Genomic DNA, 46,958 nt, shown 5'->3' with positions numbered 1-46,958 from the left:
GTCGCGCTGAAAGCGCGGCACTTTGGATCAGGTCTAACGGCGAAGATCAGTTCTTCGCGTAGAATTCAACAACCAGGTTCGGTTCCATGACGACCGGATAGGGAACATCACCCAGACCCGGAGCGCGAACGAAGGTCGCAGTCATTTTAGAATGATCCGCGTCGATGTAGTCAGGCACATCACGCTCGGCCAGAGCAGCGGCTTCCAGAACAACAGCCAGTTGCTTGGACTTGTCGCGCACTTCGATCACATCGCCTTCTTTGACGCGGTAGCTGGGGATGTTGACCCGCTTGCCGTTCACTTTGACATGGCCGTGGTTCACGAACTGACGCGCGGCAAACACAGTCGGCACGAACTTGGCGCGATAGACAACGGCGTCCAGACGGCGCTCCAGCAGACCGATCAGGTTTTCACCGGTGTCGCCTTTGACACGCTCGGCTTCGGCGTAGATGCGGCGGAACTGCTTCTCGGTCAGGTCGCCATAGTAGCCTTTCAGCTTCTGCTTGGCGCGCAGCTGCAGACCAAAGTCCGACAGTTTGCCCTTGCGGCGCTGGCCGTGCTGGCCGGGGCCGTATTCGCGACGGTTGACCGGGGATTTCGGACGACCCCAGATGTTTTCGCCCATCCGGCGGTCGATTTTGTACTTGGCAGACGTGCGTTTGGTCACGGCTGATCTCCTTTACTGTGGCATTTCAGCTTGATCCGAAAACCGGTTCCCACTGTTCGGGCCGAAATAGCGTCTCCGCTCGGACCGTTCGGTTCCAGTTTAGACCAGACATCATGCCGGGTTATAAAGGGCGTTGTCCTCTTGAGGTTTCCCCCATGACAGGCATCCCCTTGCGGGGGCCACCAACACCAATGAAGCCGCGCTTATATCTGCAGATCAGTCAGAGTCAATAAGCTATTCGGCAAGAATTTCCCGGGAAAAGGGCGCAATTCGAAAGGCCGCAGGTCGCTAAGCCTGGATTGCCGACGCGCCTAGGTCTTCCGCGTCACAGCGTGCAGCGGAAAGGGAACGACGGTCGCGTCCTGCGGCGGCTCGATAAACGCCTGACCGCCAAAATCCGAAACGTCGCAGATCCAGAAAGACTGATCGCGCGGTGGGCACCCGTCCGAGAACACAAAGGTCGGGTCAATCTCGCCGTCCTGAACAACCAGATCCGCGCTGAACCGTTGCGCGCCATTGGTCAGAACGACCGAGCCAAAAGCCTCACCGGAGATTTCCCGAACAATCGCAAATCGGTCGCTGGTCCGAGAGGATACAGCGCCAATACCGCCCGCCCGTTCAACCGCTTGCTCGGCACCATCGCTCAGCAGAACAGCCTGCCCGCGCCAGGACCACGCAGCCCCAACGACCAAAAAAGCCAGAGGCGCCGCCTCAAGCTCATCAAGCTCTGTCTGTTTCCACGATATGGCTATACGACCGCTTTGCCCTGGTCTCATCTGCCCGCTCAAACCTTTCAACATCCCACCACTTACTCACACGTCCATATCAACCCTGAATTCGGCGAAAAAGAGACCGAATTCAAGCAATCCGAAGATTGTTGCAAAACTGATTCAAATGGGCACCGATCAGTTCGCTGCCCTTCCCTGTTACAACCGGGTGTCAGACGTCAAATAACAGATAAGTTACCCGCACTTAGAGTGGCCGCAGCTGCGACAGGTCATGCAGCCTTCGATCATGACCATATCGAACTGACCACAGGATGGGCAGGCCTTGCCGCGTGGGGCGTCCATGTTCACCACCTGCGCCTGCGGGTCGGATTTCAGGCCCATCCCCTCGCCTTCCAGAAAGCCGATGCTGATCATGTGCTGTTCGATCACACCGCCGATCGCCGCCAGGATCGAGGGGATGTACTTGCCCTTGACCCAGGCCCCACCACGCGGGTCGAACACCGCCTTCAGTTCCTCGACCACAAAGGACACGTCTCCGCCACGCCGGAACACGGCCGAGATCATTCGGGTCAAGGCCAGCGTCCAGGCGTAATGCTCCATGTTCTTCGAGTTGATGAACACCTCGAACGGGCGGCGGCGGCCTCCGATGACGATATCGTTGATCGTCAGGTAGATGGCGTGTTCACTGTCGGGCCATTTCAGCTTGTAGGTCGACCCCTCCAGCGCTTGCGGGCGATCCAGCGGTTCGGACATATACACGACCTCGCCACCATCGACCTCATGCGGCGCATCGGCGCTTTCGCCCGGCGCCTTGTCGTCGCTCTCTGACACAGTCAGGACCGAGCCGGTCACGTCGTTGGGGCGATAAGTCGTACAGCCTTTGCAGCCTTGATCCCAGGCCTGCATATAGACATCCTTGAAGGCGTCAAAGCTGATGTCTTCGGGGCAGTTGATCGTCTTCGAAATCGAACTGTCGATCCATTTCTGCGCCGCCGCCTGCATTTTCACATGATCGGACGGCGACAGAGTCTGCGCGTTCACGAAGTAATCCGGTAGATCCGCGTCGCCGAACTTGTCGCGCCACATCTGCACCGCGTAGTCGATGACCTCTTCCTCGGTGCGCGAGCCGTCCTTCTGCAACACCTTACGCGTGTAGGCATAAGCAAAGACCGGCTCGATCCCCGAAGACACGTTGCCAGCATACAGAGAAATCGTCCCAGTGGGCGCAATCGAGGTCAGCAGCGCATTGCGGATACCGTGTTCGCGGATCGCATCGCGCACGTCGTCATCCATCTGCTGCATCGTGCCGCTGGCCAGATATTTCTCGGCATCGAACAGCGGGAACGCCCCTTTCTCCTTTGCCAAGTCCACCGACGCCAGATATGCGGCGCGGGCAATCGCGTGCAACCAGCGCTCGGTCTGACGCGCCGCCTCGTCGGACCCATAGCGCAGGCCCAGCATTAGCAGCGCATCGGCCAGACCGGTCACACCCAGCCCGATCCGGCGCTTGGCCTGTGCCTCGGCCGCCTGTTCGGGCAGCGGGAATTTCGAGGCATCCACCACGTTGTCCATCATCCGAACGGCAGTGGCGACCAGCTCCTGCATCGCGGCCTCGTCCAGATGCGCGGCATCTTCGAACGGCTCGGCCACCAGACGTGCCAGGTTGATCGAACCCAGCAGGCAGGCGCCATAAGGCGGCAGAGGTTGCTCTCCGCATGGGTTCGTCGCTGCGATGGTTTCAACATAGCTGAGGTTGTTGGCCTTGTTGATCCGGTCGATGAAAATCACACCCGGCTCGGCATAGTCATAGGTCGCCTGCATGATCTTGTTCCACAGATCGCGGGCCTGAACGGTGTGATAGACTTTGTCGCCGAACACCAGCTCCCACGGGCCGTCGGCCTTGACGGCCTCCATGAAGGCATCGGTCACCAGCACGGACATGTTGAACATGCGCAGGCGGGCCGGGTCGGATTTGGCTGTGATGAACTGTTCGATATCCGGGTGATCGCAGCGCATGGTCGCCATCATCGCCCCGCGACGCGAGCCTGCGGACATGATCGTCCGGCACATCGCGTCCCACACATCCATGAATGACAGCGGGCCAGAGGCATCCGCCGCCACCCCATGCACATCCGCGCCACGCGGGCGGATGGTTGAGAAATCGTAGCCGATGCCCCCGCCCTGTTGCATCGTCAGCGCCGCCTCTTTCAGCATGTCGAAAATACCGCCCATGCTGTCCGGTACGGTGCCCATGACGAAACAGTTGAACAATGTCACCTGACGCGCTGTGCCTGCGCCTGCGGTAATGCGCCCGGCGGGCAGGTATTTGAAATCCTCCAGCGCCGCAAAGAACTTATCCTCCCAATGCGCCGAGTCAGCCTCAACCCGCGCCAGGTCGCGGGCGATGCGCCGCCAGCTGTCCTCGACCGTCTGGTCGATGGGCGTGCCATCCGCCTGTTTGAAACGGTATTTCATGTCCCAGATCTGCTCGGCGATGGGGGCGGCAAAGCGGCTCATTGGTGATTCCCTGTTCTGAAAGAGGTATCCAGACTACCCCAATACACACACCTGCCACAACACCTTGATGACACCGGCCAGCGAGCTACAATATAAAGATGGGCCTCGGGACGACTCTGTGGGAAAGCTGTGGATAACTACGTAAACCTCATAAAACTCTCGGTCGGCTCGGAAAGCGTCGAGACACTGCAAGCGTGGCAGGACAGTCGCAAGCCTCTGTATGAGGACGGCTGCCCGCGCCATGTCACCCGCATGTGGCCAAAGCGCGAGGCCGAGATTCTGAATGGCGGGTCAATCTATTGGGTGATCAAGGGCGTCATCCAATGCCGCCAGCGCATCTTGCGTCTGGACGAGGTCCGCGGCGAGGATGGCATCCGCCGCTGCGCCATTGTGCTGGACCCCGAGGTGCATCGCACCCAGACCGCCCTGAAACGCCCGTTTCAAGGCTGGCGTTACCTCAAGCCCGAGGACACCCCTGCCGACCTGCCGAAAACCCGCGAACAGGACGACGCCCTGCCCGACGATCTAAACCGCGCGCTGGCGGAAATCGGGGTGCTGTAAAAACCAACGTCAACTCGTCCTCAGGTCTGCGCGTTGTGGATGCGCCAAAAAACACGTAAAGTGCCCATTTAATTTATTAAGTTAACGAGGGCACTTTATGATGAATGGACAAATCCGGACAATTTTATTGGCGGCTGTTTGTGTGGCAGGTGGAACGAGCGTTCTTGCTGCCCCAAAGGACGGAAAATACAGCCTGACAGTACCTTCAAAAAACCCCTTTCCAGTGACGGTCACCATTGCCAGCGGCAACATTGCTGGTATCACATCCTCCACGCTGCAAAACATCAACGGCGCCAGCGTTTCGGGGAACAGCAAAAAGCAATCCATCAGTTTCAGCTTCGACAGCGCGAACTGCGGAGGCGGCAACACCGGCACCATGACATTCGACCTGAGAAAGAATGTCGTTTTCAAAAAATGGAAGGGGACGTGCGGGTCAAAACGTTTTGACGTCAGCAAATCTGTGACCGCTGCCCCTGATTAGGTTTTGCTCACCCGGTCCATCACTTCTGCAAGCACACACTTGTCATCAGGCGAATAACTGGCCACCCGGCTGCGCCACAGGGTCGCCTGTGACTGCAACACAAGCCCGTCCGTCAGGATTTTCAGGTGATTGGCGCGCAGGGTTTCGCCGCTGGATGTAATGTCCGCAATCGCCTCGGCGGTTTCGTTCATCACCGTGCCCTCGGTCGCGCCCTGACTGTCGACCAGCGTGTAATCGGCCACGCCTGCGTCCGTTAGAAACTCCCGCACCAAACGGTGATATTTGGTGGCAATCCGCAGCCGGTGGCCGTGGGTCTTGCGGAAGGCCGCCGCTGCCGCATCCAGATCGTCCAGCGTGTCCACATCGACCCAGCAGGCGGGCGTGGCGATGATCAGGTCGGCCTTACCGAACCCAAGCCGCGAGACTTCTTCGACCTGCTGCTCCCAGCGCGGCAATTTTTCCTGCACCAGATCAAGGCCGGTTACACCCAGATGAATCCGTCCCGCCGCAAGTTCGCGCGGGATTTCCCCGGCGGACAGCAGGATCAGGGAAACACCCTCGATGCCTTCGACCTTGCCCGCATATTCCCGGTCCGACCCGCTGCGCGACAGGGTGATGCCGCGCTTTTCGAACCACGAAAAGGTCTTGTCCATCAACCGGCCCTTCGAGGGCACGCCCAGTTTCAGGCTCATTGCGCGTCCTCCTCAACCTCAAGCATCAGGTCCGGGCGCAGCACGCCGCCCACGGCGGGGATTTCCGCGCCATTGCCCAATTGCCGCGTCAGCGCGTCATAGCGCCCGCCAGTGGCGATGGGGGGCAGATCGGGGCGGCCCTCGGCATAGAAACCAAAGACAAACCCGTCGTAGTATTCCATCGACGTGCGGCCGTAGGCGGCCTCGAAATCCAGCCTCTCCACATCGACACCACGCGCCTGCAGCGAGGCCACCCGCGCCTCGAGCCGGTCCAGCGCCGGGGTGATCTGCGGCAGGTCAACTGCCACGTCACGCAGCTGCTCCAACGCAAAAGGCATGGTTTCACGCACGTTCAGCAGCGTTTCCAACCCGACCAGCTCATTGTCGGAAATCGGCGGTGTGTCGCGATCCTCGCGCAGGGCTTCAATCCGCGCTTCGATCTCAGAGGCGCGGCGTTTGCCGATCATCGGGGCGTCGATGGCCAGAGGGTCGGCTGCATCCAACAGCGTATCGCGCCCTTCGGGGCCAGACTTACGCCCGGCGAACCGGTCCAGCAGAGTACGGAACCGGCGCGGTCGCCACAGATGCCGCATCAGCGCATCCTTGCGCCTATCGGTCGTACGCAGGCCCCGCACGGCGGCTGTCAGGATACCGATATCCCCGGTGGCCGCACGCAGGGGCAGCCCGCGCAATTGCAGCGCAAACAGCGAGAACACCTCGGCATCCGCCCCGGCGGGATCATTGCGGTCAAAGACCTCGTACCCAACCTGAATATATTCGTTGGACCGGTCCGGGTCGTGCTCCTGCCGCCGAAACACCTCGCCGGAATAGGTATAACGCGCGGGCTCGGCCCCATCGTTCATATGCATCTGCACCACGGGCAGCGTGAAATCCGGGCGCAGCATCTGTTCACCGCGCAGCGCGTCCGAGGTCACATAGGCACGGGCGCGGATGTCTTCGCCATAAAGGTCCAGCAGCGTGTCCGCCGGTTGCAGCAGCGGCGTGTCCACCACCTGCGCCCCGGCGGCCTCGAACCGCACCCGCATCATCGCGGCGCGGGCCTGTATCTGGGAACGGTTGGGCATGGCTCAGTCCTGACTGTCCAGAATTTCGCGGACCTTGGCGACCAGATCGCCGCGCGGCACTTCTAACTGGCTGGGGCGTTCTTTCCATTCTTCCAGCGTGGCGCTTTCGGCGATCTTCGCGCCAAGGATCAGGTCCTTGATCTGCACGATCCCGTTTGCCTTTTCGTCACCACCTTCGATCACCGCAATCGGAGAGTTTCGCTTATCCGCATATTTCAGCTGATTGCCAAAGTTCTTGGGGTTGCCCAGATAAACCTCGGCCCGGATGCCCGCATTGCGCAGCTCGGCCACCATGGCCTGATAGTCGGCCATGCGGTCACGGTCCATCACGGTGACAACCACGGGGCCAGTGGCCTGCGCGGCGATGCGGCCCTTTTCGCGCAGGGCGGCCAGCAGGCGGTCAACGCCGATGGACACGCCGGTTGCAGGTACTTCCTGCCCAGTAAAGCGTTTGACCAGATCGTCATAGCGCCCGCCGCCCGAGACCGAGCCGAACTGCCGCTTGCGGCCTTTCTCGTCGAAAATCTCGAAGGTCAGTTCGGCCTCATAGACCGGCCCAGTGTAATACCCCAGGCCACGCACGACCGAGGGGTCAATCTCGATCCGGTCCGCACCGTATCCACCCGCATCCAACAGCGCGCCGATCTGTTCCAACTCGGCAATCCCGTCTGCACCAATCTTGCTGTCACCCACGGCGGCACGCAGGTTGGCCAGTGTTCCAGCGGTGTCTGCGGCCTTCGACGTCAGGAAGGCAATCACCGGCTCAGCCTGATCATCGCTCAGACCCACACCGTCGATAAACGCACCCGAAGCATCCAGGCGACCCTTGGTCAGTAACTCGCGCACCCCGGCCTCACCAACCTTGTCGAACTTGTCGATGGTGCGCAGGACGTTATCTCGGGCAGCGGCGTCTTCGCCCAAACCCATCGCCTCGAGCACGCCGTTCAGAACCTTGCGGTTGTTCACCCGCACCAGATAGTCGCCGCGCGGGATGCCGACGGTTTCCAGCGTGTCCGACAGCATCGCGCAAATCTCGGCATCCGCGGCCATCGAGGCCGTGCCCACCGTATCCGCATCACATTGATAAAACTGACGATAGCGCCCCGGCCCGGGCTTTTCGTTGCGCCAGACCGGACCCATCGCATAGCGGCGATAGGGCGTGGGCAGATCATTACGGTGCTGCGCATAGACACGGGCCAGAGGCGCGGTCAGGTCATAGCGCAGGGCCATCCAATCGCCCTTATCGTTTTCGTCCACTTCCTGCCACGCGAAGACACCCTCGTTCGGGCGATCCACATCGGGCAGGAACTTGCCCAGCGCCTCGACGGTTTCCACCGCGCTGCTCTCAAGCGCATCGAACCCGTAACGATGATAGACATCCGCAATAGCCCGCAGCATCTCGGTGCGCTGCGTGACTTCCTGGCCGAAATAGTCGCGGAACCCTTTCGGCGTGATGGCCTTGGGGCGGGGCTGTTTCTTGGGCTTGGCCATGTGGGGCGTCCTTGGGCGTTTAGTGTTCCGCGCGCGGTCTATCCCATGGCCCGCATCGGGGCAAGGCGCGCTTTGGCTGGCCTTGGCCCCAAAGGCCCGCTATGACCGTCGCGGAAGGAGCCCGCAATGCAGCAATTGGAAGAACAGATCGCCCATCTGACACGCACAGTGGAAGAACTGAACACGATCGTCACCGCGCAACAGGACGAAATCGACCGCCTGACCCGCCGCGTCGCGATGCTGTATCAACGCGAGGCCGAACGGGCGCAAGAAGGATCAGGCGGCATCGTCTATGGCGACGAACGACCGCCGCATTACTGAGGGGTCACAGCCCCAGCGTGGATTTCACCGCGTTATCGACCACACCGCCCAGAAGGGCATTCTTGTCCGCCGCGCAACCCTCGGACAGCGCCGCGATGAAGGCTTCGCGCAGTTGGGCTTTTTCCGCGTCCGTGGTTGCGTGATCTTCGATATTGATCTGACGATTATAAAGTGACAGGGCCGTCATCTTTTCGACAACGGCCACAACAAAGGCTTCGTCGCCATCCGCCTCTTCGGCGATCGATGCGCAAGTATAGTGCATCACAGGCAATGCATCCTGCACCATCTGCTCTGCTGCGTCATCAGCGAACGCGCCGCCCGGCAGTGACAGGCAAAGCCCGGCAGCAGCGATTTTGGACAGGGTCATACGCATCACGTTCATTTCCAGTTGTGTCCGATAATCGCACCGGCCACACCGCCGACTGCTGCGCCCTTGCCGTCGCCGATCAAAGCGCCGACACCCGCACCGATCAATGCGCCTTCGATTGTCTTTTTCTTCTTTTTGTCATCCGCAAAACCCGCAGTTGCCACCGAAAGCGAGATCGCCCCGGCCAACATCAGCGCCTTGGAGCCAATTCCTGAAAGTGCCAAACCAATGCCCTCCTGTTTCACAGGTCAATGAGAGTATGGGTTCAGCTTAGCTAGGCAAAAAGCCTGTGGCAACAAATCCCAGGGTCAGACCTCCTCGACCGACAGAACGCCATCCAGCGATTTGATCGCGCCCTTGATCTGCGGGTTGATCGGGAACTCCTGCCCCAGGTCCATCTCAACATCGCCCGGCAAGGTCGGGTCCATCAAACAGACCTGAATTGGCCCCTTCGACGCCCCCTTGGCGACGCTCGCCGCGTCCGCCAGCACCGTGGCGACGGTGGACAGGACCTGCGGTTGCTCCACAAAAATGCGCAGGCCGGTTGCCCCGGCCTCGGCAACTACCGAATCCGCCGGACCAACCGAGCGGCCCAGCAGTTTCAACTGATCGGCCTCCATGGTTGCCTCGGCCGTCAGGACCACCTGCGCGCCGGTTTCCAGAAACTCGCGGCATTTCTCCAACGTGTCCGAGAACAGCGTGACCTCATAAGCCCCCGTCGGGTCCGAGAGCTGGGCAAAGGCAAACCGGTTGCCGCGCGCGGATTTCCGTTCCTGCCGTCCGGCCACGACACCGGCCATTTTGGCGATCAACGGACCCGAGCGCGCCTTTTCCGTCACCTCGTCCAGCGTCAGCACCTGTTTGCGCTTCAGCGCGGGCATGTAGTCGTCCAGCGGATGGCCGGACAGGTAGAAGCCGATGGCCTTGAACTCTTCGCTCAGCCGTTCGGCGGGCAGCCAATCGGGCGTGGGCGACAGGCGGGGTTCGGGCAGGTCGTCCCCTGCCTCACCAAACAGCGACACCTGGTTCGAGTTCTTCTGTTCATGGATCGCCGCCGAATACTGCACCAGCGGATCAAGGCTTTCGAACACCCGGCGGCGGTTCTTGTCGAGCTGATCAAAGGCCCCGGCCCGCGCCATCATTTCCAGCGGGCGCTTGCCGACCTTTTTCAGGTCAACACGGCGGGCAAAGTCGAACAGGTTGACAAACGGTTTGTCGGCATTTTCGTCCTGCGCGCCTGCGGCGCGACGCCCCTCGACCACCAGATTCATCGCCTCAACGCCCACGTTTTTCAAAGCGCCCAGCGCATAGACCAACTCACCATTCACCACATCAAACGTCGCCAGCGAGCGGTTCACGCAGGGCGGCACATAGGGCAGTTCCAGCCCCTTGCGGACCTCTTCGAAATAAACGGCCAGCTTGTCGGTCAGGTGGATATCGCAGTTCATGACGCCCGCCATGAACTCGACCGGATGGTTCGCCTTCAGCCAACCGGTCTGATAGCTGACCACCGCATAGGCCGCGGCGTGGGACTTGTTGAAGCCGTAGTTGGCGAATTTCTCGAGCAGGTCGAAAACCTCGGACGCCTTCTTGGCGTCCACCCCATTCTCACCGGCACCCTTTTCAAACTTGGGCCGCTCGGCATCCATCGCCTCTTTGATCTTTTTACCCATCGCGCGGCGCAGCAGGTCGGCCCCGCCAAGGCTGTACCCCGCCATCACCTGAGCGATCTGCATCACCTGTTCCTGATAAACGATGATGCCCTGCGTTTCTTCAAGGATATGGTCGATCAGAGGGTGAACAGATTCGATCTTGCGCAGCCCGTTCTTGACCTCGCAATAGGTCGGGATGTTCTCCATCGGACCGGGACGATAGAGCGCCACCAGCGCCACGATATCCTCGATACAGGTGGGTTTCATGCGCTTGAGCGCATCCATCATGCCGGTGGATTCCACCTGGAACACCGCCACCGTCTTGGCCGCAGAATAAAGCTTGTAGGTCGCCTCATCATCCAGCGGGATGGCGTTGATCTGGTTCTCGGCCCCGTCGGCTGGTTCATAGAGCTCCGTACCATCCGCCGCCACATGCAAGGGCCGCCCGGATTTGAAGATCAGGTCCATCGCATTCTGGATCACGGTCAGCGTTTTCAGCCCCAGAAAGTCGAACTTCACCAACCCGGCCTGTTCCACCCATTTCATGTTGAACTGGGTCGCAGGCATATCGGATCGCGGATCCTGATAGAGCGGCACCAGCGCATCCAGTGGCCGGTCGCCAATCACCACCCCGGCGGCGTGGGTCGAGGCATTTCGCAGCAACCCCTCGACCTGCTGGCCATAATTCAGCAGGCGTTCCACAACCTCTTCGTTGCGTGCCTCTTCACGCAGGCGGGGTTCGTCTTTCAGCGCCTTTTCGATGGAAACGGGTTTCACCCCTTCAACCGGGATCATCTTGGACAGGCGATCCACCTGCCCATAAGGCATCTGCAGCACCCGCCCGATATCGCGCACGGCAGCCTTGGACAGCAAAGCACCAAAGGTGATGATCTGCCCCACCTTGTCGCGCCCGTATTTCTGCTGCACGTAACGGATCACCTCTTCGCGGCGATCCATGCAAAAGTCGATATCGAAGTCGGGCATCGACACCCGCTCGGGGTTCAGGAAGCGTTCGAACAGCAAGCTGTAGCGCAACGGGTCAAGGTCGGTGATCGTCAGCGCATAGGCCACCAGCGATCCCGCGCCCGAGCCCCGCCCCGGCCCGACAGGGATGTCTTCATCCTTGGCCCACTGAATAAAGTCCGCAACGATCAGGAAATAGCCGGGAAAGCCCATGCCTTCGATGATGCCCAGCTCGAAATCCAGCCGTTCCTGATACTCCTCGGCGCTCACCGCGTGGGGGATCACGGCCAGACGTTTTTGCAGGCCTTCATTGGCGATGCGGCGCAGTTCGGCCACCTCGTCATCGGCAAATTTCGGCAGGATCGGATCGCGGCGATAAGCCATGAAGGCGCAACGCCGCGCGATCTCAACCGTGTTCTCAATCGCCTCGGGCAGATCAGCGAACAGCGTCACCATCTCTTGCTGCGACTTGAAATAATGCTGCGCGGTCAGACGGCGGCGGCCCTCCTGCTGATCGACATAGGCCCCTTCCGAGATACAGATCAGCGCATCATGCGCCTCATACATATCCGAGGTCGGGAAATAGACGTCATTGGTGGCAACCAGCGGCAGGTTCTTGGCATAGGCCATCTCGACATGGCCGCGCTCGGTCAGGCGTTCGGCCTCGGGCTGGCCGCCCTCGCCGGGATGGCGCTGCAACTCGATATACAGCCGATCCGGGAACATCCCCGCCAGCCGGTCTACCAGAGCCTCAGCCGCCGGGCGCTGCCCTTGCTGCAACAGCATCCCAACCGGCCCGTCCGGCCCGCCGGACAGGCAGATCAGACCATCCGACCGGTCCGCTAACTCGTCCAGCGTCACCTGCGGCAACTGCCCGCCCTTGTCCACATAAAGGCAGGAACTCAGTTTCATCAGGTTCTCATACCCCACCTCGGACTGCGCCAGCAGCACCAGCGGCGCGGGCGCTTTGGGCTTTTCACCGGGCTGCGCCTGCACATAGGTCAGATCGACCTGACACCCCATGATCGGCTGCACCCCGGCCCCGCTGGCGGTGACGGAAAACTCCAGCGCCGAGAACATCGAATTGGTGTCGGTCACCGCAACGGCGGGCATCTCGGCCTTCTCACAAAGCGCGGGCAGCTTTTTCAGCCGCACGGCGCCTTCCAGCAGGGAATATTCGGTGTGAACGCGGAGGTGAATGAATCGTGGGGAACTGCTCATGACCCCTACGCTATCCCAGCCAGAGGCGCGGCAAAAGCGGGAACCGACGCTTTGGGATGCCTAAAAAATCGGCGCTGATTATTCGTCTTTTTCAGAAGGTGCTTCGGGGGCCGCGGCTAGGCCGCTGCAGAAAACGCTTTAATTTCAATCGCCTGAACATTACTGAAAACCCGCACCTTCGCGCCGACTGGGGGTAATGGTACATCACATAGGCAGTTTTTCTTGCCAGAGAACCTGCCCTGTTTCTAACATCACACGGCAAGCACTCCGCCCGCCACTCTTTCTACGTCGCATCGAAGGAGGGCACCCAAGGGCGCAACCGGGTAACGCGACGGGTTTCTCGTATGACGATCACGTTTCTTCTGAACGGAGAGACAGTGGAACTGGCGGATGTCGATCCGACAGCCACCCTGCTGGACTGGCTGCGCGAGGATCGCGGCCTGACCGGCACCAAGGAAGGTTGCAACGAAGGCGACTGCGGCGCCTGCACCGTCATGGTGACGGATGCGGATGGCCACAAGGCGCTCAATTCCTGCATTCTGTTCCTGCCCCAGTTACACGGCAAAGCGGTCCGCACCGTCGAAGGGGCCAGCGGTCCAAACGGCGAAGCCCACCCGGTGCAACAGGCCATGGTCGACCTGCATGGCTCGCAATGCGGCTTCTGCACCCCGGGCTTCGTGATGTCGATGGTCGCAAGCCACGCCACCGGTGCCACCGATCACGACACGCAACTGGCCGGAAACCTCTGCCGCTGCACCGGCTACGCCCCGATCATCCGCGCCGCCCAAGCCGCCGAACCAAAACCGACACCGGACTGGATCACCAACGACCAGTCCTTCTCTTGTTCAAAAATACCTCGGGGGGAGGCCGCAGGCCGGGGGGCAGAGCCCCCCTTCCTCCCCAACAACTCCGACGAACTGGCAGCTCTTTATGCCGACCACCCCAACGCCACCCTGATCGCAGGGGCCACCGATGTCGGGCTCTGGGTCACCAAGCAGTTGCGCGATCTCGACTCGGTGATTTTCCTCAGCCGCTGCGACGACCTGAAACAGATCACCATCACCGATGACGAAATCCGCTTTGGTGCCATGGTCGACATGAATCGCATGGGCGAGGCGCTGGCCGATCTGCACCCTTCCTATGCAGAAATGATCCGCCGCTATGCCAGCGTTCAGGTGCGCCACGCGGCCACCGTGGGCGGCAACATCGCCAACGGCTCGCCCATCGGGGACAACCCGCCTGCCCTGATCGCGCTGAACGCCACGCTGCACCTGCGCAAAGGCGACAGCCGCCGGGCCCTGCCGCTTGAGCAGTTCTTCATCGACTACGGCAAGCAGGACCGCACCCCGGGCGAGTTCGTCGAGGCCGTCAGCTTCCCGCGTCAACCCGACCGGCTGAAGGCGTATAAACTCAGCAAACGGTTCGATCAGGATATCTCGGCCGTCTGCGGCTGTTTCAACATCACCGTCTCGGACGGCACCATCACCCGGGCGCGCATCGCGTTTGGCGGCATGGCGGCCATCCCGAAACGGGCAACCCATGTCGAGGCCGCGTTGATCGGCAACCCGTGGACGCGCGACACCATTCAGGCCGCGCTTCCCGCCTTTGCCGACGATTTCACACCACTCACGGACATGCGCGCCTCGGCCACCTATCGACTGGAAACCGCCAAAGCGATGCTCGAAAGATATTTCCTCGAAGATCAGGGTGAGGTGACAAACGTGCTGGAGGTATCGGCATGAGCGTGACCAAACCCCTGCCGCATGACGCGGCACCGCTGCATGTCTCGGGCACCGCGCGCTATGTGGACGACATCCCGACCCCCAAAGGATCGCTGCATCTGGCCTTTGGCCTTAGCCCGATTGCCAAGGGCAGGATCACCGCGATGGACCTGTCTGCGGCGAAAGCAGCCGACGGGGTCGTCGCGGTCCTGACCGCCGACGACCTGCCCTTTGCCAACGACGTCTCGCCCTCGATCCACGATGAACCGCTGCTGTCGGACGGCACCGTGCACTATATCGGCCAGCCGGTTTTCCTTGTGGTTGCGACCAGCCATCTGGCCGCCCGCAAAGCCGCGCGACTGGGGCAGATCGACTATGCCGAAGACACCCCGATCTTGACGGTTGAAGAGGCCCTGGCCGCCGACAGCCGGTTCGAAGACGGCCCGCGCATCTACGCCAAAGGCGACGCCGACGCGGCCATCGCGGGTGCGGCCCATGTGATCGAAGGCACGTTCGAGATTGGCGGGCAGGAGCATTTCTACCTCGAAGGGCAGGCCGCGCTGGCCGTGCCGAACGAGGGCGGCGACATGCTGGTCCAAAGCTCGACCCAGCACCCGACCGAGATTCAGCACAAGGTGGCGGACGCCCTGGGCGTGCCCATGCACGCGGTCCGGGTTGAGACCCGGCGGATGGGCGGTGGCTTCGGCGGCAAGGAAAGTCAGGGCAACGCTCTGGCCGTCGCCTGCGCCGTGGCGGCGCGGGCAACCGGCAAAGCCTGCAAGATGCGCTATGACCGCGATGATGACATGACCATCACCGGCAAGCGCCACGCGTTCCGGATTTCCTACAAGGCCGGGTTCGATGACAATGGCCACATTCAGGGCGTCTCGTTCCTGCAATATGCGATCTGCGGCTGGGCGCAGGACCTGTCCCTGCCCGTCGCCGACCGCGCCATGCTGCATTCGGACAACGCCTATCTGCTGCCCAACGCCCGCATCGAAAGCCACCGGCTGAAGACCAACACCCAATCTGCCACCGCCTATCGCGGCTTTGGCGGCCCGCAGGGAATGGTCGGGATCGAGCGTGTGATGGACCACGCCGCACATGAGTTGGGACTGGACCCGGTCGAGCTGCGGCGGCGGAACTACTACGAGCCTGCGCATGTTGTTGCTGACCCTGTTCTCACGGAAAAACCGCTCGGCCACCCTGACCCGCACGAAGACCTGACCAGCCGCGGCGCGGTTGAGACCGGCAACGCCCCGGTACGCCCACTGCCCGCAGGAGGCAACACCACCCCCTACGGCATGGAGGTCAGCGATTTCGAGCTGCACGGCATGACTCAGGCGCTGCTGAAATCCAGCGACTATACCGCGCGCAAGGCCACCATCGAGAAATGGAACGCCGAGAACGCTGTCATCAAGAAAGGCATCGCCTTTTCTCCGGTCAAGTTCGGCATCTCCTTCACGCTGACCCACCTCAATCAGGCGGGGGCGCTGGTGCATGTCTATCAGGATGGCTCGGTCCACCTGAACCACGGCGGCACGGAAATGGGTCAGGGCCTGTTCCAGAAGGTGGCGCAGGTCGCGGCCTCGCGCTTTGGTATCCCGTTGGAGATGGTGAAGATCACGGCCACCGATACAGCCAAGGTGCCGAATACATCGGCCACGGCGGCCTCATCGGGCAGTGATCTGAACGGCATGGCGGTCAAGGCCGCCTGCGATACGATCCGCGACCGGATGGCTGACTATCTGGCCGAACGGCATCAGGCCGACCCGTCGACCGTGACCTTCTCGGACGGGCATGTATCGGTCGGTGAGGAACGCTATACCTTCGCCGAGGCTGCTGCGCTGGTCTATCAGGGCCGGGTCAGCCTGTCGGCGACCGGTTTCTACAAGACGCCCAAGATCGAGTGGGACCGGATCAAGGGCCGGGGTCGTCCGTTCTTCTACTTTGCCTATGGGGCCTCGGTGACCGAGGTTGCCGTGGACACTCTGACCGGCGAAAACCGCATTCTGCGCACGGATATCCTGCACGATGCGGGTGCCTCGCTGAACCCCGCGCTGGATATCGGACAGGTTGAAGGCGGCTATGTGCAGGGCGCGGGCTGGTTGACGACCGAGGAACTGGTCTGGGACGACAAGGGCAATCTGCGCACCCACGCGCCCTCGACCTACAAGATCCCCGCTTGTTCCGACCGGCCCGACATCTTCAACGTCGCGCTCTGGGACGGAGAGAACCGCGAGGATACGATCTATCGCTCAAAAGCGGTGGGCGAGCCGCCCTTCATGCTGGGCATCTCGGCCTGGCTGGCACTGTCGAATGCGGTGGCGGCCTGCGGGGATGGATACCCGGCATTGGATGCCCCCGCCACGGCCGAGGAAATCTGGCGCGGCGTCCAAAGGATGAAGGGAGGCATCTGATGGGATTTGATCTGGAGGCTTTGAGGGAGGCGGTCAAAACCCACGGAAAAGTGGTCCGGGTGGTCATCGCCGGGATTAAAGGGTCGTCCCCGCGCGAGGTCGGTGCCGCAATGCTGGTCTGGGAGGAAGGGCAATCGGGCACCATCGGCGGCGGTACGTTGGAGTATCAGGCGGCGCAAGCTGCGCGCCATCAAACCGACCACGTACGGCTGAGCCAACACGCGCTTGGCCCGGATATGGGCCAGTGCTGCGGCGGGGCGGTGTCGCTGCTGAGCGAGGTTTATGACCTTGATACGGTGAACGGTCTTGATGACAAGATCATCGCTCGCCCGGTTTCGGGTGGCGAAATGCCCCTATCCGTCAAACGGCTGCTGGCGCGGGCGCGTGGTCAGGGCATCGAGCCAGACCCGCAATTGATTGATGGCTGGATGGTCGAACCGGTTCACCAAACGGCTCGCAATCTTTGGATTTGGGGCGCTGGCCATGTGGGCCGGGCGTTGGTTGACGTTCTGTCGCCCCTGCCCGACCTGGCCCTCACATGGGTTGATACCGGGCCAGAGCGCTTCCCTGAAACCGTACCGCACGGCATTACCGTCGTCCCAGCGGCAAAACCGGCCGAGTTGGTGCGCCACGCGCCGCGCGATGCCGAGCATCTGGTGCTGACTTATTCACACAATCTGGACCTGGAACTGTGCAACCGGCTGCTTTTGCACGATTTCCGCTTTGCTGGGCTGATTGGCTCGGCTACGAAATGGGCGCGATTCCGGTCGCGGTTGGCGGCCCTTGGGCATCCGCCCGAGCGGATCAGCCGGATCACCTGTCCAATCGGTGACCCCGGCCTGGGCAAGCACCCGCAGATGATCGCCGTTGGCGTCGCGGCACAGCTGCTGCGCCCGACCCGGCGGAACGAATTGAAGAAGGACCTGAGCGCGTGACCACTCCACTTCTAAGCTTGCAAGGGCTGACCAAAGCCTATCCCGGCGTCGTGGCCAATGATCAGGTGTCCTTTGACATCGGTGAAGGCGAGGTTCACGCCTTGCTGGGCGAAAATGGCGCGGGGAAATCCACGCTGGTGAAGATGATCTATGGGCTGGTGAAGCCCGACAGCGGCACCATGCTGCTGCGCGGCCAACCCTTTGCTCCGCCTGAACCCCGCGCGGCGCGGGCAGACGGTATTGCGATGGTGTTCCAGCATTTCTCGCTGTTTGACGCGCTGAATGTGGCCGAGAACATTGCTCTGGGGATGGAGAACCCGCCCCCGATGGGCGATCTGGCCTCGCGCATTCGACAAGTGTCCGAGACCTATGGCCTGCCCCTGGACCCGTACCGCACGGTCGGTGATCTGTCCGCCGGAGAACGTCAGCGGGTCGAGATCATTCGGTGTCTGCTGCAAGACCCCAAGCTGCTGATCATGGACGAACCGACCAGCGTGCTGACCCCGCAAGAGGTCGAAATCCTGTTCGAGACGCTGAACAAGCTGCGGTCCGAGGGCACCTCGATCCTGTATATCTCGCACAAGCTGGAGGAAATCCGCACGCTGTGTGACCACGCAACGATCCTGCGTCTGGGCAAGAATGTGGGCGAATGTGTGCCAAGTGAGACCTCGGCGCGGGATATGGCCGAGATGATGGTTGGCTCGACCCTGCAGACCCCGGAACGGTCCGGTCGCGAGTTCGGCGAGGTTGCGCTGGATGTCAGCGGCTTGTCGGTGCCGTCGCCGTCGGAGTTCGGGACGGCGTTGAAGAACGTGCATATGACCGTCCGCAAGGGCGAGGTTCTGGGCATCGGTGGCGTTGCCGGGAACGGACAAGATGAATTGCTGGGGGTTCTGTCGGGTGAAATCACGACAGCCGCTGATGCAATCAAGTTCAACGGACAGCCGGTTGGCAAACTTGGACCGAGCGCGCGCCGGAAGCTGGGCGTGCTGACAGCACCCGAGGAACGGCTGGGCCACGCGGCGGCACCGGATATGAGCCTGACTGAGAATGCCCTGCTGACCGGATCGGTCCGCGAAGGGCTGGAGAGCAACGGTTTTCTGAAATGGGCAGAAACCAAGGGTTTCGCCGAAAAGATCATCGAGGCGTTCGACGTGCGCACGCCGGGGCCGGAGAATGCGGCGCGGTCGCTGTCAGGCGGCAATCTGCAGAAATTCGTGATCGGTCGCGAAGTGCTGCAGAACCCCGACGTGCTGGTGGTGAACCAGCCGACCTGGGGTGTTGACGCGGCGGCTGCGGCCTCAATCCGGCAGGCGATTCTGGATCTGGCGGCCAAGGGGACAGCGGTTGTCTGTATCTCGCAGGATCTGGATGAGTTGATGGAAATCTCGGACAGCTTTGCCGCCCTGAACGAAGGACGGCTGAGCGCGCCACGCCCGACGACGGGCCTGACCGTGGACGAGATCGGCCTGATGATGGGCGGCGCGCATGGCATGGAGGTGGCGCATGTGTAAGCTGATGAACCGCCTCCGGCGGCCGTATTTTCAACGAGAAGAAGAACTTAGGGGGATGAGCAGGTGATTGTGTTGGAGAAGCGGCCGCAGCCGTCGAAGGCGTGGTCTTATGCGACCCCCTTGGTGGCGGTGCTGGCGACCATGGTATTTGGTGGCATTCTATTCGCCATTTTGGGCAAGAACCCTGTCGAGGCCATTGGCACCATTTTCTGGGAACCGCTGTTCGGTGAGTTTGCCTTTTACTACCGCCCGCAATTGCTGGTCAAAGGCGCGCCGTTGGTTCTGATCGCCATTGGTCTGTCGCTGGGCTTCCGCGCGGGCATCTGGAATATCGGGGCCGAGGGGCAGTATATCATGGGCGCCATTTTCGGCGCGGGCGCTGGTCTGGCGTTTTATCCGCTGGAGGCGTTCTATATCTTTCCGATCATGGTGATCGCCGGGGCGTTCGGCGGCTGGCTCTGGGCGATGATCCCGGCCTTTCTGAAAGTGCGTTTTGGCACAAACGAAATCCTTGTGTCGCTGATGCTGGTCTATGTGGCCGAGCAGATGCTGGCCTCGGTTTCGCTGGGGCTGTTGAAAAACCCCGAAGGGTTCGGCTTTCCCGGCTCGCGCAACCTGCAATCTTATGACAGCGCGCATAATGCCGAGTTGATTGCAGGTTCCGGTATGCATTGGGGCGTCGTGACCGCGCTGATCGCTGTGATCTTTGCCTATGTACTATTGAACCGCCATATGCTGGGCTTCCACATCCGCCTGACCGGCGAAGCCCCGAGGGCCGCGAAATTCGCAGGCGTGAACCCGGCGCGCCTGATCCTGTTCTGCCTCGGCCTGTCCGGTGCATTGGCCGGATTGGCGGGGATGTTCGAGGTGTCCGGCCCATCCGGTGTGGTCAGCATCGACTTTAACGTGGGCTATGGCTTTACCGCGATCATCGTGGCCTTTCTCGGCCGGTTGCATCCGGTGGGCATTCTGCTGGCCGGTGGCCTGATGGCGCTGACCTATATCGGCGGCGAAATCGCACAATCCCAGCTTGGCCTGCCCGCCGCCGCCATTCAGGTATTCCAGGGGATGCTGCTGTTCTTCCTGCTGGCCTTCGATCTTTTGACCAACTACCGCATCCGTGCGGCCCGTAGCGAGGTAGCGTAATGGACCTTGGTGAAATCAACCCCGTCCTTCTGGTCGCCTCGCTGATGGTGGCCGCAACCCCCCTGCTGCTGGCCGCGATCGGAGAGCTGGTCGTCGAAAAGGCTGGCGTTCTGAACCTTGGCGTCGAGGGCATGATGATCGTGGGTGCCATCAGCGGCTTTGCGATCTCGGTCGAGACCGGCTCGCCCTGGCTGGGCTTTATTGCTGCCGCGATTGGCGGCGCCGTGCTGTCCCTGCTGTTTGTGCTGCTGACGCAGGTGGCACTGGCCAATCAGGTGGCAAGTGGTTTGGCGCTGACGCTGTTTGGACTGGGGTTCAGTGCGCTGATGGGTCAAAGCTATGTCGGGGTCAAACCCCCCAGCATGGGCGACATCCATATTCCCTTGATCAGTGATATCCCGGTGATTGGGCCGATCCTGTTCCAGCATGATCCGATCCTGTATGTCGGCATTGCGTTGACCGCCGCTGTTTGGGCCACGCTGAAATACACGCGCGTCGGTCTGATCCTGCGTGCAGTGGGCGAAAACCACGACGCGGCACATGCCCTGGGCTACAAGGTCATCAAGATCCGCATTCTGGCGATCCTGTTCGGCGGGGCCTGCGCGGGCCTGGGCGGGGCTTACATCAGCCTGATCCGCGTGCCGCAATGGACCGAGGGCATGACGGCTGGCGTGGGATGGATCGCCTTGGCGCTGGTGGTGTTTGCCAGCTGGAAACCCTGGCGCGCCTTGCTGGGCGCCTATTTGTTCGGCGGAATCACAGTGTTGCAGCTTAATTTGCAGGCAGCGGGCGTTGCCATCCCTGTCGAGTATCTGGCAATGTCGCCCTATATCATCACGATCCTTGTGCTTGTGATCCTTTCGGCCGACAAGAGCAGCGCACCTGCCTCACTGGGCCGGATCTTCCATGCCTCACACTAGGGGCCAACTGAACCAACTTGGGGAGTAACACATGAAATTCACATCACTTCTGGCAAGCGCCGCCATGGCGCTGGGTCTGGCCTCGGGGGCCATGGCCGAAGACAAAACCAAGGTCGGCTTTGTATATGTCGGCCCCGTGGGCGATGGCGGCTGGACCTATGAGCACAACAAGGGCCGTCTGGCGGTCGAAGAGCACTTTGGCGACAAGGTCGAGACTGTCTTTGTTGAATCCGTTCCCGAAGGCCCCGACGCCGAGCGTGTGATGACCCAGATGGCGCTGGAAGGCGCGGATCTGATCTTTACAACCTCGTTCGGTTACATGGACCCGACCATCAACGTGGCAAAGAAGTTCCCGGATGTGAAATTCGAGCACGCCACCGGGTATAAGACTGCCGACAATGTCTCCGTGTACTCGGCCCGGTTTTACGAAGGTCGCGCGGTTCAGGGCCATATCGCCGGAAACATGACGGAATCGAACATCATCGGTTATATCGGCTCGTACCCGATCCCCGAAGTGATCCGTGGCATCAACTCGGCCTATATCCACGCCAAGAAGGTGAACCCGGATGTCGAGTTCAAGATCGTCTGGGCCTACACCTGGTTTGATCCAGCGAAAGAGGCCGACGCCGCCACGGTTCTGATCGAACAGGGCGCGGACGTGATCCTGCAACACACCGACTCGACCGCGCCGCAAGCGGCAGCACAAGAGGCAGGCAACGTGGTCACCTTTGGTCAGGCCTCGGACATGAGCGAATACGCTCCGTTCCCGCGCGTGTCGTCGATCATCGATGATTGGGCACCGTATTACATTGCGCGGACCCAGGCCGTCATGGATGGCACATGGGAAAGCGCCAACACCTGGGATGGCATCCGCGAAGGCATGGTCGCAATCGGTGAAATCACCGACGCCGTTCCGGCTGATGTCAAAGAAGAAGCCTTGGCCCTGAAAGCCGCCATGGCTGCGGGTGAATACCACCCCTTCACCGGCCCGCTGAAGAAGCAGGACGGCAGTGACTGGCTGGCCGAGGGCGAAACCGCTGATGACGGTACGCTGGCTGGCATGAACTTCTATGTCGAGGGGCTGGAAGGCGAAATTCCGCAGTAAGTCCCAAGTCAAGCAAACAGAGAAGGCCCGCACCGATGTGCGGGCTTTTTTGTTTCGGTCTTAAACCGCTTAGAACAGGCCAAGGAATTTTGATTTCTTTCGGGTGCTTCCGTCTTCAAAGGAATAGCCAAACAGCTCGATGTCACGCGCATAGGCCTGCGCAACCACATCCCGGCTGTCGTCATCGAAATAGTCACGGTAGTCCGAACGCGCCGTCTTTTTCCTGTGGCGTACCGTCGATCTTCGAAGGCCAAGCTGTTTCATCACCACTTTGAGATCGTCATCAAAGCGTTCGAACCGGCCGATGAAATCAATCGGCATTTCGCCCGAGCGTGTCGTCAGAAAGTAGCTCTGCGGTATGAAATACCGGATCTTGAGGAAGCGGTCCGGGTCACGCGCAAATGTCGCCATGAACTCGTCAAACGACCCGCAATCGCTGACTTCTGTCAAATCCGGGCGCCGCTGGCACACATAGTGATAGGCCGAGACAAAGCGATCCCACGGGTTTCTGACGAACGCGAACTTGTAGTAGTCATCGGCCTCATCCCCCACCAGTTTCAGCAGCCCGGATATGGTCGCGCGTTCTTCATCCTGTGGATGGCGTTCGTTCACACGACGACTCAACAGATGGTCGCGCTTCAGCAAAGTGGTCACAGTCGACCCGCCGGTTTTCGGGATATGCACAAAAACAGTGCGAAGATTTGTGTATACAGGCATCCGGCGTCCTTAACAGTGCCACGTGTCGGCGTGGTACGGCTTTGGTGATCGGTTGGTTCAGCGGTCAAACGCGTGTACCGCCACTTCGGCGCGGTCGCAATCAGAACCGATATGCGACACGCGCGGTTATGGTGCTCAGATCAAAGTCACTGTCGTTGGATGCTTCGTCAAACTGGCCCGAGACGTCGCGATAGGTGTAATCAGCGGCAACGAACCAGCGATCCGTGACGTTGTATTCGACGCCCACGCCGATATTGAAACCATCCAGCGTCGTTTGACTTTCCCGAGACTCAAAAGCTGCGCTTGGATGAACACGCAGGCGCGACCAGGACCAGCCCACGGCACCGTAAAGCAAAAAATCACCGCGGATATAGCCCACGCGCCCGCGCACGTCTGCGAAATCCATGACTTCACGGTTTTCCGGTGCGGGTGCTCCGCGTTCAAGCACGTAAGACAGGTTCGAATACCGGGCTTCGGCGCCGTACAAGATATTGCCGCGTTGCAGGTTGTAGCCAACCAAGACACCGAAACTGCGTCCGTTATCCGGATCGAACGAGGCATCTAAGGTTCCACCGGACAAGACAGGGTAATCCGTGTCACCGCTTGCAGTGCCAGCGCCAATTTCCAACCCGGCATAGAGGCCATGAAAGGCCCCGTCAGCCCCTGTCAGCCCATCTTGCGCCTGCGCGGTTTCTGGAATGAACAGCGCAAGCTGTGCCAGCACAATACCTGCTACCGCATTTCGCATATTCGACATACGTAACACCTCAATCGTTCCTTTTTTCGCCGCCTTACAGCGCCCGATACACAAAATCTAGCAGCACCTTCTGAAAAGCCAAAAACGACTTATTCTTTTCGCGCGCCTGCGGGACATACCCGCAACAGTCGCTAAAATAATGGGCATCTTCCAAGTTGTGCCTGATCAAATCGGCCCGTTCGTAACTCACTGTCTCATCTTGAGAATACCACGGGTAAGCGCATTCCTAAATCCCTTATCGTCCTGAACACTCGGGACATGTTCGCCGCATGGCGCTAAAGCCACATCGCGTCCGTTGAGTGATCGGATGCTCTGACCAAATCACCGCAACGATCTGCGCGTACACTCAAAATCCAGCAAGAAATTGCCGAAACCCCAAAAGGAAGGGATTCTTGGGGTCACTGACACAACGCGTCAAGCCCGCCCAAACCGGTCCAGCACGTTGCGGGTGATCTGCTCGACCTGCCAATCGCGGCGCGTCAGGCCCATGACCCACTCGCAGGTGGCGGCGGTAAAGACTTCGCCTTGCCCACGCTCCCAATGCACAATAACTCCGTTTCCGCGCGTGCTGCGGTCAAGCGTTTCCTGGGTCAGTTCGCCGAACAGTGTCCGTGCTTTGAAAGCAGCGTCGGCGCTGCCGATATACATCGTCTCACCCCAAATTCCGTGATCCGGCTCTAGGTTTGTTGCCAGACCCACGGCCAGAATAGAGATGTCGGGATCAGCTCCATCGGTCCCTGTCGGAAACGGCAGGCCATCCTCCATTCTGTAATCCAGCCCGTCGACCTCGTACCCGTAAATCCGCGAGCTACTTCCCAGTTGATCGCCATAGCCCAATTGCGTTCCGGCAAGTGCCCAGTGATCGGGGCGGTAGACCGTGAAACCGCTGTTCTGCCCCGCACACCGGCCCAAGCCCGCGTAGATGCCCTTAAGCCCGTTCACCCCGAACGTCTGGGCACCCGGCCAGTTCACCGGATCAACCTCCCACGCTGCTGTCACCAGATGCTGCTGGTCCGTTCCGGCCAGCGGATCGAGCTCTGCCGTGTATTTGTAGCAGATCTGGGTCTGCCCTTCGTCTTCGATCCGGGTCTGCCACAGAAAATTCCCTGCAAACCGGGCGACACGACCGCCGCTGGTGACAAAGCGATCCACGGCCTTGCGCATATTCGCCGACCAATACTCGTCATGCCCAACAAAAACCGCGCATCTGTGGCGTTCCAACAGGTCGGGATCGGCCTCCAGATCATGTTGGGTGGCAAAGTCGAAATCATAACCCTGTGCTTCGGCCCACCTGGCAAAATGCCGTTCATAGCTGGCCCACCCGGCCGAGGCATATTTCTTCGAATACCCATAGGCGTAGGCCCATTCCATATAGGGGTAGCGCACCATCTCACCAGCAGTATGAGCCCTGTCAGGCACCGCCCGAGGGGCCCCGGCTGGCAGTTTGCAAAACCCCCGCGTCCAGGGGCGTTGGGTTGAAACAACAGGCGAAAACGCATTCTGGTCCGGGCCGGCGATACCCTCATAATGGTTGGACCCGCCCCAGCAATTATACGCCAGCCATGTGCCCGTAGCGCACACCAACAGATAGGGCGCAGCCGGTTTGTCCTTTGCGCGGCGCAGCAGAAACAGATGGTGTTCTTCGACGTGATCCCCATCTAGCTCGGCCCTGAACGTCACCAGATACCCGCCTGCAGGCCAGTCGGCAGGAATGGTGAATTCGTAAGACGCCTCCCAACCGCACCCGGAAACCGAACAGTCGAAGGGCGTATCCTGATGCACCCCTTTCAACCCGCTTTCCCGAAGCACGGGCTGGTAGGAGACCCCATCCCGGCCAATCTCCAGATCCCATTTCTGGGCGGTTGTCGAAACGCGCAGCGCCACGCGTTCACCCGGGGTGTAGGTCATGCGGTCGGTGTAACCCCAGATCTCCAGCACATCGGCGTCGCGGGACGGGCCGATGTAGTAATTGTCCAGAATATGCCGCGCCTTGGCGCGGGTTCGTGGCGTGACAGCCGGGTCGCTGGATTCTGAACGCGTCATTGGCGGATCGGCTTCGATGGGTCGAGTTCAGGCTTTGGTCGCATCTTCGGACTGGCTTGGCTCATAGGCGGCAAGAAACGCCTTAAGCCGCGTGTTGTGGGTTTTGACCGCAACTGCGGCTGTTTGCGAAAACTGTGCCCAAGGCCATTGAGTGCCGTCAACCAATTGGGACAAACGGTCGAACAAAGGGTTATCGGCACCCTCGGGCCCCGCCTTATGCAACGCCACGCGGTAATCACCTGGGGCATCCGATTCGTTATAAAAGCGCAGCGAGGCAAGGTTCAGGTCGGCGTCCATCAGGACCGCCGCCCCTCCGATCAGGGGTTGCGGGGCGGGGCTGTCGACCACCCAGCCGCCGCTGTTGACGGCGGTGAAGCGGGGAGAGATGAAATCTTCGATCTCCATCACTTTCTCAAATGGCTTGTGCGTGTGGCCGAAAACCACGGAAATGTCGGCGGGCACCGGCTTGTCGCCATAGGCGGCCCTGATCTGACCCTGAACCGGCACTTGCAGAAACCGACGCAGACCCGCGCCGCTATCGCTGAGCAGATGCTGCGCCGAGCCCCTCTCGAACGCTTTTCCGACCAGATCGCCCACCAGTTCCCCGGCCCCTTCGCCCAGCGATTTACCCAGCGACCCGGCCTTGGCCTCCAGAAACCGCCGGACCGCCGCGCCTGCCAGCGCACCCAGTTCCTTGGGGCTTTTGCCGAGGTTATATATGATCTCTTCATCCGGCCCGATCCGGCCTGAGCGACCGATCAGGGACCAGACAAAATCGATCCAGGCAAAGTTCTGCGCCTCCCATTCTTCCATCGTGACAGGGGGCTTGGTGTCGGGGAACAGGGTATCGGCAAAGGTACTGGCCAGCAGATAGACGTCTTCGATGAAGTGACCGTGGGTATAGATCACCAGCTTTTGGCCCGAGGCAAAGGCCAGGTTGGGATAGACCGTTTCGACCGTAAGATCGGACAGCCAAGGCAAGCGTCGGCCAATCGATTGCAGCAGGCAATCAGGCAGCGGATCGGGGTCCATCAGCGGCGTGGTATGCGGCACGGTTGGCGCGCTGTCCTGCCAGTCGGACCCTGCAAGATGATCGGCGAACCGGCGCTCCCGGCAGGTTTGCCACAGATGGTGATCATGGTTGCCCGGCAGATAGATCATCTTGGTCGAGAACAACCGGCTATCGGGATCCTCGGGCATGGCCAGTTCCAGAAACTGCTGAAACGCCATGGCCGAAACGGTCTTGGTGCTGAAGGCCAGATCCAGAATATCGCCATTCAGGATCAGGGTCGGAAGGGGCGCATCCCCGTTTGCGTTGATCAGATGACGCAGGCAGCCCACCAGTTGCACCAGCAGATCGCTTGGATGGTTCGGATCCACCTTACCATCGGCCGAGGTCAGCCGCGTCAGGATGCTGTTATCGGCCCCGAAATGCATGTCGGACAGGCTGATGTACCGGATATCGCTCATGATTGTGCTTTCTCCTGCGGCCCGTTTTTTTAAGGCGTTTGCCGGGGGTTTGGCCCGGGTCAGAGGCGCCAACTCTTACTTGACGCCGGGGAACTCATGCGGTCAAGCTGAAAGAGTTAACGCGTTAAACCTTATTTTGGGGCGTTTCAGGGGGCAGAGATGGTTCATTCCGACGAAGACCTCTCGAACCGGCACAATGTCGTCGGCGAGCGCCGGCAGCTTGTTGTGGTCTTCGTCGATCTGGCCGGATCGACCGATCTGAGCGGCCGGATCGACACCGAGGATTACGCCGCGCTGATCCTTGCCTATCAGGAAACCGGACGGCGCATTTTCACAGACTATGGCGGACGGGTCGCCAAATATCTGGGCGATGGCCTGCTGCTGTATTTCGGCTATCCGCAGGCGCGGGAAAACGACGCTGAGCGCGCTGTGCGGGCCGCGTTGGATTTGCTAAGCGCGATGAAACAACCCCTGCCCGGTACGGACCCGGACGCACCACGCCTGCAGGCCCGCATCGGGGTGCATACCGGCGAGGTGGTGGTGGGTGAAAGCGAACAGGGCGGGCGCGATGTTCTGTTTGGTGAAACAGTGAACATTGCCGCCCGGATCGAGGCGAAGGCCCGTCCCGGAACAGTATTGGTCAGCGATCCGGTGATGTCGCTGTTCAAACAGAAATTTGTATCGCAACCTCTGGGACCGGTTGACCTGAAAGGCGTTGTCCGCCCATTGCCTCTACACCGCGTATTGCGCCCTGCCGCTGCCAATGCCAGGTCTGGAAGCATCACAGGCTCGACCCTGCTGCTGGGGCGCGAGGCGGTGCTGGGTCAATTGCGTGAACTCTGGCAAAAGGCTACCGAACACGGGCCGGTCGCGGCAACGGTGAAAGGCAATCCGGGGATTGGCAAAACCAGCCTGCTGCGTGCCTTCCGGGCCCAATTGGCCGAAACCCCCCATATCTGGCTTGGGGTACAGTGTGACGCGCTGTCGTCAAGCGCGCCGCTTGCACCCTTCATCGGGCTGATCCAGCAAAGCCTTGGTATCACTCCGGGCATGGAGGACGACGAGGCGCTCAACCGTCTCAGACAGGGTGTGACGCAACAAGACAATGCACCGGACGAGACCGTGCCGCTGATTGCCCGGTTGCTTGGTATCCATACCTCCGACACGGCCGCGTTGGAAAATTCCAGCCCGGAAACCCTGCGGCACCGGACCCTTCTGACCCTCGGGCACTGGCTTGCACGACTTGCGGTTGATCGTCCTGTCGTGCTGGTCTGCGAAGACCTTCACTGGTGTGACGCCACCAGCCTGGAACTGCTTGAGATGTTGCTCGACTGGCCTCAGCCGCTGCCGGTTTTCTGCCTTGTGGCGCAGCGCGATGATGGCAGTCCGGGGCTGCCCGCAAAACGGTCCGAAGTGATCGCGCTTGCAGCGTTGGATCACGACCAGGCGACGCAGTTGGCGCAACGGGCCGCCGCCCCCGCGGACCTGTCGGATGCGGTACTGGAAGACATCCTGACGCGCGGCGCAGGCAACCCCCTTTATATCGAAGAACTGGCCCGCTTTGCCGGGGAAAACCAGACCGGACACCGCCAAAGCCGCGCGGTTCCGCCAACCCTGAACAGCCTGATCATGGAGCGGCTGGACGCTCTGTCGCCCGAGTCGAAAAAGACCGCTCAGGTCGCCGCCGTTCTGGGCGAGGATCTGGATATGTCGATCCTGTCCCAGGTCGCCCAGCGCGATGAGGTCGAGATATCCGGAACGGTCGGGGATTTGCTGGAGGCCGATATTCTACGCCCGCGTTCGGGCACCAATGACGGCTACATGTTCCGCCACGCGCTGACGCAGGACGCGGTCTATGCCACGCTTCTGCGGGCCGAGCGGACCGATCTGCATGCCCGCGCCGCTGCGTGCCTTCAGGACGGGACGGCGGAACAGCCCGACAAGATCGCCCATCACCTTCATGCTGCCCGGCACTTTACCGATGCCGCCATCTGGTACCGCGACGCCGGGCTGCGCGCGGTCAAGCAAGCTGCGGTCGAGGATGCAACGGTGCTGTATCGCCGTGCTTTGGCCTCGCTGGAGCAGACCGAGGAAAACCGCCAGCGGGACGAGATCGAGCTGTCCATCCAGATCCCGCTGGAAAACGCGATCATGGGCGTGCGGGGCTTTGCCTCACCCGAAATCAAACCGGTGCTGGATCGCGCGTTGGAACTGGCCGAACGTCTTGGTGACGCGGATGAGACCTCATCGGCGCTGAACGGGCTGGCTGCGCATTTTCTGGACAAGGGCGACTGCGCTAGGGGCATAGAATATGCCGACCGCATTCTGGATATGCCCGGCGCGGGCGCGAACCGGATCGGCATGTTGCGCGCCCATACCACGCTCGCCTTTCTGCGGTTTCAACTGGGCGAAGGTGAGATTGCCGTTGAACATGCGGAAGAGGCGATCCGTCTCTACCGCCCCGAGGATTACGCCGAAGTTACCTATGGCATTGGCACCGATCAGGGCGTTCTGGCCTATGGGGTCAGCGCGGTGGCCCATTGGTGGTGCGGCGCGCCCGATACGGCGCTGGAACGTGCCGAGGCGGGGTTGGCGCTGGCCGAGGGGTTGAACTCGGCGCTCAGCCTGGCCGCCGCACGGGCCTTTCTGATCATCACCCTGCATTGCCGCCGGGACAGTGACCGCGCCTATGCTCTGGCCACCGAGACCTATGAGACATGCACCCAGCTTGGCATCCCGCTTTGGGGCGGGTTAAGCCAGTTGTTCCGGGCCGGACAACCCATCGACCCGCCGGACAAGCGTTGTCAGGAGGTTGATGCCGGTCTGGCCTTGCTGGCGAAAACCGGCAGTCAGACAGGCTCGGGCATGGGGTTTGCGATCATGGCTGACACACGGCTGGCCAATGACGATCCGGATACGGCGCTGGCGATCGTTGACACCGGGCTGCAACTGTCGGGGATGTTGAACCAGCCGGTTTGGAACCCGGACCTGATGCGGTTGAAAGCACAGGTGCTGGCTGTTCTGGACCGACAAGATGAGGCCGAGGCGCTGCTGCGCACCGCAATTGACGAAGCCGGGGCTGCCGGATCGGCTTCGCTGGCCCTGCGCTGTGCGCGGGTGCTGTCTGATATGCTAAACGGCACCGCGCGCGAAGCCGAAGGCGCGCAGTTGGTTGCCGATTGGGCCGGTCGGCTGGAGCCCGGCGCAGCCGCTTCAGACCCGGCCTGACGACACTGAATTTTAACCAGAGGACCATTTCATGACAGACCATATCGTTTTCTGCTCGGGCCCGATGTTCAGCGTCGGTGATCTTTGGGAGCAATATAACATCGCCGCCGTGCTCGAGGCCGGAGGGTTCGGCACCTATCTCGCCCCGCGCGACGGCGTCGAGATCGCCAAGATGATGGATATGTTGCAGGACCCTCAGGTCTGGTCACAAAAGGGACAGGAGATGCTGTATATCATCCTCAAGGTCGGCTACGCGCAGGATATCTACCAATTGCTCGGGCGCTGTTCGAGCCTTGTGTTCAACATGGATGGCCGGGTGCCCGATGGCGGCAGTATTGTCGAGGTGACAACAGCCTACGCCGCTGGAATGCCCCTTGTGATCTACAAGACGACACCGGTGACGCTGTTTGGTGGGGTCGATAACCCGATGATTCAGGGGCTTTCGACCAATTGGGACTATGTGCATGACACCGCATCCATCGTGCCCGCCCTGCTCAAACGGATCGAGGCGCAATCGCAGAACGGCTATGTCTACACCCCGCCCCCGAATGTCAGCCTTGTGATGGAGGTTGGGGCGATGACGGCAGACCCCAGTTCCGACCTTCACAAGCGGCTGGATGCCATTTCGAATGCGCCAAACGAGAAGGCCGCGCTGGAAGCGGGTGAGGAACTGATCGACTGGGCGAAAAGCAACAAGGCTTATCAGGCGGCGTTTGGCGGGTCGGCACCCACGTAAGCCCTGTTGGATTGGTGGGGTTGAAACGAATTCAGTGACACTCGCCTTGATTTCGAGACCTCGTTCCTGGATCTCATCCAACACACGCTGATAGCGCCAAGCTGCATCACAGGCCGTTCTTCACTCGGGCATTCTGAATGGTCGGTGCGCGTGGTCTTGCAAACCGCGCCCATTTGTATACCATTGGATACAATTGATCCCATGACATCGGGCCTGAAATTTGTCCGTCCAAGCCACATCACCAAGCCGCCCCGTAAGGCGGGCCATCACCTTCGGCCTTGCCGTGCTGGGAACGGTCGTATTCTGGATGCTGGGCCTGCCCCTACCCTTTCTGTTCGGCCCCATGACCGCCTGCCTGATTGCGGCACTGGCGCATGCGCCGATGGAAGGGTTCGGGCAGATCTCGGTCGCGGCGCGTACCATCCTGGGCGTGGCGGTGGGGGCTTCGATCACGCCTGATCTGTTTGGCCAACTGCCGAAAATGGCAGCGTCAATTGCTCTGATCCCGCCCTTCATCCTATTGATCGCTTTGGTCGGGGTGCCGTTCTTTCGCAAGGTCTGGGGCTTTGACGACAAAACGGCCTTTTACGCCGCGATGCCCGGCGGGTTGCAGGACATGATCATCTTCGGCACCGAGGCCGGTGCCAATCCGCGCGCCCTGTCCCTGATCCATGGCACGCGCGTGCTGATCATCGTGACGCTCGCCCCGTTGCTCCTGACCCTGTTCTACGACGCTGACCTGACCAACCCCATTGGCGAACCCGCCCGCGACCTGCCTCTGCAAGAACTGGCGCTGATGGTCGTCGCCGCCATTGTCGGCTGGAAAGGCGGTGAGCGGATCGGCCTGTTCGGAGCGTCCATTTTGGGCCCAATGATCCTGACTGCGGCCTTGTCACTGGGCGATTTCATCCACACCCGCCCACCGCGCGAGGCGATCCTTGTCGCGCAATTCTTTATCGGCTGCACCATCGGCGTGAAATTTATCGGTGTCACATGGGTCGAGCTGCGCAAAGTTGTGGCGGCGGGCTGCGCCTATGTTGTTGTGCTGGCCATACTTGCGGCAGCCTTCACGGCCCTTGTGACCACGTTGGGGTTCGGGCAACCGATCGAGGCCTTCCTTGCCTATGCCCCCGGCGGGCAGGCTGAAATGACGGTCTTGGCCATCGTCTCGGGCGCGGATCTCGGGTTTGTCATTACCCACCACCTGACACGGATCGTTCTGGTGATCATCGGCGCGCCCATCGCGGCCAGTCTTCTGGTGCGCTGGTCCCGCTCTCGGGATTAGAAGGGTTTCGCAGTTTGATTTGGGTTCAAGTCCCGACGGGTTGCAATCCGACGCTGCGTGCTTTGCTGGCACCGGTAGACAGGGCTTTGGCCTTATGAGACTGTGCAGCCGATGGTGTCCGACGCTCTGAGTCGGCTGAAAAGGGAATGCGGTGCGGGCAAACGCCCAAGGCCGCAACTGCCCCCGCAACTGTAAGCGGCGAGCGACCCCCGACAGACCACTGGATGACCCCGCATGGGTTGTCCGGGAAGGACGGGGACAGCGATGAACCGCAAGTCAGGAGACCTGCCATCTCCGGCGCAAATGTGCCGCAGTCACCTTAACTCGGGCGGGGTGCCCGTGGACGGAGCGACAAGAGATGGACCGCATTGGCCAGACATCACTGTTGATGCCCCACACAAGCCGCCCAAAAACGCGGAGGGCGTCGTTATGCTTGACCTGACCATTTCCCAACTGGACACCGGCCACGTGCCTCCGCAGCGCGCGCAAGAGCTGGGGCAGATGGGCTATATGCAATGGCTGGGCGGCCTGCCCGGTTCCGCGAACTACCATGCGCAGGCGCGGATTGCTTTGGCCAAGGCCAAACCGTTTGCCGAGACCTCACCCGCCATCGCTGTGTTCTGCGACCTGCTGGCCAGATCCATGCAGATGCCCCTGGAACCATTGTTCCTGGCCCTGCCCGCAAAACAGCGCCGAGGGGGCCATCGCGCGCGCCGCGCCGCCTTGTGATCTCATGCGGGCAATTCAGCCTGTGCCATCGCCCGCATTTTGGACGATTTTGGCCGGGCAATGCTTTGACTGCTTATTAGTGATTTCGTTGGATTTGCACGCCGAACAAGGTGCATCATGACGCAAACTCATAATTTAGTCGAATAACAATCATTTCACCTCATAATGCCAACGCGCTATACCTTCGGCCCACACAGCCGATTGGATACCGCGAATGCTTGACTTTACCTTGCCCGACACACCCGCGCTCGCGACGCTGCGCGCATTGGCTGCCCAGCGCATCCTGATCCTTGACGGGGCCATGGGCACAATGATCCAGACGCTGAACATGACCGAAGAGGATTTTACCGCCAACGGTCACATCCATGGCCCCGGCTGTCGGCATCACTATCACCCGGATCATCCGCAACAGGGCAACAACGACCTGTTGGTGCTGACCCAGCCGCAGGCGGTTGAGGATATACAGTATGAATTCGCAATGGCCGGGGCGGACATCCTTGAAACCAACACTTTTTCCTCAACCACCATCGCGCAGGCCGATTACGGGCTGGAGGCTGCGGTGCATGATCTGAACGTCGCAGGCGCGCAGGTGGCGCGGCGCGCGGCGGACCGGGCCACGGCTGAGGACGGCAAACCCCGGTTTGTGGCCGGGGCTGTGGGGCCGACGAACCGGACGGCCTCGATCAGCCCGGATGTGAACGATCCCGGATACCGCGCCGTCAGTTTTGATGATCTGCGCATAGCCTATGGCCAGCAGATCGACGGGCTGATCGAAGGAGGCTCTGACCTGATCCTGATCGAGACGATCTTTGACACGCTGAACGCCAAGGCGGCGATTTTTGCGGCTTTCGAGAGCTTCGCCAAGGCCGGACGTCGCCTGCCGCTGATGATCTCGGGCACGATCACCGATGCCTCGGGCCGGACGCTTTCTGGCCAGACGCCCACCGCCTTCTGGCACTCGGTCGCCCATGCGCGCCCTTTCACCGTCGGGCTGAACTGCGCCCTTGGCGCTGCATCCATGCGCCCGCATATGGCCGAGATTTCGGGCGTGGCTACCGCCCTGACCTGCGCCTACCCCAATGCGGGCCTGCCGAATGAGTTCGGACAGTATGACGAAACCCCGGACCAGACCGCCGCTCAGGTCGAAGAGTTTGCCCGCGATGGCATCGTCAACGTGGTCGGCGGTTGCTGCGGCACCACACCCGACCATATTCGCGCGATTGCCGAAGCGGTTGCCCCTTTTGCCCCCAGAAAGGTACCAGCATGACCCGTCACCTGCGCCTCTCAGGGCTGGAGCCTTTTGTCCTGACGCCCGACATCCCCTTTGTGAATGTGGGTGAGCGGACCAACGTCACCGGCTCGGCCCGGTTTCGCAAGCTGATCGTGAACCGCGACTATGCCGCCGCGCTGGACGTTGCGCGGGATCAGGTGGAAAACGGCGCTCAGATCATCGACATCAACATGGATGAAGGGCTGATCGACAGCAAACAGGCGATGGTCGAATACCTGAACCTTGTCGCGTCCGAGCCCGATATCGCCCGCGTGCCAATCATGATCGACAGCTCGAAGTGGGAGGTGATCGAGGCCGGGCTGCAATGCGTGCAGGGAAAGCCTGTGGTGAACTCGATCAGCCTGAAAGAGGGCGAAGAGGCGTTTCGCCATCACGCGGGTCTGTGTCTGGCCTATGGGGCTGCTGTGGTGGTCATGGCCTTTGACGAGGCCGGTCAGGCCGACACCTTCGAGCGCAAGACCGAGATTTGCGCCCGCGCTTATCGCATTCTGGTCGAGGATATGGGGTTCCCACCCGAAGACATCATCTTTGACCCCAACATCTTTGCCGTCGCCACGGGAATCGAGGAACACGACAATTACGGCGTCGATTTCATCGAGGCGACCCGCTGGATAAGTCAGAACCTGCCCCATGCACATGTCTCGGGCGGGGTGTCGAACCTGTCTTTCAGCTTTCGTGGCAATGAACCGGTGCGCGAGGCGATGCATGCGGTGTTCCTGTACCATGCCATTCAGGCCGGGATGGATATGGGCATCGTCAATGCGGGCCAACTAGCGGTCTATGACCAGATCGATCCCGACCTGCGCGAAGCATGCGAGGATGTGGTCCTGAACCGCCAGCCGAAATCCGGCGGCAGCGCGACCGAGAACCTGCTGGACATCGCCGAACGTTTCCGTGGTGACAAGCGCGAGGAGAAAACCCGCGACCTGGCCTGGCGCGACTGGCCGGTCGAGAAACGGCTGGAGCATGCGCTGGTCAACGGTATCACCGAGTTCATCGAAGAAGACACCGAGGCCGCGCGCGGCGATGCGGAACGCCCCTTGCATGTCATCGAGGGGCCTCTGATGGCCGGGATGAACGTGGTGGGCGATCTGTTTGGCGCGGGCAAGATGTTCCTGCCGCAGGTGGTGAAATCAGCTCGTGTGATGAAGCAGGCCGTGGCCGTGTTGCTGCCCTACATGGAGGAAGAAAAGCGCCGGAATGGCGGTGAGGGTCGGCAATCTGCGGGCAAGATTCTGATGGCCACGGTGAAGGGGGACGTGCACGATATCGGCAAGAATATCGTCGGCGTGGTTCTGGCCTGCAACAATTATGAGATCGTCGATCTGGGCGTCATGGTCCCGCCGCAGAAGATCCTGCAAGTCGCGCGCGACGAGAAGGTAGACATTATCGGCCTGTCAGGACTGATCACGCCGTCGCTGGACGAGATGGCGCATCTGGCCTCGGAAATGGAGCGCGAAGCGTTCGATATTCCGCTGCTGATCGGCGGCGCGACCACGTCGCGGGTGCACACGGCGGTCAAGATCGCGCCGCGTTACACGCATGGGCAGGCGGTCTATGTCACCGATGCCAGCCGCGCGGTCGGGGTTGTCGGCGCTTTGCTGAGCCCGACGCAGAAACCCGATTATGTCGCCGGGATTCAGGCCGAATATGCGGATGTGGCCGACAAGCACGAGCGCGGCGAACGCGCCAAGAACCGCCTGCTTTTGGCCAAGGCGCGGGCCAATGCGCTGAAACTGGATTGGGATGCTTACGAGCCCGTTGCTCCGTCCTTCACCGGAACGCGCGTTCTGCAGGATTGGGATCTGGCCGAAATCGCCCGCTATATCGACTGGACGCCCTTCTTCCAGACCTGGGAAATGCGCGGTGTCTATCCTGGAATTCTTGAAGATGAAAAACAGGGCGTGGCGGCCCGGGCGCTTTTCGCCGATGCGCAGGCAATGCTGGATCAGATTATCGCAGAGCGCTGGTTCACACCCCGCGCGGTTGTTGGATTCTGGCCTGCCAACGCGGTCGGCGATGACATCAGGCTGTATACCGGCCCGGACCGCGCTGAAACTCTGGCCACCCTGCACGCGTTGCGCCAGCAGACCGCGAAACGCGGTGATCGCCCGAATGTCGCGTTGTCGGATTTTGTGGCGCCCGAAGGCCACAGTGCGGACCATGTCGGCGGGTTTGTCGTCACGGCGGGACCGGAGGACTCCGACATTGCCGAGCGGCTGGACAAGGCCAACGACAATTACGGCGCGATCCTCGTCAAGGCTCTGGCCGACCGGATCGCCGAAGCCATGGCCGAGATGCTGCATGAAAGGGTCCGGCGTGAATTTTGGGGTTACGCTAAGGGTGAAGACTTCGACCCACAGGCCCTGATCAGCGAACCTTATGCCGGTATCCGCCCCGCGCCGGGCTATCCGGCCCAGCCCGATCACACCGAAAAACGCACGCTGTTCAGCCTGCTGGACGCCGAGGCCGCGACCGGCGTGACGCTGACCGAAAGCATGGCGATGTGGCCCGGCTCATCTGTCTCCGGGCTCTATATCGGGCACCCGGACAGCTATTATTTTGGCGTTGGCAAAGTGGAACGCGATCAGGTCGAGGACTACGCCAAGAGAAAACGAATGACCGTGGAAGAGGCCGAACGCTGGCTGGCCCCGGTGCTCAACTACGTCCCGGCCAAGGCATCGCGCAAAGCAGCCGCGTAAGGCGACAAGTTGTCAATCAATCGCCGGGCTACGAGGTCAGCAAACCCGACAGTTTGCGCGCACCGTCCTGTAGCAAGGCAAGAAATTGCTTCAAACTGTTCAGATCATGGCGCTGCGTCGGCGCATGAACGGACAGAGTGGCGGCCAGCCTGTTGTTCTTGTCTATGACCGGGACCGCGATGGCCGTCATACCGGGCATGAACTCCTCATCATCTGTCGAAAACCCGTTCTGCGCGACGCGGGTTATCTCGGCCCGCAAGGCCTGGGGCTTCGTTATCGTGCGATCGGTATTCGGGCTGAGGTTACCTGCGGAAAGAAACCCATCCAAAGTGCTCGGGCGCAGGGTCGACAAATACATCTTGCCACTGGCGGTGCAGTGAAACGGGACTTGTGTTCCGATCGGCAACTGAATTCTCAGCGGCCATTTCGTCTCGACCCGGTCCAGATAGATCATACCCTCGCGATCCGGGATCGCCAGATTGCAGGTTTCACCGATTTCATCCGCGACGCCGCGAATAATGGCCAGGCGGGCCGTGCGAAGATGTTCGGACGACACGGTATTCAGCGACAGCTGCCGCAAACGCGGACCGGGACCATAAGACCGACCATCCAGATCACGCTGAAGAAACCCTTCAGCCTCGGCTGTTTGCAGCAGGCGATGTATCGTCGGCTTTGCCAGACCCAATGCGTCGATCAGGTCCGAGGGTTTGACGGCGACCCCGCGCCGTGCCACCTCTTCCAGGATCAGCAGCAGGCGCAGGTTCGTGGGAATCTGGGTGTCTTTGTCTTTTGTGTCCGCTTCGGTCATCCCGCAACAGTCTAGTTATTTGGCAGCAGGATCAAGGCCAGATCGGGCACCAGCGAAACCAGAATCCAGACCGACAGCAGTGCCACCAGATAGGGAACCGTATAGCGCAGAAGCCGGAAATAGGGCACGCCGGTCACGCCCGACGCCACATACAGGTTCAACCCGTACGGAGGCGTAATGAACCCGATGGACGCGCCGACTAGAAAGATCACCGAGAAGTGGATCGGATCGATACCCACCGATGCCGCAATCGGCGCAAGGATTGGCGCAAGGATGATGGTCACCGGCAGGCTTTCCAGCACCATGCCCGAGAAGAAGACAATCACCATCGAGGTAAACAGAACTGCATGGTAGCCACCCATCGAGGTCACGAAATTCCCGATGGTTTCCTGTGCCCCCAGCAGGGACAGGATTTGCTGCATCACCACTGAAATCGCGATCAACGGCGCAAGGATGCCAGTAATCTGGGCTGAGCGGATCACAATTGACGGAATTTCCGGGATCGTGAAGCCTTCGACCACGAACATCTCGGCAAAGGTCTTTTCGGTGGGTGGAATGTCATTCCGCGCACCCATGATGCGGTTGATCGGATAGCTGACCAGACCCGCGATGACACAGAATCCCACGGTCACGCCCGCCGCCTCGGTGGGTGAGAATTTGCCTGTATAGATGCCCCACAACACAAGCCCGATGGCGAAGAAGCCAAGCCATGCTCCGAACGCGGTTTTCAGAACGCGGTTCAGTTGCAGCGGGATCAGATGGCCCCAGCCGTTCATGCGGCAGATGATCCAGCAGGCAAACTGCATGCCAAAGACCATCAGCGCGCCGGGCAGGATACCGGCGACGAACAGCTCAGAGATCGGCAGATTCATCAGGAACCCGTAGACGATGAAGATAATCGACGGCGGGATGATGATCCCCACCGTGCCGCCCGCCGCTGCTGTCGCGGCGCTGAACCGTTCGTCATAGCCGCCCTTGACCATCTCGGGGTGCAGCATCGAACCGATGGTGGCCGTCGTGGCCGAGTTCGACCCTGAGATTGCCGCGAACAGCCCGCAGGCCCCAAGCGAGGCCATCGCCAGCCCACCCCGTATCCAGCCCAGACAGGCATAGGCGAAATCGCTGAGCCGTCGGGCGATACCGGACTTGTTGATCAGGTCTCCGGTCAGGATGAACAGGGGCATCGCCAGCAGGGCAAAGCCTTTGTTGAACACGTTCAGCAATTCAGCGCCCATATTGTCCAGCGTCAGGCCGAGGACAAAGGAACAGCCGATGACCCAATAGCCGATGACCAACAGCACCGGCACGCCCAGCATGAATAGGAAAGTAACCCCTAGCGAGATCAGTGTGACCATGGTTCCATCTGTCATCAGTCTGCTCCGATCACGGCCTGCTTGATCAGCGGCTCGCCTGTTTTCCAGTTGCGCAGATCGTCGGCAAGGTTTTGAAACACGCGCCCGACCATCAGAAAGAAGGACAGTGGCGCAGCCAGTAGAAACCACCACTGCATGATATTGTCGGTGCCCAGAACGATCTGGAAGTTGGACGCCGAGAGCGCCACCAACCGGGTCGTGGTCACGATGACGATCACCGCAAAGATGAACCACAGCACCGCATCCAGGATCAGACAGGCCAGTTGCCCGCCGCGCGGCATGGCCGTGCGAAACTCGCTAAAGCTCAGATGCGTGCGCAGGCGGACGTTGTAGGAGGCTCCGAACCAAGCCATCACCATGAACAGCAGCGGAGGGATCGTGGTCGACCACGGCTCTTGATCGTTGAACACGAACCGGTCGATCACACCCCAAAAGATGATCAGGGCAATCGCGAGGTAGGAATACACCATCACCGACCGTTCGAAATGACGTTCGACAAAGGGAACTGCCCGATAGATCAGCATGATCACGAACCCCCCGATGGCCGAGACAATTGCACCCAAAACCCATGCGGCATCGGATTCCAATGCGGATTGAATCTCGAACGAATCCTGGCTGAGAAAAGCGCTGAAAATCGCGCCGATATCTGCCCAAAACGACATGTACCCCGTCCTCCCAGTCGGTGTGTTTTTTGGAACCGGCCCGCGTGGGGCCGGTTCGCATCAGCTTATCAGGCCTGACCCATCCACCAGCGGCGCGGCTCGACATTCTCGGGCAGCATATCTGCCGGGATCTCGCGCGCGATGTCGTAGATCTCTTGATAGGTGTCGATGCCACCCGCCCATTTGTTCAGACGCTCACGCCACTGCGCCCACGGCTCGGGGTTGAAGTTGGGGGCACACATCTCTTCGGCCAGTTTGATCTGATCATCCGGCAGGAAGGCCGCGCGCACGCCGTTTTCAGCAAAGATCGTGCCCGGCAGTTGCGGGTCCGAAAAGCCAACGGTGTTCAACAGCGCCGCCTCGTTTGCGCCCTGAATCAGTGCCTGAGTGAAGTATGAGGACTCCATCACGGCATCCTGCAACTCACCGCCAAGGCTATCGAAGACCTTGGCCGACATCGAGGTATGCTCGGTCCCGCAGAAGAACTTCAGGTTCACCGACTGCGATACCACTGGTGCCATGTTGGCATAAGCCACAGCCGAGGCCCATGTTTCGGCCCCATCGATCAGACCGGTTTTCAGCGCATCCAGCGTTTCTTCCCACGCCACCGGAACCGGGTTCAGGTTCAAAAGCTGCATGGCGATCCGGCCCAGCTGAGTGCCCGTCACGCGGTTCTTGGTGCCGAACAGTTCCTCCAGCTTGGTGACGGTTGGCTTGTCGGCAAAGGTTGATCCCATTTGCAGACCGCGCAGCTCGCAATGTGTGAACAGGAACTTCAGCCCGTGCCGTTTTTCCAGCGGGTCGCGCAGGATGCGCTGGCTGGCGGGGCTGTAGAAGAAGTGATACTGCGCCGCGCGGCTGGGGAACATATAGGCATAGTCCAGCACGTTCAGATAGGGCGCACCACCGGCCGAGTTCTGGGTCGAAGCCGCATAGATATCGACAATGCCCTGCTGGGTTTTCTCGACACAGCTCAGCTGTCCGCAGATCTGATTGTCGCCGATGAACTCGATGCGAATCTCACCATCTGTGCGTTCTTCAAGGTCACGGGCGAATTCGATGGCCCCGGCGCGCTCGATCAGAAGGTTGCGGGTATTGAAGCCCGAAGCGCCAAATTTCAGCGTATGTTTCGGCTCTTTCGAGAAGCGTTTTTCATAATTCGATTCAGCGGCCTGCGCCAAATTCGCCAGACTCATCGCGCCACCGAATCCGCCTGCGGCCAGCAGCGTCGAGCTCATGCCATAGCGCCCGGCCACGCGGAAGAAATCCCGCCGTGAAATCCCGCTTAGTTTCTTACCGATCTCCATTGCTTACCTCCCTGATCGCAATTATTGAGACGTTTTGTATCAAAAAATGCTAGTATAATTCCTGCATCTTGCATAGAGTTTTTTTCAACGACGTTGGAAGGAGGCGATCATGGAAGTGGATTATGCGATTGTCGGAGCAGGGTCTTCGGGCTGTGTCATCGCCAATCGGCTCAGCGCCGATCCCAATACCAAGGTCGCCCTTCTGGAAGCCGGTGGGCCAGATACCAACCCGTGGATTCACATCCCGGTCGGCTATTTCAAAACCATGCACAACCCCTCGGTCGATTGGTGCTATCGGACCGAACCCGACCCCGGCCTGAACGGACGTTCGATTGACTGGCCGCGGGGAAAGGTTCTTGGGGGATCGTCCTCGCTGAACGGTCTTCTTTATGTGCGCGGACAGAAAGAGGATTATGACCGCTGGCGCCAGATGGGGAATATCGGCTGGGGCTGGGACGACGTGCTGCCCCTGTTCAAACGTTGCGAGGATCAGGAACGGGGCGAGGATGATTTCCACGGAGTCGGCGGGCCCTTGTCCGTGTCGAACATGCGCATCCAACGCCCGATCTGCGACGCCTGGGTCGCAGCGGCGCAGGCTGCGGGCTACCCGTTCAACGCCGATTACAACGGGGCCGAACAAGAAGGTGTCGGCTATTTCCAACTGACAACACGCAATGGACGACGGTGCAGCGCGGCTGTGGCCTATCTCAAACCTATCCGCAATCGCGACAACCTGAACATCATCACCCATGCCCTGGTGACAAAGATCGAACTGGACGGGAAACAGGCGACCGGAGTGATCTATCGGGACCGGTCCGGCGAAACCAAGACGTTGAAGGTACGTCGCGAGATCATTCTGTCCGGCGGCGCGATCAACTCGCCTCAAATCCTGATGCTCTCCGGGATCGGAGACCCTGACCACCTGAAAGCCAATGGGATTGAACCGACCCACGCCTTACCCGCTGTCGGCAAGGGGCTACAGGATCACCTGCAGGCCCGTCTGGTGTTCAGATGCAACGAACCCACGTTGAATGACGAGGTGCGCAGCCTGTTCAATCAGGCGCGTATCGCGCTGAAATATGCGCTGTTCCGCGCAGGCCCGATGACGATGGCGGCCAGCCTGGCAACCGGCTTCCTGAAAACCCGCCCGGATGTACAGACGCCAGATATTCAATTCCATGTTCAGCCATGGTCCGCCGACAGCCCTGGCGAAGGCGTACATCCGTTTTCCGCCTTCACCATGTCGGTCTGCCAGCTTCGCCCCGAAAGCCGGGGAGAGCTGCAATTGGATGGTCCCGACCCGTCCAAATACGTGAAGATCATCCCCAACTACCTTTCAACGGAAACCGATTGCCGAACCATCGTCGCCGGCGTGAACATCGCGCGCAAGATCGCCACCCACAACCCGCTGGCCTCGAAGATCTCCGAGGAATTCCGGCCAACCTCGGACCTGTCTTGCGACGACTATGAAGGCACGTTGGATTGGGCACGGTCGAACTCGGTTTCGATCTATCACCCCACCGGAACCTGCGCGATGGGCACCTCGGAAAACGCGGTTGTGGACCCGGAACTGAAGGTGAAGGGGATCGATAACCTGCGCGTTGCCGATTGCTCGATCATGCCGGAAATCGTCAGCGGGAACACCAATGCGCCCGCGATCATGATTGGCGAGAAAGCAAGTGATCTGCTGACCGAGCGCAGGTGAACCAAGCGACACTGCCAACCTGCGCCATTCACCTCGCTTGCCCTGATGCACCACCTGATGCAAACTGATCTGCGGAGGAGGGATGTGCCATGACATCCAAAACCGCAGGATCCACGCCACCTGACAATCTGGCGCCGCAGCAGCCAGCCGCGCCCAAGATCAACAAGGTGACAGCGGAAGACATCACCGCATCTCTGAAAGCCGGGTTTTCCGACTTTCTGGCGCGCCCTTTCATGAGCGGTTTTTTCGGCCTGTTCTATGCGGTTTTCGGTATCCTGCTGGTTTGGTGCCTGATCTGGCTGGGAAAAATCTGGATGATCATCCCCGCCATTGTCGGCTTTCCGCTTGTTGCGCCGTTTGCCGCGGCGGGCCTGTATGAAATGTCCCGCCGTTTGCAAATGGGCCAGAGTTTCGGCTGGTCAGAGATCCTGACTGTCATGGCCAATCAACGCAAACGCGAGATGGGCTGGATGGCCTTTGTCACCCTGTTCATCTTCTGGGTCTGGATTTACCAGGTTCGGCTTTGGCTTGCGATCATCCTGCAGAATGCGTCTTTCTCGGATTTCGACGGGTTTCTGAACACCGTTTTCTTCACGCCGCAGGGCTGGACCTTCCTTGCTGTCGGCACCTGCATAGGCGCGTTGCTGTCAGCCGTTCTGTTTGCGGTGACTGTCGTTGCCATGCCAATGCTGCTGGACCGGGAAATCAATTTCGTGTCGGCGATACTCACGTCCATTCGGGTCGTCAACGAAAGCCCGGTCGTCATGCTGGGCTGGGCGGCGATCATCTCGGTCACGATGTTGCTGTCGATGGCACCGGCGTTTCTGGGCCTGATCTTCACCCTGCCGATCCTTGGGCACACCACATGGCACCTGTATCAGCGGGCGGTGACACCGGCGGAGGGGTGATCCATCCCAACCCGGATCAGCAAGATCACCCCTATTCCCGGCGCTGCGATGCTTTGAACAAATCCTTGCGCAGTGTCATCAGCGCGCCGGGGTCGATTTTGGCCTGAATAACAGTTGTTTCCCCCGAGGCTAATGCCTGTTGCAACGCGGGACCCATACCACCGGGGCCATCGACCCAGATGCCTTTGCCGCCACAAAGTTCCGCGAATTTGTCAAAGCGGGGGGACTGGATTTCGGCCCCCAACAGACGTCCGCCATAGAACTCCTGCTGATAGGCTTTCTCGGCCCCCCATGCCTCATTATCCAGAACCACGATCACGATGGGCAGATTGTGTGAGATGGCGGTCTGGATTTCGATCATCGTATACCCCACCGCACCGTCGCCCATGACGGCAACAACGGGCCGGTCGGGGGCTGCGGCCTTGGCCCCGATGGCGGCGGGCAGGCCAAAGCCGACCAATCCGAAATCCAAAGGGGTGATCAGCGACAGAGGCTCATAATGCGCCAGCCGATCAGCGGCTTGAAGGCAGGTGTTGCCGGTGTCCAGCGTGACGATGGCGTTTTCGGGCAGCGCGTCGCGCAGCTCGCCCAAGGCACGGCGGGGATGCATGGGCAGGGTCTCGATTGCTGCTTCCTCGGCGCGCTCGGCCCGAAGGGTCTCCATGTCGGCACGAAACGCATCACGCCATGGATCGCAATCAGGTTTAGCGGCCGCATCGGTCAGCACCTCGGCAGTCAGGCGCGCATCCCCCTGCGCCGCGATTTCAGCCGGGAAATAGCGCCCCACCGCAGATCCGTCGATATCCACATGGGCAATCCACGTCTCGGCCCCCACATATTCGTTTGAATGAAAGGTCGAGTTGAACCCCAGCCGTGCCCCAAGCACGACCATCACATCCGCCTCTTTCGTCAACCGGCTGGCCACCCGGTTGCCACGTGGCCCGGCCTGCCCCGCAAACCACGGGTGTCCGTGGCGCATCACGTCGGCATGGCCGGTTGATGCAACCACCGGCACCTCAAGCGTCTCGGCCAAAGCGGTTAGCGCGTCTCGCCCGGCGCTCCATTTGAAGCCACCGCCGGCAAAAATCACCGGGCGTTTGGCTTCACCCAGAAGCGCGGCGATGGCGGCAACATCTTCGGAGGCCGCAGGACCGGGCCGGGCGATGTTCACTGGCACCGGGTCAACCGCAGGCACCTCAGCCGCAAACAGGTCGCGCGGCACGTGCAGCACAACCGGCCCGCGACGGCCCGTATTCGCCAGCCTTATTGCATCCTCGAGCATCGGGACCAGACGCGACGGGTCCGTAACCATGACCGAGCGTTTGGAGATCGGGGCAAACAGCGCCACCTGATCGACCTCCTGAAACGTGTCCTTGTGCTGATCGGCCCGCGTGATTGCGCCTGCGATGACCACCAGCGGGGAATAGGCCAGATGCGCCTCGGCCACGGCGGTGACGATATTGACCACGCCCGGCCCGGCCTGCGCGCCCAGAACAACTCCGGGCTTGCCGGTCATCCGCGCCCAGGCATCGGCCATATGCCCCGCCGCCCGTTCATCGCGTGCGCCCACGTAACCGATTTCGCCGCCCTGATACATCGCGTCATAGAGTTCAAGCATCGAGCCGCCCAGCAGGCCGAACACGGTGTCGATCCCATTGGCCTTGAGCACGCGATGGACGGCCTCGCCGCCGGTGATGTGGGTCATGGGTCTAGTCCTCGGATCGGGGTCTCAGGTTTTGCGGGTCAAAGATGGCGTCGTCATGCACGGTCACGGGGATGGCACGGTTCAGGATTTGCACGCTGAGGCCATCGCGCGGGGTGCCTTTGCGCACGAACAGCCAGCCCAGCGACTTGCCCACCGTATAGCCATACCCGCCCGAGGTGGTCAGGCCAACGGGCGTGCCGTTCAGCAACACAGGCTCGCCGCCATGAATATCGATGCCGTCGGCATAGAGTTCCGCATAGAAGAGCTGCCAATCCGGATCGCGAGCCAAAAGAGCATCCTTGCCGATGAAATCGCGACCTTCGGCGCGGACAAAGCGGTCGAGCCCAACGTCGAACGGACCGACATCCGTAGTCAGCTCGCCGCTGGCGCGATAGGCTTTCTCCATCCGCATCCCGTTGAACGCGTAAGAGCCCAGATCGACAAGGCCGCGCTTGGCACCAGCCTCAAACAGCGCATCATAGAGCGCGCCGATCCGGCCCAGCGGCACGTGCAATTCCCACCCGAGCTCACCCACAAAAGACATCCGCAGCGCATAGCAGGGGATACCGGCAGCGGTGATCTCTTGCCCCGACAGCCAGGGGAAGGCAGCGTTGCCGAGGTCGACCTCGGTCAGTTCCGCCATGATCCGGCGCGACGCCGGGCCGGACAGGGCCAGCATCCCCCAATCGGCGCTGCGATTGACCATCTGCACATCTTCACCGGGTCGGATATGGGATTTGATCCAGTCAAAATCCGGGTTCGCCCGCGCGATGGCGGAACCGGTGAAATAGCGACCCTTGGCGATGCGCCAGATGGTGATTTCGGTCTCGAACCTGCCCTTCGGAGTCAACAGGTGGTTCAGGCTTACCCGTCCGTCTGTGGCGGGGATTTTGTTGGCCGACAGCCGGTCGAGCAAGGCGCCCGCATCCTTGCCGATGATCTCGAACTGGGCAAAGGCGCAGAGGTCGATCACGCCAGCGGCGGTACGAGTCGCTTTGGCCTCGGCCATGGCGTTTTGATGCCAG

37 protein-coding genes and 1 riboswitch (1 of these 38 cut by a window edge) are annotated in these 46,958 nt (G+C 60.7%); of the genes, 18 read left to right on the top strand and 19 right to left on the bottom strand.

From position 1 onward, the window contains the following. Positions 1-46 precede the first annotated feature (46 nt). From rpsD to ACR0LW_RS16595, 3 genes are all read right to left on the bottom strand, one after another. Entirely contained in the window at positions 47-667 is a 621-nt protein-coding gene (rpsD, locus tag ACR0LW_RS16605) for a 30S ribosomal protein S4 (RefSeq protein ID WP_039537647.1), read from the bottom strand. 311 nt (positions 668-978) lie between these two features. After that, positions 979-1,443, bottom strand: a complete 465-nt coding sequence (locus tag ACR0LW_RS16600; RefSeq protein ID WP_480883385.1) for a hypothetical protein — start codon at positions 1,441-1,443, stop codon at positions 979-981. 186 nt (positions 1,444-1,629) lie between these two features. Next, positions 1,630-3,912 (bottom strand): adenosylcobalamin-dependent ribonucleoside-diphosphate reductase, encoded by a 2,283-nt coding sequence (locus ACR0LW_RS16595; protein WP_480883383.1) that lies wholly within the window; start codon positions 3,910-3,912, stop codon positions 1,630-1,632. 129 nt (positions 3,913-4,041) lie between these two features. Here ACR0LW_RS16595 and ACR0LW_RS16590 point away from each other — a divergent pair, with 129 nt between their 5' ends. Continuing rightward, the gene (locus ACR0LW_RS16590) at positions 4,042-4,473 is read left to right on the top strand and encodes a DUF1489 family protein (protein WP_480883381.1); all 432 of its coding nucleotides are present in this window, start codon (positions 4,042-4,044) and stop codon (positions 4,471-4,473) included. A 100-nt stretch (positions 4,474-4,573) separates the two neighbouring features. Next, positions 4,574-4,954, top strand: coding sequence for a hypothetical protein (locus ACR0LW_RS16585; protein ID WP_170521642.1), 381 nt, complete (start codon positions 4,574-4,576; stop codon positions 4,952-4,954). On the opposite strand, the gene hisG is transcribed toward ACR0LW_RS16585, so the two are convergent. From hisG to hisS, 3 genes are read right to left on the bottom strand one after another with little or no spacing between them, the layout of a single operon-like run. Next, on the bottom strand, positions 4,951-5,646 hold the full coding sequence (hisG, locus tag ACR0LW_RS16580) for an ATP phosphoribosyltransferase (RefSeq protein ID WP_480883379.1): 696 nt from the start codon (positions 5,644-5,646) through the stop codon (positions 4,951-4,953). The genes ACR0LW_RS16585 and hisG overlap by 4 nt on opposite strands. Then, on the bottom strand, positions 5,643-6,731 hold the full coding sequence (locus ACR0LW_RS16575; RefSeq protein ID WP_480883377.1) for an ATP phosphoribosyltransferase regulatory subunit: 1,089 nt from the start codon (positions 6,729-6,731) through the stop codon (positions 5,643-5,645). Before ACR0LW_RS16575 ends, hisG begins: the two co-directional genes overlap by 4 nt. A gap of 3 nt (positions 6,732-6,734) precedes the next feature. Continuing rightward, on the bottom strand, positions 6,735-8,222 hold the full coding sequence (gene hisS, locus ACR0LW_RS16570; protein WP_480883375.1) for a histidine--tRNA ligase: 1,488 nt from the start codon (positions 8,220-8,222) through the stop codon (positions 6,735-6,737). A gap of 126 nt (positions 8,223-8,348) precedes the next feature. On the opposite strand from hisS, the gene ACR0LW_RS16565 reads away from it, so the two are divergent. After that, positions 8,349-8,543: a SlyX family protein gene (locus ACR0LW_RS16565; protein ID WP_170631925.1), complete on the top strand. Its 195-nt coding sequence runs from the start codon at positions 8,349-8,351 to the stop codon at positions 8,541-8,543. Positions 8,544-8,547: 4 nt separating this feature from the next. Here the strand turns inward: ACR0LW_RS16565 and ACR0LW_RS16560 are convergent, their stop codons facing one another. The 3 genes from ACR0LW_RS16560 to dnaE form a co-directional block, all read right to left on the bottom strand. After that, entirely contained in the window at positions 8,548-8,910 is a 363-nt protein-coding gene (locus ACR0LW_RS16560; protein ID WP_480883373.1) for a hypothetical protein, read from the bottom strand. Positions 8,911-8,921: 11 nt separating this feature from the next. Continuing rightward, on the bottom strand, positions 8,922-9,134 hold the full coding sequence (locus tag ACR0LW_RS16555) for a YMGG-like glycine zipper-containing protein (protein ID WP_480883371.1): 213 nt from the start codon (positions 9,132-9,134) through the stop codon (positions 8,922-8,924). 84 nt (positions 9,135-9,218) lie between these two features. Next, positions 9,219-12,746 (bottom strand): DNA polymerase III subunit alpha, encoded by a 3,528-nt coding sequence (gene dnaE / locus ACR0LW_RS16550; RefSeq protein ID WP_480883369.1) that lies wholly within the window; start codon positions 12,744-12,746, stop codon positions 9,219-9,221. 344 nt (positions 12,747-13,090) lie between these two features. On the opposite strand from dnaE, the gene xdhA reads away from it, so the two are divergent. The 7 genes from xdhA to ACR0LW_RS16515 all read left to right on the top strand — a co-directional run bounded on the left by xdhA (position 13,091) and on the right by ACR0LW_RS16515 (position 22,507). Next, positions 13,091-14,488: a xanthine dehydrogenase small subunit gene (gene xdhA / locus ACR0LW_RS16545; RefSeq protein WP_480582693.1), complete on the top strand. Its 1,398-nt coding sequence runs from the start codon at positions 13,091-13,093 to the stop codon at positions 14,486-14,488. Beyond that, complete coding sequence (gene xdhB, locus ACR0LW_RS16540; RefSeq protein ID WP_480883367.1) at positions 14,485-16,887, top strand: xanthine dehydrogenase molybdopterin binding subunit; 2,403 nt, start codon at positions 14,485-14,487, stop codon at positions 16,885-16,887. The genes xdhA and xdhB overlap by 4 nt, the downstream gene beginning before the upstream one ends. Beyond that, complete coding sequence (gene xdhC, locus ACR0LW_RS16535; RefSeq protein ID WP_480883365.1) at positions 16,887-17,822, top strand: xanthine dehydrogenase accessory protein XdhC; 936 nt, start codon at positions 16,887-16,889, stop codon at positions 17,820-17,822. Before xdhB ends, xdhC begins: the two co-directional genes overlap by 1 nt. Then, positions 17,819-19,336 (top strand): ABC transporter ATP-binding protein, encoded by a 1,518-nt coding sequence (locus ACR0LW_RS16530; RefSeq protein WP_480883363.1) that lies wholly within the window; start codon positions 17,819-17,821, stop codon positions 19,334-19,336. The genes xdhC and ACR0LW_RS16530 overlap by 4 nt, the downstream gene beginning before the upstream one ends. A 63-nt stretch (positions 19,337-19,399) precedes the next feature. After that, on the top strand, positions 19,400-20,482 hold the full coding sequence (locus ACR0LW_RS16525) for an ABC transporter permease (protein WP_170631911.1): 1,083 nt from the start codon (positions 19,400-19,402) through the stop codon (positions 20,480-20,482). Continuing rightward, positions 20,482-21,402: an ABC transporter permease gene (locus ACR0LW_RS16520; RefSeq protein WP_170452756.1), complete on the top strand. Its 921-nt coding sequence runs from the start codon at positions 20,482-20,484 to the stop codon at positions 21,400-21,402. Before ACR0LW_RS16525 ends, ACR0LW_RS16520 begins: the two co-directional genes overlap by 1 nt. A 31-nt stretch (positions 21,403-21,433) precedes the next feature. Beyond that, the gene (locus ACR0LW_RS16515) at positions 21,434-22,507 is read left to right on the top strand and encodes a BMP family ABC transporter substrate-binding protein (protein ID WP_170452758.1); all 1,074 of its coding nucleotides are present in this window, start codon (positions 21,434-21,436) and stop codon (positions 22,505-22,507) included. Between the two features lie 69 nt (positions 22,508-22,576). Here ACR0LW_RS16515 and ACR0LW_RS16510 read toward each other — a convergent pair whose 3' ends face one another. The 4 genes from ACR0LW_RS16510 to ACR0LW_RS16495 all read right to left on the bottom strand — a co-directional run bounded on the left by ACR0LW_RS16510 (position 22,577) and on the right by ACR0LW_RS16495 (position 27,494). Beyond that, positions 22,577-23,224 (bottom strand): sulfotransferase family 2 domain-containing protein, encoded by a 648-nt coding sequence (locus ACR0LW_RS16510; RefSeq protein WP_170521606.1) that lies wholly within the window; start codon positions 23,222-23,224, stop codon positions 22,577-22,579. 100 nt (positions 23,225-23,324) lie between these two features. Next, positions 23,325-23,981 (bottom strand): outer membrane protein, encoded by a 657-nt coding sequence (locus ACR0LW_RS16505; protein ID WP_480883360.1) that lies wholly within the window; start codon positions 23,979-23,981, stop codon positions 23,325-23,327. 414 nt (positions 23,982-24,395) lie between these two features. Next, entirely contained in the window at positions 24,396-26,024 is a 1,629-nt protein-coding gene (locus ACR0LW_RS16500) for a N,N-dimethylformamidase beta subunit family domain-containing protein (RefSeq protein ID WP_480883358.1), read from the bottom strand. Positions 26,025-26,051: 27 nt separating this feature from the next. Beyond that, the gene (locus ACR0LW_RS16495; RefSeq protein WP_480883356.1) at positions 26,052-27,494 is read right to left on the bottom strand and encodes a metallophosphoesterase family protein; all 1,443 of its coding nucleotides are present in this window, start codon (positions 27,492-27,494) and stop codon (positions 26,052-26,054) included. A gap of 159 nt (positions 27,495-27,653) precedes the next feature. On the opposite strand from ACR0LW_RS16495, the gene ACR0LW_RS16490 reads away from it, so the two are divergent. From ACR0LW_RS16490 to metH, 6 genes are all read left to right on the top strand, one after another. Next, on the top strand, positions 27,654-30,722 hold the full coding sequence (locus tag ACR0LW_RS16490) for an ATP-binding protein (RefSeq protein ID WP_480883354.1): 3,069 nt from the start codon (positions 27,654-27,656) through the stop codon (positions 30,720-30,722). A 31-nt stretch (positions 30,723-30,753) separates the two neighbouring features. After that, on the top strand, positions 30,754-31,458 hold the full coding sequence (locus ACR0LW_RS16485) for a nucleoside 2-deoxyribosyltransferase (protein WP_170452775.1): 705 nt from the start codon (positions 30,754-30,756) through the stop codon (positions 31,456-31,458). 220 nt (positions 31,459-31,678) lie between these two features. Continuing rightward, positions 31,679-32,743: an AbrB family transcriptional regulator gene (locus tag ACR0LW_RS16480; RefSeq protein ID WP_480883352.1), complete on the top strand. Its 1,065-nt coding sequence runs from the start codon at positions 31,679-31,681 to the stop codon at positions 32,741-32,743. Between the two features lie 95 nt (positions 32,744-32,838). Continuing rightward, positions 32,839-33,050: riboswitch (cobalamin riboswitch) on the top strand. 122 nt (positions 33,051-33,172) lie between these two features. Beyond that, entirely contained in the window at positions 33,173-33,472 is a 300-nt protein-coding gene (locus tag ACR0LW_RS16475; RefSeq protein ID WP_170452778.1) for a hypothetical protein, read from the top strand. 214 nt (positions 33,473-33,686) lie between these two features. After that, positions 33,687-34,739: a homocysteine S-methyltransferase family protein gene (locus ACR0LW_RS16470; protein ID WP_480626386.1), complete on the top strand. Its 1,053-nt coding sequence runs from the start codon at positions 33,687-33,689 to the stop codon at positions 34,737-34,739. Then, positions 34,736-37,465, top strand: a complete 2,730-nt coding sequence (gene metH / locus ACR0LW_RS16465; RefSeq protein ID WP_480883350.1) for a methionine synthase — start codon at positions 34,736-34,738, stop codon at positions 37,463-37,465. Before ACR0LW_RS16470 ends, metH begins: the two co-directional genes overlap by 4 nt. A gap of 28 nt (positions 37,466-37,493) precedes the next feature. Here metH and ACR0LW_RS16460 read toward each other — a convergent pair whose 3' ends face one another. The 4 genes from ACR0LW_RS16460 to ACR0LW_RS16445 form a co-directional block, all read right to left on the bottom strand. Then, positions 37,494-38,273 carry an IclR family transcriptional regulator gene (locus ACR0LW_RS16460; protein WP_170521590.1) on the bottom strand — a complete coding sequence of 260 codons (780 nt, stop codon included), beginning with the start codon at positions 38,271-38,273 and terminating at the stop codon, positions 37,494-37,496. Between the two features lie 11 nt (positions 38,274-38,284). Continuing rightward, on the bottom strand, positions 38,285-39,643 hold the full coding sequence (locus ACR0LW_RS16455) for a TRAP transporter large permease (protein ID WP_170429642.1): 1,359 nt from the start codon (positions 39,641-39,643) through the stop codon (positions 38,285-38,287). Further along, positions 39,643-40,308, bottom strand: coding sequence for a TRAP transporter small permease subunit (locus ACR0LW_RS16450; protein ID WP_170521588.1), 666 nt, complete (start codon positions 40,306-40,308; stop codon positions 39,643-39,645). The genes ACR0LW_RS16455 and ACR0LW_RS16450 overlap by 1 nt, the downstream gene beginning before the upstream one ends. A gap of 68 nt (positions 40,309-40,376) precedes the next feature. Continuing rightward, entirely contained in the window at positions 40,377-41,615 is a 1,239-nt protein-coding gene (locus ACR0LW_RS16445) for a TRAP transporter substrate-binding protein (protein WP_170521586.1), read from the bottom strand. A 109-nt stretch (positions 41,616-41,724) separates the two neighbouring features. Between ACR0LW_RS16445 and ACR0LW_RS16440 the strand changes: the two genes are divergently transcribed. Both ACR0LW_RS16440 and ACR0LW_RS16435 read left to right on the top strand, forming a co-directional pair. Next, positions 41,725-43,320 carry a GMC family oxidoreductase gene (locus ACR0LW_RS16440; protein WP_480883347.1) on the top strand — a complete coding sequence of 532 codons (1,596 nt, stop codon included), beginning with the start codon at positions 41,725-41,727 and terminating at the stop codon, positions 43,318-43,320. 89 nt (positions 43,321-43,409) lie between these two features. Then, entirely contained in the window at positions 43,410-44,228 is an 819-nt protein-coding gene (locus ACR0LW_RS16435; protein ID WP_480883345.1) for a DUF2189 domain-containing protein, read from the top strand. Between the two features lie 31 nt (positions 44,229-44,259). Here ACR0LW_RS16435 and ACR0LW_RS16430 read toward each other — a convergent pair whose 3' ends face one another. Next, positions 44,260-45,933: a thiamine pyrophosphate-binding protein gene (locus ACR0LW_RS16430; protein WP_480883343.1), complete on the bottom strand. Its 1,674-nt coding sequence runs from the start codon at positions 45,931-45,933 to the stop codon at positions 44,260-44,262. 4 nt (positions 45,934-45,937) lie between these two features. Then, positions 45,938-46,958, bottom strand: the 3' end of a protein-coding gene (locus tag ACR0LW_RS16425; RefSeq protein ID WP_480883341.1) for an FAD-dependent oxidoreductase. Its footprint extends 1,391 nt past the window's final position; the window shows 1,021 of its 2,412 coding nt (coding positions 1,392-2,412); its start codon lies beyond the right edge, outside the window; the stop codon is at positions 45,938-45,940.

It is taken from the genome of Ruegeria sp. N4, assembly GCF_056531425.1.
The sequence above is the reverse complement of the archived record's forward strand: the minus strand, read 5'-3'. Positions and strand labels throughout refer to the sequence as shown.

Coding starts and splice junctions, on each gene's coding strand:
- ACR0LW_RS16600 (WP_480883385.1), bottom strand. CDS start 1,443: ATGAGACCAGGGCAAAGCGGTCGTATAGCCATATCGTGGAAACAGACA.
- ACR0LW_RS16595 (WP_480883383.1), bottom strand. CDS start 3,912: ATGAGCCGCTTTGCCGCCCCCATCGCCGAGCAGATCTGGGACATGAAA.
- ACR0LW_RS16585 (WP_170521642.1), top strand. CDS start 4,574: ATGAATGGACAAATCCGGACAATTTTATTGGCGGCTGTTTGTGTGGCA.
- hisG (WP_480883379.1), bottom strand. CDS start 5,646: ATGAGCCTGAAACTGGGCGTGCCCTCGAAGGGCCGGTTGATGGACAAG.
- ACR0LW_RS16575 (WP_480883377.1), bottom strand. CDS start 6,731: ATGCCCAACCGTTCCCAGATACAGGCCCGCGCCGCGATGATGCGGGTG.
- hisS (WP_480883375.1), bottom strand. CDS start 8,222: ATGGCCAAGCCCAAGAAACAGCCCCGCCCCAAGGCCATCACGCCGAAA.
- ACR0LW_RS16565 (WP_170631925.1), top strand. CDS start 8,349: ATGCAGCAATTGGAAGAACAGATCGCCCATCTGACACGCACAGTGGAA.
- ACR0LW_RS16560 (WP_480883373.1), bottom strand. CDS start 8,910: ATGACCCTGTCCAAAATCGCTGCTGCCGGGCTTTGCCTGTCACTGCCG.
- dnaE (WP_480883369.1), bottom strand. CDS start 12,746: ATGAGCAGTTCCCCACGATTCATTCACCTCCGCGTTCACACCGAATAT.
- xdhA (WP_480582693.1), top strand. CDS start 13,091: ATGACGATCACGTTTCTTCTGAACGGAGAGACAGTGGAACTGGCGGAT.
- xdhB (WP_480883367.1), top strand. CDS start 14,485: ATGAGCGTGACCAAACCCCTGCCGCATGACGCGGCACCGCTGCATGTC.
- xdhC (WP_480883365.1), top strand. CDS start 16,887: ATGGGATTTGATCTGGAGGCTTTGAGGGAGGCGGTCAAAACCCACGGA.
- ACR0LW_RS16520 (WP_170452756.1), top strand. CDS start 20,482: ATGGACCTTGGTGAAATCAACCCCGTCCTTCTGGTCGCCTCGCTGATG.
- ACR0LW_RS16515 (WP_170452758.1), top strand. CDS start 21,434: ATGAAATTCACATCACTTCTGGCAAGCGCCGCCATGGCGCTGGGTCTG.
- ACR0LW_RS16510 (WP_170521606.1), bottom strand. CDS start 23,224: ATGCCTGTATACACAAATCTTCGCACTGTTTTTGTGCATATCCCGAAA.
- ACR0LW_RS16505 (WP_480883360.1), bottom strand. CDS start 23,981: ATGTCGAATATGCGAAATGCGGTAGCAGGTATTGTGCTGGCACAGCTT.
- ACR0LW_RS16500 (WP_480883358.1), bottom strand. CDS start 26,024: ATGACGCGTTCAGAATCCAGCGACCCGGCTGTCACGCCACGAACCCGC.
- ACR0LW_RS16495 (WP_480883356.1), bottom strand. CDS start 27,494: ATGAGCGATATCCGGTACATCAGCCTGTCCGACATGCATTTCGGGGCC.
- ACR0LW_RS16490 (WP_480883354.1), top strand. CDS start 27,654: ATGGTTCATTCCGACGAAGACCTCTCGAACCGGCACAATGTCGTCGGC.
- ACR0LW_RS16485 (WP_170452775.1), top strand. CDS start 30,754: ATGACAGACCATATCGTTTTCTGCTCGGGCCCGATGTTCAGCGTCGGT.
- ACR0LW_RS16475 (WP_170452778.1), top strand. CDS start 33,173: ATGCTTGACCTGACCATTTCCCAACTGGACACCGGCCACGTGCCTCCG.
- ACR0LW_RS16470 (WP_480626386.1), top strand. CDS start 33,687: ATGCTTGACTTTACCTTGCCCGACACACCCGCGCTCGCGACGCTGCGC.
- metH (WP_480883350.1), top strand. CDS start 34,736: ATGACCCGTCACCTGCGCCTCTCAGGGCTGGAGCCTTTTGTCCTGACG.
- ACR0LW_RS16460 (WP_170521590.1), bottom strand. CDS start 38,273: ATGACCGAAGCGGACACAAAAGACAAAGACACCCAGATTCCCACGAAC.
- ACR0LW_RS16455 (WP_170429642.1), bottom strand. CDS start 39,643: ATGACAGATGGAACCATGGTCACACTGATCTCGCTAGGGGTTACTTTC.
- ACR0LW_RS16450 (WP_170521588.1), bottom strand. CDS start 40,308: ATGTCGTTTTGGGCAGATATCGGCGCGATTTTCAGCGCTTTTCTCAGC.
- ACR0LW_RS16445 (WP_170521586.1), bottom strand. CDS start 41,615: ATGGAGATCGGTAAGAAACTAAGCGGGATTTCACGGCGGGATTTCTTC.
- ACR0LW_RS16440 (WP_480883347.1), top strand. CDS start 41,725: ATGGAAGTGGATTATGCGATTGTCGGAGCAGGGTCTTCGGGCTGTGTC.
- ACR0LW_RS16435 (WP_480883345.1), top strand. CDS start 43,410: ATGACATCCAAAACCGCAGGATCCACGCCACCTGACAATCTGGCGCCG.
- ACR0LW_RS16430 (WP_480883343.1), bottom strand. CDS start 45,933: ATGACCCACATCACCGGCGGCGAGGCCGTCCATCGCGTGCTCAAGGCC.